General features: G+C 45.8%; 50 protein-coding genes and 1 pseudogene (2 of these 51 only partly in view). 24 read left to right on the top strand and 27 right to left on the bottom strand.

The window, feature by feature from the left end:
• A protein-coding gene (locus HRE53_RS06110; RefSeq protein WP_235109496.1) for a CHAT domain-containing protein crosses the window boundary here: on the top strand, positions 1–423 show its 3' portion. The gene continues 375 nt to the left of window position 1, outside the view; only the last 423 of its 798 coding nucleotides appear in the window; the start codon falls outside the window, past its left edge; it ends in the stop codon at positions 421–423.
• Positions 424–492: 69 nt separating this feature from the next.
• Here the strand turns inward: HRE53_RS06110 and HRE53_RS06105 are convergent, their stop codons facing one another.
• From HRE53_RS06105 to HRE53_RS06080, 6 genes and pseudogenes are all read right to left on the bottom strand, one after another.
• Entirely contained in the window at positions 493–831 is a 339-nt protein-coding gene (locus HRE53_RS06105) for a tetratricopeptide repeat protein (protein ID WP_235109494.1), read from the bottom strand.
• Between the two features lie 30 nt (positions 832–861).
• A complete protein-coding gene (locus HRE53_RS35120; protein ID WP_396133445.1) occupies positions 862–1,134 on the bottom strand; it encodes a tetratricopeptide repeat protein in 273 nt (90 codons plus the stop codon).
• Entirely contained in the window at positions 1,109–3,397 is a 2,289-nt protein-coding gene (locus HRE53_RS06100) for a tetratricopeptide repeat protein (RefSeq protein ID WP_235109492.1), read from the bottom strand. The genes HRE53_RS35120 and HRE53_RS06100 overlap by 26 nt, the downstream gene beginning before the upstream one ends.
• Positions 3,373–3,693 carry a CU044_2847 family protein gene (locus tag HRE53_RS06095; protein ID WP_235109490.1) on the bottom strand — a complete coding sequence of 107 codons (321 nt, stop codon included), beginning with the start codon at positions 3,691–3,693 and terminating at the stop codon, positions 3,373–3,375. The genes HRE53_RS06100 and HRE53_RS06095 overlap by 25 nt, the downstream gene beginning before the upstream one ends.
• A 511-nt stretch (positions 3,694–4,204) precedes the next feature.
• Positions 4,205–4,748 (bottom strand): annotated as a pseudogene (locus HRE53_RS06085) (DUF4334 domain-containing protein).
• Positions 4,749–4,841: 93 nt separating this feature from the next.
• Positions 4,842–5,651, bottom strand: coding sequence for a glycosyltransferase family 2 protein (locus HRE53_RS06080; RefSeq protein ID WP_255801474.1), 810 nt, complete (start codon positions 5,649–5,651; stop codon positions 4,842–4,844).
• Between the two features lie 281 nt (positions 5,652–5,932).
• Between HRE53_RS06080 and HRE53_RS06075 the strand changes: the two genes are divergently transcribed.
• Positions 5,933–7,945, top strand: a complete 2,013-nt coding sequence (locus HRE53_RS06075; protein WP_235109484.1) for a serine/threonine-protein kinase — start codon at positions 5,933–5,935, stop codon at positions 7,943–7,945.
• Positions 7,946–8,340: 395 nt separating this feature from the next.
• Here HRE53_RS06075 and HRE53_RS06070 read toward each other — a convergent pair whose 3' ends face one another.
• A complete protein-coding gene (locus HRE53_RS06070; protein ID WP_235106803.1) occupies positions 8,341–9,579 on the bottom strand; it encodes an IS256 family transposase in 1,239 nt (412 codons plus the stop codon).
• Positions 9,580–9,932: 353 nt separating this feature from the next.
• Between HRE53_RS06070 and HRE53_RS06065 the strand changes: the two genes are divergently transcribed.
• Complete coding sequence (locus tag HRE53_RS06065; protein ID WP_235109482.1) at positions 9,933–10,382, top strand: pentapeptide repeat-containing protein; 450 nt, start codon at positions 9,933–9,935, stop codon at positions 10,380–10,382.
• 62 nt (positions 10,383–10,444) lie between these two features.
• Here the strand turns inward: HRE53_RS06065 and HRE53_RS06060 are convergent, their stop codons facing one another.
• The 4 genes from HRE53_RS06060 to HRE53_RS06045 all read right to left on the bottom strand — a co-directional run bounded on the left by HRE53_RS06060 (position 10,445) and on the right by HRE53_RS06045 (position 13,401).
• Positions 10,445–11,134, bottom strand: coding sequence for a hypothetical protein (locus HRE53_RS06060; protein ID WP_235109481.1), 690 nt, complete (start codon positions 11,132–11,134; stop codon positions 10,445–10,447).
• Positions 11,135–11,136: 2 nt separating this feature from the next.
• Positions 11,137–11,823, bottom strand: coding sequence for a hypothetical protein (locus tag HRE53_RS06055; protein ID WP_235109480.1), 687 nt, complete (start codon positions 11,821–11,823; stop codon positions 11,137–11,139).
• 322 nt (positions 11,824–12,145) lie between these two features.
• On the bottom strand, positions 12,146–13,093 hold the full coding sequence (gene mnmH, locus HRE53_RS06050; RefSeq protein WP_235109479.1) for a tRNA 2-selenouridine(34) synthase MnmH: 948 nt from the start codon (positions 13,091–13,093) through the stop codon (positions 12,146–12,148).
• A 131-nt stretch (positions 13,094–13,224) separates the two neighbouring features.
• On the bottom strand, positions 13,225–13,401 hold the full coding sequence (locus tag HRE53_RS06045) for a hypothetical protein (protein ID WP_212662648.1): 177 nt from the start codon (positions 13,399–13,401) through the stop codon (positions 13,225–13,227).
• 222 nt (positions 13,402–13,623) lie between these two features.
• On the opposite strand from HRE53_RS06045, the gene HRE53_RS06040 reads away from it, so the two are divergent.
• The 4 genes from HRE53_RS06040 (at position 13,624) to HRE53_RS06025 (ending at position 16,670) form a co-directional block, all read left to right on the top strand.
• The gene (locus HRE53_RS06040) at positions 13,624–14,532 is read left to right on the top strand and encodes a tetratricopeptide repeat protein (protein ID WP_212662647.1); all 909 of its coding nucleotides are present in this window, start codon (positions 13,624–13,626) and stop codon (positions 14,530–14,532) included.
• Positions 14,533–14,628: 96 nt separating this feature from the next.
• Positions 14,629–15,240 (top strand): N-acetyltransferase, encoded by a 612-nt coding sequence (locus tag HRE53_RS06035; RefSeq protein ID WP_235109478.1) that lies wholly within the window; start codon positions 14,629–14,631, stop codon positions 15,238–15,240.
• 166 nt (positions 15,241–15,406) lie between these two features.
• Entirely contained in the window at positions 15,407–16,081 is a 675-nt protein-coding gene (locus HRE53_RS06030; protein ID WP_235109477.1) for a class I SAM-dependent methyltransferase, read from the top strand.
• Positions 16,082–16,160: 79 nt separating this feature from the next.
• On the top strand, positions 16,161–16,670 hold the full coding sequence (locus tag HRE53_RS06025; protein WP_235109476.1) for a GNAT family N-acetyltransferase: 510 nt from the start codon (positions 16,161–16,163) through the stop codon (positions 16,668–16,670).
• A gap of 168 nt (positions 16,671–16,838) precedes the next feature.
• Here HRE53_RS06025 and HRE53_RS06020 read toward each other — a convergent pair whose 3' ends face one another.
• A complete protein-coding gene (locus HRE53_RS06020) occupies positions 16,839–17,003 on the bottom strand; it encodes a hypothetical protein (RefSeq protein WP_235109475.1) in 165 nt (54 codons plus the stop codon).
• Between the two features lie 744 nt (positions 17,004–17,747).
• Between HRE53_RS06020 and HRE53_RS06015 the strand changes: the two genes are divergently transcribed.
• A complete protein-coding gene (locus HRE53_RS06015) occupies positions 17,748–24,209 on the top strand; it encodes a Calx-beta domain-containing protein (protein WP_235109473.1) in 6,462 nt (2,153 codons plus the stop codon).
• A gap of 295 nt (positions 24,210–24,504) precedes the next feature.
• On the opposite strand, the gene HRE53_RS06010 is transcribed toward HRE53_RS06015, so the two are convergent.
• Together HRE53_RS06010 and HRE53_RS06005 are read right to left on the bottom strand one after the other, a co-directional pair.
• Positions 24,505–25,056 carry a DUF456 domain-containing protein gene (locus HRE53_RS06010; RefSeq protein WP_212662641.1) on the bottom strand — a complete coding sequence of 184 codons (552 nt, stop codon included), beginning with the start codon at positions 25,054–25,056 and terminating at the stop codon, positions 24,505–24,507.
• On the bottom strand, positions 25,056–25,718 hold the full coding sequence (locus HRE53_RS06005) for a cofactor assembly of complex C subunit B (RefSeq protein WP_235109471.1): 663 nt from the start codon (positions 25,716–25,718) through the stop codon (positions 25,056–25,058). Before HRE53_RS06005 ends, HRE53_RS06010 begins: the two co-directional genes overlap by 1 nt.
• Before the next feature lie 790 nt (positions 25,719–26,508).
• Between HRE53_RS06005 and HRE53_RS06000 the strand changes: the two genes are divergently transcribed.
• Positions 26,509–29,238 carry a GAF domain-containing protein gene (locus HRE53_RS06000; RefSeq protein ID WP_235109469.1) on the top strand — a complete coding sequence of 910 codons (2,730 nt, stop codon included), beginning with the start codon at positions 26,509–26,511 and terminating at the stop codon, positions 29,236–29,238.
• 64 nt (positions 29,239–29,302) lie between these two features.
• On the opposite strand, the gene HRE53_RS05995 is transcribed toward HRE53_RS06000, so the two are convergent.
• Positions 29,303–30,220, bottom strand: coding sequence for a cation diffusion facilitator family transporter (locus HRE53_RS05995; protein ID WP_212662638.1), 918 nt, complete (start codon positions 30,218–30,220; stop codon positions 29,303–29,305).
• An 888-nt stretch (positions 30,221–31,108) separates the two neighbouring features.
• Between HRE53_RS05995 and HRE53_RS05990 the strand changes: the two genes are divergently transcribed.
• The 5 genes from HRE53_RS05990 to HRE53_RS05970 all read left to right on the top strand — a co-directional run bounded on the left by HRE53_RS05990 (position 31,109) and on the right by HRE53_RS05970 (position 36,018).
• The gene (locus HRE53_RS05990) at positions 31,109–32,089 is read left to right on the top strand and encodes a metal ABC transporter substrate-binding protein (protein WP_304518419.1); all 981 of its coding nucleotides are present in this window, start codon (positions 31,109–31,111) and stop codon (positions 32,087–32,089) included.
• A 40-nt stretch (positions 32,090–32,129) separates the two neighbouring features.
• The gene (locus HRE53_RS05985; RefSeq protein ID WP_212666348.1) at positions 32,130–32,912 is read left to right on the top strand and encodes a metal ABC transporter ATP-binding protein; all 783 of its coding nucleotides are present in this window, start codon (positions 32,130–32,132) and stop codon (positions 32,910–32,912) included.
• Between the two features lie 2 nt (positions 32,913–32,914).
• Positions 32,915–33,811 (top strand): metal ABC transporter permease, encoded by an 897-nt coding sequence (locus tag HRE53_RS05980; protein ID WP_315874845.1) that lies wholly within the window; start codon positions 32,915–32,917, stop codon positions 33,809–33,811.
• A 100-nt stretch (positions 33,812–33,911) separates the two neighbouring features.
• Complete coding sequence (locus tag HRE53_RS05975; RefSeq protein WP_212662635.1) at positions 33,912–34,310, top strand: pentapeptide repeat-containing protein; 399 nt, start codon at positions 33,912–33,914, stop codon at positions 34,308–34,310.
• A gap of 799 nt (positions 34,311–35,109) precedes the next feature.
• On the top strand, positions 35,110–36,018 hold the full coding sequence (locus HRE53_RS05970) for an amino acid ABC transporter substrate-binding protein (RefSeq protein ID WP_235109468.1): 909 nt from the start codon (positions 35,110–35,112) through the stop codon (positions 36,016–36,018).
• Between the two features lie 27 nt (positions 36,019–36,045).
• On the opposite strand, the gene HRE53_RS05965 is transcribed toward HRE53_RS05970, so the two are convergent.
• Positions 36,046–36,408 (bottom strand): winged helix-turn-helix transcriptional regulator, encoded by a 363-nt coding sequence (locus HRE53_RS05965; RefSeq protein WP_396133444.1) that lies wholly within the window; start codon positions 36,406–36,408, stop codon positions 36,046–36,048.
• A 227-nt stretch (positions 36,409–36,635) separates the two neighbouring features.
• On the opposite strand from HRE53_RS05965, the gene HRE53_RS05960 reads away from it, so the two are divergent.
• On the top strand, positions 36,636–37,295 hold the full coding sequence (locus HRE53_RS05960) for an alternative oxidase (protein WP_235109466.1): 660 nt from the start codon (positions 36,636–36,638) through the stop codon (positions 37,293–37,295).
• A 33-nt stretch (positions 37,296–37,328) separates the two neighbouring features.
• Positions 37,329–37,943: a 4Fe-4S single cluster domain-containing protein gene (locus HRE53_RS05955; protein ID WP_235109465.1), complete on the top strand. Its 615-nt coding sequence runs from the start codon at positions 37,329–37,331 to the stop codon at positions 37,941–37,943.
• Positions 37,944–38,117: 174 nt separating this feature from the next.
• Here HRE53_RS05955 and HRE53_RS05950 read toward each other — a convergent pair whose 3' ends face one another.
• The 6 genes from HRE53_RS05950 to thrS all read right to left on the bottom strand — a co-directional run bounded on the left by HRE53_RS05950 (position 38,118) and on the right by thrS (position 43,993).
• On the bottom strand, positions 38,118–38,435 hold the full coding sequence (locus HRE53_RS05950) for a hypothetical protein (RefSeq protein WP_235109464.1): 318 nt from the start codon (positions 38,433–38,435) through the stop codon (positions 38,118–38,120).
• Positions 38,436–38,536: 101 nt separating this feature from the next.
• Positions 38,537–38,869: a hypothetical protein gene (locus HRE53_RS05945; RefSeq protein ID WP_235109462.1), complete on the bottom strand. Its 333-nt coding sequence runs from the start codon at positions 38,867–38,869 to the stop codon at positions 38,537–38,539.
• A gap of 142 nt (positions 38,870–39,011) precedes the next feature.
• Entirely contained in the window at positions 39,012–39,560 is a 549-nt protein-coding gene (locus tag HRE53_RS05940; RefSeq protein ID WP_235109460.1) for an opioid growth factor receptor-related protein, read from the bottom strand.
• Between the two features lie 317 nt (positions 39,561–39,877).
• Positions 39,878–41,077, bottom strand: coding sequence for a winged helix-turn-helix domain-containing protein (locus tag HRE53_RS05935; protein WP_235109459.1), 1,200 nt, complete (start codon positions 41,075–41,077; stop codon positions 39,878–39,880).
• A gap of 155 nt (positions 41,078–41,232) precedes the next feature.
• Entirely contained in the window at positions 41,233–41,481 is a 249-nt protein-coding gene (locus HRE53_RS05930; RefSeq protein ID WP_235109458.1) for a hypothetical protein, read from the bottom strand.
• Positions 41,482–42,172: 691 nt separating this feature from the next.
• The gene (gene thrS / locus HRE53_RS05925) at positions 42,173–43,993 is read right to left on the bottom strand and encodes a threonine--tRNA ligase (RefSeq protein ID WP_235109457.1); all 1,821 of its coding nucleotides are present in this window, start codon (positions 43,991–43,993) and stop codon (positions 42,173–42,175) included.
• 752 nt (positions 43,994–44,745) lie between these two features.
• Between thrS and bchB the strand changes: the two genes are divergently transcribed.
• Positions 44,746–46,272, top strand: a complete 1,527-nt coding sequence (gene bchB, locus HRE53_RS05920; RefSeq protein ID WP_212662626.1) for a ferredoxin:protochlorophyllide reductase (ATP-dependent) subunit B — start codon at positions 44,746–44,748, stop codon at positions 46,270–46,272.
• 649 nt (positions 46,273–46,921) lie between these two features.
• Entirely contained in the window at positions 46,922–47,812 is an 891-nt protein-coding gene (locus HRE53_RS05915; protein ID WP_235109456.1) for a serine hydrolase, read from the top strand.
• Between the two features lie 48 nt (positions 47,813–47,860).
• On the opposite strand, the gene HRE53_RS05910 is transcribed toward HRE53_RS05915, so the two are convergent.
• Positions 47,861–48,292, bottom strand: coding sequence for a hypothetical protein (locus tag HRE53_RS05910; protein ID WP_235109455.1), 432 nt, complete (start codon positions 48,290–48,292; stop codon positions 47,861–47,863).
• 29 nt (positions 48,293–48,321) lie between these two features.
• Complete coding sequence (locus HRE53_RS05905; protein ID WP_235109454.1) at positions 48,322–49,776, bottom strand: hypothetical protein; 1,455 nt, start codon at positions 49,774–49,776, stop codon at positions 48,322–48,324.
• A 205-nt stretch (positions 49,777–49,981) separates the two neighbouring features.
• On the opposite strand from HRE53_RS05905, the gene HRE53_RS05900 reads away from it, so the two are divergent.
• Positions 49,982–51,478 carry an IS1634 family transposase gene (locus HRE53_RS05900; RefSeq protein WP_235109452.1) on the top strand — a complete coding sequence of 499 codons (1,497 nt, stop codon included), beginning with the start codon at positions 49,982–49,984 and terminating at the stop codon, positions 51,476–51,478.
• Between the two features lie 41 nt (positions 51,479–51,519).
• Here HRE53_RS05900 and HRE53_RS05895 read toward each other — a convergent pair whose 3' ends face one another.
• Both HRE53_RS05895 and HRE53_RS05890 read right to left on the bottom strand, forming a co-directional pair.
• A complete protein-coding gene (locus tag HRE53_RS05895) occupies positions 51,520–52,668 on the bottom strand; it encodes an ISL3 family transposase (protein ID WP_235111058.1) in 1,149 nt (382 codons plus the stop codon).
• Between the two features lie 116 nt (positions 52,669–52,784).
• Positions 52,785–53,189 carry a transposase family protein gene (locus HRE53_RS05890; RefSeq protein WP_235107816.1) on the bottom strand — a complete coding sequence of 135 codons (405 nt, stop codon included), beginning with the start codon at positions 53,187–53,189 and terminating at the stop codon, positions 52,785–52,787.
• Positions 53,190–53,661: 472 nt separating this feature from the next.
• Between HRE53_RS05890 and HRE53_RS05885 the strand changes: the two genes are divergently transcribed.
• Entirely contained in the window at positions 53,662–53,931 is a 270-nt protein-coding gene (locus tag HRE53_RS05885) for a hypothetical protein (protein ID WP_235109451.1), read from the top strand.
• Here HRE53_RS05885 and HRE53_RS05880 read toward each other — a convergent pair.
• Positions 53,891–54,766 carry an IS630 family transposase gene (locus HRE53_RS05880; protein WP_235109450.1) on the bottom strand — a complete coding sequence of 292 codons (876 nt, stop codon included), beginning with the start codon at positions 54,764–54,766 and terminating at the stop codon, positions 53,891–53,893. The genes HRE53_RS05885 and HRE53_RS05880 overlap by 41 nt on opposite strands.
• Positions 54,767–54,885: 119 nt before the next feature.
• On the opposite strand from HRE53_RS05880, the gene HRE53_RS05875 reads away from it, so the two are divergent.
• The 4 genes from HRE53_RS05875 to HRE53_RS05860 form a co-directional block, all read left to right on the top strand.
• Positions 54,886–55,482 (top strand): DUF4344 domain-containing metallopeptidase, encoded by a 597-nt coding sequence (locus HRE53_RS05875; RefSeq protein WP_235109449.1) that lies wholly within the window; start codon positions 54,886–54,888, stop codon positions 55,480–55,482.
• A 155-nt stretch (positions 55,483–55,637) separates the two neighbouring features.
• Positions 55,638–56,744 carry a glycine cleavage system aminomethyltransferase GcvT gene (gcvT, locus tag HRE53_RS05870; protein WP_235109448.1) on the top strand — a complete coding sequence of 369 codons (1,107 nt, stop codon included), beginning with the start codon at positions 55,638–55,640 and terminating at the stop codon, positions 56,742–56,744.
• A gap of 68 nt (positions 56,745–56,812) precedes the next feature.
• Positions 56,813–57,199, top strand: coding sequence for a glycine cleavage system protein GcvH (gcvH, locus tag HRE53_RS05865; RefSeq protein WP_212662620.1), 387 nt, complete (start codon positions 56,813–56,815; stop codon positions 57,197–57,199).
• Positions 57,200–57,403: 204 nt separating this feature from the next.
• Positions 57,404–57,671: the 5' portion of a DUF3155 domain-containing protein gene (locus HRE53_RS05860; RefSeq protein WP_212662619.1), read on the top strand. It continues 32 nt past the right edge of the window; only the first 268 of its 300 coding nucleotides appear in the window; its start codon is at positions 57,404–57,406; the stop codon falls past the right edge of the window.

The following is a 57,671-nucleotide window of genomic DNA, read 5'->3' as shown; positions in this document are numbered from 1 at the left end:
CATGGCATCATCAATCCTGTCAAGGAGAAGCTTGGTGGAAGAGCTTTTAGTTCAAAAGTTTCCGGCTCCATAGCTCTTGCCGGGGAGTATTTAGATGCTTCTGAAGTTTTTAATATAAATCTTCCTGATACTGAGTTAGTTGTTTTAAGCGCCTGTAATACAGGGGTCGGCCCATTGGTTCCAGGTGGAGTTATTGGCTTGCCTTTTTCTTTCAGTGCATCAGGTGCTCCAAGTGTTCTAATGTCATTATGGGACATACCGGATGAACAAACTGCAGAACTGATGAATAGCTTTTACAAATACTGGATTGATGGTAAGGATAAAGCTCAATCACTCAGACTAGCCATGATGGAAATGATTCAAGATTATCCAAATAGTCCTAAATATTGGGCAGCCTTTACCCTTGTAGGATCATCTAAATAGACGCTTCTTGAAGCCTTGTCCCAGCTTATAATTTAAAAAGAAAGCTCAAAAAATTCTGACCTTGTATAGCTACATAGAATCTTCTACTTTCTCTGCTGATGCAAGTGTTGCCAGATGTTTCTGAACTTTTTGTGTTAGAGGATGCCCACTCCCTAAGTGAGGTTCTAGAATACCTATTGCCTTCTTATAAAGGCGCTTTGCATCTTCAAAACGATTTGTTAGGCGATAGAGTGTTGCCAAGTTATTCAAGCTGATTGCAACTTGAGGATGCTCCTGGCCAAGAAGTTCTTGGCGCATCTCTAATGCTTTTATATAAAGCGGCTCGGCTTCTGTAAATCGCTCTTGAAGATCATATAGATATGCAATATTGTTGATACTTCTAGCAATATCTGGATGTTTTTTCTCCAAATACTTTTCGTTGAATTGCTAGAGTTTCTGTCAATAACTCTTCTGCTTCCACATATTTTTTTTGTTTATATATAGCATTCCAAGATTATTCAGAGCTTCTGTCAAACTAGGATGGCTTTCATCCAAAAGTTTTCTATAAAGCGTTAGTGCTTCACTGTAAAGTGATTCGGCCTGATCAATTTTGTTCTGAGACTTATAGCAGGATGCTAGATTGCTAATATTTGTCGCTATCCATGGATGCCGATTACCTAAACACTTTTTCCCTATTTCTAGAGTCTTAATAAATAATTTTTTCTGCCTCATCATATCTACCTTGAGCATTGTAGAGCCCTGCTAAATTATTTTGCCCTTCTACAACTTTAGAGTGCACATCGCCGTAGGCTGTTTTTCGTAGTTGAACTGCTTGCGAAAAAAGTGGTTCTGCTTCACTATATTTTCCTTGCTTATAGAGTGTTACTCCTAAGTCATTGAGAGTTTCTGCTATTTCAGGTGAGGATATCTGAAAAGACTTTTCCTGTATTTTAAGAACCTGTTTATATAGTTTTTCTGATTCATTATATTGACCCTGTAATTGATGAATTCTCGCCAAATGACCTTGGATTGACGCTAGCAAAGATAGATTTTCTCTAGATTTCTGTTTAATTACTTGAGTACACTTTTCATACCAAGTCTTTGCTTCGCGATAAAAGCCCTGCCCCTCATAAAATTTTCCTAGCCCTACAAAAGCGCAAATAAGGCTTTCATTACTTAGTGAGTCTAGCCAGGTGGTTGTCACTTCTGTTAAATGAGGAATAGTTGGGGTTATCTCTAAAATTTGTTCACGATTAGGAGTTTGAGGTATTTGCTTAGAAATTTGGGTTATTTTCTGCGAGAAGCTCCGTTTCAAATTATCGGCTTTTGGCCAATCGTCCAATTTACTACGAAAGTATTCTCTAATTAACTGATGTAGTTGATAGGTACCCTGTCCCACGCGTGTGAGCAAACTGCGGTTGAGAAGACCATCATCACGCCAGTCTTCAAGATCATCTTCATCTTCTCCAGACCAGGCTTCAACAAGATCCCAGGGAATAGGTGCTAAGGCAAACAAACTCAAACGATATGCAAGGTGTTGTTCCTCTTTGCTCAACGTTTGCCAGCTTAATTCAAACGCAGCAGCAGCACTTTCATGAATAGCTGTCATATCCGCCTGACGTTTGTTTAATGCTCGTGCTTGCAAACGTTTACTTTTTAGCTGTTGCTGCATTTTTTCCAGAGTCCAATCAGGTTTTCGGCTTAAAAAGCGCCCTACTAGTTCTAGTCCTAAAGGCAAATAGCCTAGCCAACGGCATAAAGCTTTGGCAACTGTAAGCTCTTGAGCTAAACGCTCCGAACTAATTAAAGACTCTATTAGCTTTAAAGATATATCCTCACTTAGTACTTCAATATGTATCATTTGGATTGAAGCACCCAACTGTAAACGAGTGGTTACTAACACCTTAAAATGAGGTTCTTGAGGAGGTAGATATAATTTGATTGCCGCGTAGTCAGCAACATCATCAACAATGATTAAGACATCCCCTTGAATCGGCCAATTACGCCAACAGAATTGAACCTGTTCAAGTAGGTTTAGGTTATTGGGAGGTGTGAGTCCTAGTTGGGTTTGAGCAAAGTTCACTATTTCAGTACCCACATCCAGTTTTTTAGCCTGGAGCCAACAGATACCACTACCATAAGTCAGTTGTTTCAGATGATAACGAGCATACTGTAAAGCCAGTTCGGTTTTACCGATCCCCCCCATACCTTGAATAGCTGTGATAGTTAATTCGTCAATCTGGTGTAGTCGAGTGTGAAGGGCAGTTAGTTCATTCTCTCGTCCAAGAAACCTAACTGTTCCGCTGCGAGGTAGGTTATTAGGACATATCGCCTGTTCTTTAGAGGGAGTATCTTGGTTGAAAAATTTCTGCCATCGTTGGTCTTGCTGATGAAATTCTTGTTGTAACTTTACTAGTTTAGGTAACTGTTGAAAAATTACGGCAGATGTTATTCCGCCGCCACCTAAATCAGTAAATTGGTCACGGGTAAATTTGGCCATGCCACAAACTTTACCTGTACGACGATTGAGCAGAGCGGCACCACTCATACCAGGTTGTAACTGTCCTTTCTCAAGCAACATAAAAGGTGGTGCATCACCAGTAAAGCCCTCAAATTCAGGAGTAACTGGGCGACCATTCTCGTACTCAGTATCAGGATAGCCAAATAAATATATCTCATCCCCAACCTTAAGCTCATCAGACAGATACACACAGGGCAGATCATCAGAAGGTGGGACAAAATGAAGAAGAGCAATATCGTATTCTTCAAGTATCTCTTCAATATGGGCTTCAGCAAAGTTATCCTGCTGTTGCCAACTTACTTGAATAGGAAAACCACCGTGATTTCGCACCACATGTTCACAGGTGAGTAAGTATCCTGGAGCTACAAAAAAACCTGTTCCGCGGGTACCATCTGATAGCAATAACTTAACACTGCATTGATGTAATAAATCATAGAGTGTAGTAGGTATCATGGTGTTCGCTTTTGCTCCCACTCCAGAGTCACCTCTAACGTGGCATTACCACCACCCTTAACTAATAAAGCCGTAAGCTGCCCCGGTTCGACAGCAATATCTATCCCAAACTTAACCGTAGCTTTAGAAGGCATGGCTTTATTAATAGGAGTTGCTACAGCATCTACGATGCCTTCAATGGCTCTGCCGACATCTTTAAGATCTGGAATTTTGCCACCAGCAACGTCTTGTCGTCCACCTGTTGCAGAAATTTGAATCTGGACAATGCTGCCATTGCCAAGGCTAGCTTTAATTACTTCAGTGCGTTCAGAAGCCATTAACTCACTCTAGAAACAGAATAGTTTTTTTTGCTTTATTGAAATTATGTCTTTGAGTTAGAATTAGATTTTTATAAGCACAAATTATTCTTAGCATAACTATTTTTTTGATTGTCTCTTTGATTTTTTGTATACAAATAGTTGAGAATTAATTCTGTGTTTTTTGGTTGTCAATAATTTCGATAATCAAGAATGATATCATCATTTTAGCCAATGAAGATGATGTGTTATTCTTGCTGATTAAGTTTGAAAATAAGTAGTTTGTTCCGCTTCTGTTTGGCACTATTTTTTTTAAGGCGTGCTCTGGTTGTCCAATCTAAATATAGTAAGACTTCTAGGATTTTTCTGATAACAGCTAAAACACTCTACTGATAAGAGAGTTTGCAAATTTATCACTTTTTAAGAGAGCAGTGCCACTGAATAATTTTAAGTCAATCTTAACTTGAACCCTTCCAGCTACCTTTCCAAGGCCTAAACTAACCTCTGTACAGAATATCCAAAAGAACATGGATTAATGTTCTCTCTCAAGTACAAAAAAGAATGGAATGGGAATGTCTTTGGAATCCATAAGCCCCAGAACCGTATCATCATCTATTTTTCTAAAAGTATCGTGAATGGGCAAAGAATCATAAATCATCGTTGCACTGAGTTTTTGCCGATATTCCATCATGCGTAATCTGGCCTGACTCGCCTCTGTCTTGAGTAAAGAAGTCAGAAACCTGACAGTAGAATTTAAAAGCCTTATGTTTAAGAATGGGGAAACGAACTCCAGACTTCATCACCAGTGAGTATGGCTTTACCTTGAAGATATTGTCTTGACTATCTTGAAATAATAGCGGATGGACTTGGTCATCATTAACGAACTCCTTTCCATACCAATTGGATGCTTCCAAGAAGCCATTAAGAGGATGATCAGTATGGATTTCAGAGCCTTTCCACCTTGAAATCATGAATTGAGAATCTATAGGCTCTAATTCATCAAAAAAAGCAAGTATTTCCTCTGGCTGGTTCTTGAAAGTATTTAAAAAGCCACCCAGCTTTTCCTTCGCAATCATAGGTTCCTAGCTCCTTGCTGTTGATAAATCTAGTTTTGCTTAAGTTTTTAGCACCGAGCTGGGCTCCGATTGGTGTCTTGCTAATCATGATAACTACCCCTTAAAAGCTGGGACGGGCACTTGAGATTTCTGCTGATATTTTTCGATGGCTTGGGGCATCCAGTTAGCCCATTTTTCTCCCAATATTGAGTAGGCTGATCGGTTCTCATAAAGCTGCTGCAATTCATTGGCCCAGTCTCCATAGCCTGACTGGCCGATGATGCCATCTGTGGTTTGGATGTAGTTGATGAGGACTTCAGGTTTAATCAGGAAGTCTTCTCCTTGAGTAGGGTTGCATTGGCCTAAACACTGAAGAAAAAACTCATAATCACAGAAGACTCTGTAATGGGGATTCCAGCACAGTGAATTGATTTGACGATGGACAAAGCCGTTGCTATCAAATAGTGATTTCTGACTCACCAGAGCATTTAGGGTTGCGTCAGCACTGGGAGAAATAAAGGGTTTGCCTTGCTTGATAATTTGCCCATTCTTGATTACATCTCTGCGACGCCACTGCTGGGGCAAAATAAATCGACTATGGGGATACTGTTCTATCCAGTTGAGGACTGTGGCAACAAAAGTAGGACGAAAGCTATTGTCATCGTCGAGGTAGCAAACATATTTACTAGAGGCGATTTCAATCCCCAGATTGCGAGCAATACAGAGACCAAAATCTTCTACAGGATGATCGATCTCTAAGTATTGGTGAGAAAAAGGTAAGGGCGTGGATTGGATGAGATGACGGGTAGCTTCGTCTTTACCGTCGTTGATGATGACCCATTCAAAATCTAGTCTAGATTGCTGGAGCAAGCTGGCTAAAGCGTTATGCCGGAGGAGACTCGCTCGGTTATGGGTAGCGGTAATGATGGATAGTGTGAATGGTTTGTCTCCCTGTGGATGGTGCTTGGAGAAGGTGCCTTACTTTTGATGCTATCGCAATGCTCAATGTATTGTCTTTGGCGATACATCTCCATGTCCCGAGTTTGACTGCTTTTTGCACTGAGCTATTACAGCAAACCCGATGAAAGGGCTGGGATTTTTCACTTTTCAGAGAATTGAGTTTGCTCTCAGTCAGGTCTTTAGCCGATACTAAAAATGCTTTGACAACAGCTTGTGGCCCGTGAAGCCCGAAAGATTGCAGCTTTATGACATGTTGTCTGAATCCTGAGTGCACCAAACCCCTTAACCCTGACACCCACAAGTATTGTCAGCAATGTGGCACGGCCCTAGTCCCGTTTCTTCACAAACACTATAAGATCGTCAAACCCCTCGGATCTGGACGATGGGGGAAGACCTACCTGGCTGAGGATGTCGACCAGCTCAATACTCCATGCATTGTTAAGCAATTAACCTTGAAGGCATTAGGTGCCAGTCCAAATGCAGTTCAACTGTTTCGAACGGAAGCCAAACAGCTCCAAACTCTAGGCCATCATTCTCAACTCCCGGATTTACTAGCCTATTTTCAAGAAGGAGAGTATCTCTATCTGGTTCATCAGTTAATTGAAGGAAAAACCTTACTCGAACAGCTGAAGCAAGGAACGTTTAGCGAAGCCCAAGTACGCAATTTCCTCTTAGATTTGCTGCCGGTGTTGCAGGTGGTGCATGACCAGGGTGTCGTGCACAGGGATCTAAAGCCAGAAAACATTCTCCAAGATACCCAGGGGCACTACATCCTGATTGATTTTGGTATTGCCCAGTTCCTCAACGAAAATCAGGCCCTACAGCAGCCAACTAGCAGTCGTTCCATTGGCTATCGGCCTCCCGAGCAGCTCCAAGGCCAGGCCAGCCCCGTCAGTGATTTGTTTGGATTGGGAGCTACCTGCTTTCATCTCCTTAGCGGTATCTCTCCCTCGGAGCTTGCTCAGACCCAAGGGCAGGACTGGATTCAACAGTGGCCATCTCATGTGGCTGGGACCAGCTCTGAACTGCAGGCTACCCTGACAAAATTGCTGATGCCAGATCCCCTTCAGCGGTATCAATCTGCTCAGGAGGCGCTAGCAGATATCTCTCGCCATTCCCCAAGTTCTTCCAATTTATTCAGTCAGCTGGGTGCATCTCGGAAGATTTGGATCGGGACTGCGATCGCATTCCTAACCCTAGGCAGTTTGTCTGGTATCACCTACATGATTGCCACCCGCATGTCTTCCTCTAAAACATCAGGAGAAAGCGCCACAGCCTTTATTCGTCGGGGAGATGCCAAGTATAGTCGGCGGGATTACGAAGATGCGATCGCAGATTATGCCGAAGCTATTCGTCTGAGCCCAGACAATGCTCAAGCCTATATGGGTCGAGGGAATGCTAAGTATGCCTTAGAGCAATATACAGAAGCCCTGGCAGACTATGAGGAAGCCCTCAAGCATGACCCTGACTATGTCTATGCTTTGAATGGCCGTGGTAATGTCAAATTTGCCCGCAAAGACTTTGAGGGAGCCATCCGAGACTACAACCAAGCGATTCAAGCCAATCCCCAGTTTGTCTTAGCCTTTTATAATCGCGGCAACGTCAAATCTGCTCTGAAGGAACATCGGGCGGCTATGGAAGACTTTAGCCAAGCCATTCGTCTCAATCCCCAATATGAGCCAGCTTATCTACAACGAGGTGTTTCTAGAGCAGCTTTGACCAATTATTCTGGAGCCATCGAAGACTATTCAGAAACCATTCGCCTCAACCCTGAGAATGGTGATGCCTATAACAATCGGGGAGTGGCACGGTATAAGTTAGGCGAGAGCCATCTAGCCATTAAAGACTTCACTGAAGCCATTCGCCTTAATCCTCAGAATATTTTTGCCTATTGCAATCGAGGGGAATCTAAACTGAAGTTAAAAGATCCGGAAGGGGCGATCAAAGACTGCACGGAAACGATTCGTCTAGATCCCCAAAGTTCTTTTGCCTACAGTGCCCGTGGCAAGGCCAAACATGCTCTCAAACGATATAAAGCTGCTATTGAAGACTATACCCAAGCTCTAACCATCAATTCTGGCTGGGGAAATAGCGATAGTCCTGCTGATAGCTACTACAACCGGGGCAGTGCCAAAAGTAAGCTAAATGATTTGGATGGTGCGGTTGAGGATCTGAAAATCGCAGAGGATCTATTTCAGCAACAAGGCGATACTAAGCGATATCGAATCACCCGTGAGCTGCTGAAGAAATTACAGTAAATCCTCTCATTTATAGCGGGAGTCAGCCCCCATGTCTGCTAGAAAGACGAAACAGGCCTTGATTATTGTCGTCGCTATCGAACACTTCAAATGGGCAGCAACTGAGAGCCTTAGTAAATTTGTGCCTATAGGTTTGCGGTCTTAAAGTGTGATACCAAGCTGTGCCTGAAGGTGTAACTCTTAAACTTGTGAAACCTAATACTGAGTTGGCTTAGCAAATAATCAAAATTACACTCTTAGGTGCTAATTGGTATGAGTCTTAGACATCTGCTTGTGCAGTGACTCATCAGAGAAACCTTGCTTATAGCTAAAGTTTGCAAGCTAAAGCTTGCTTTAGCTTGTTTGGACGCAAAGCCTTTGAGAGTGTTTAGATTTTTGTGTAAGCCGTAACGTATTCAATAGTTGAATCGTGTTGGGAACAGAATAGCAAAATGGGACAGCGCCGCCTTCCAATTCAAAATCGGTCTGGTCCATCTCTTCGAGATATTCCTCATCGCCAGAAACATCAATTTGTAAACAGACTCTTCATTCGGGAAGACAGCTTTGGTCTTAATCACCTTTCGCAGTGAGCGATTGAGCGACTCAATGGCATTAGTGGTGTAGATAACCTTTCGGATGGCCATTGGGTACTTAAACAACGGAGCAATATTATCCCAATGCCGTATCCAGATTTGGCTGATGCCAGGATACGTCTGGTCCCATTTGTTGGCAAACGCATCCAAGGCAGCCTCAGATTCCTCCAAAGTGGCCGCTTGATAAATGGGCTTGAGGTCTGCAGCTACGGCTCGACTTTCCTTCCAAGGCACATGGCGCAAACTATTGCGAATGAGATGAACGATACAAACTTGAACTTGAGTATCGGGATAGACCGATTCAATCGCCTGGGGAAAGCCTTTGAGACCATCACAGCAAGCAATCAAGATATCCTGAGCGCCTCGGTTTTTAAGGTCTGTGAGCACTGAAAGCCAGAATTTTGCTCCCTCCCGCTCGGCAGCCCCTATCCATAATCCCAACAGCTCTTTGTTTCCCTCCACAGTTACCGCTAGCGCGACATAGACGGCTCGCTTGCTGACTTGGCCATTGACTTTGATGTTCACATACAGGGCATCGAGATAGACAATCGGATACACCTCATCCAATGGTCTTGAGCGCCAGTCTTTAACCTCCTCCATGACACTATTGGTGACGTCACTAATCAGACCCTCAGAGATATTGGCCCCATACAGCTCCACCAATTGAGCTCGAATATCACGAGTGGTCATGCCACGAGCATATAAGGCGATGATTTTCTCGTCGAGTCCCGCGATACGTCGCTGGCCTTTGGGCACGAGGACAGGCTCAAACTCACTGCAACGGTCGCGAGGAATCGATAGGTCCATCTCTCCTTGTTCAGTCTGGACGGTCTTTTTCGAGTAACCATTGCGACTGTTTCTAGGGCCATGAGAACGCTCATCGACGGAGGATTGATGCAGGTGATGAGTCAATTCACCTGCCAAGGCTCGTTCCACTAGGCGTTTGCTGAGTTGTTTGAGCAGTCCTGATTCGCCCAGAATATCCTCTGGCTGTGGATTCTCTCCAATGAGTTCATCCAATAGCTCATCAACTCGATTGGGTACTTGTTTCTTTCTAGACATGATGCGGTCTCCTGGTGTGTTTGGATTCTAGACCGCTTACACAAAACTCTGATCAGTCTCAGCCTTTGGATTCAGCTCTCATTGAGTCACTTGTTTCTGTGTTCCCTTTCCTTGCCTCGACCTTAAAGTGACTAGCCCATAAACGTTTATTGCCACGATCAATGTGGTTATTACTTTGCCCCGGAATGATTAGCACAGGGGCTACTACTTCTCAGTTTGCTCAGAAAATACCCAGGACTTTCTCAGTAGATGTGTAGTGCTCGTCAAGGATTGGATCATCACAGCCTCACTTCTTCCCCATAGGGTGAAGTTATTGAAGATTAGTTCAATTGAATTGTGGCAAGGAGAGCACCATGAATCAGCCTTTCATCACCGCTTTAAGCATCATTGCTACGTTGGCTGTCTCTGGGCCAGTCCTGGCAGAACAACCGGGTCATGTCCAACAACTTCTTGTGACCCAAAAATGTTCAGGATGTGATTTATCGGGTGCAGATCTGAGCCAAGCTCATTTAATTGGCGCAGATCTCCGAAATGCAAATCTGCAAGGGGCCAAATTAGTAGAAGCAAATCTGGAAGGAGCCGACTTAACGGACGCTAATTTGCAAGGCGCTAATTTAAGCCAAGCCTTTTTGACCAATGCCAGTCTCAATGGCGCTAATCTTGACCAAGTGAATCTATCTGAGGCTCATCTTTATAGTGTTGAGATGCAGGGTATCTCTATCCAAAATGCGAATCTAGCCGGTGTCAAAGGATATAAACCTGCCACTTATGTCGGTGGTACACCTTATGCAGGCCGCAAATAAGGAATGATCAGTGAATGAACACAGCGTAGTCACTTTCGAAGCTATCAGATTTAGTTTGGAGATCAGCCGTTAGAGTTTTGATGAGAAAGTTGGGTCACCTCATCTTGCACCCGGATACTGATATCGACGGCTTGATTCAAAATATCGCTGTAGTTTTGGGCTTGATGCTGGAGTTCTATCGACTGCAAAGTCATCAGATTTTGTTCAATATTGTCCAACAGTGCTTGGCGACGAGAGAGCAGTCCTCGATTCTGCCGCAGGATCTTCTCAGTCATCAGACCTGAAATTAAACTTTCTCGGGCTTTATTAAGAGCTTCCACGATTGTAGATTGGGTTTGCTCGGCACCCCCTAACTGCTCAAACAAATCGACGGCCTGCAAAACTTGATGGTAATGATCTACTTCATCGAGTAATCGCATCAAGCTACGCAGATGCCGGGCTTTGAGCCACATTCTGACCTGGCGGATGATCCAGAGACCAAGTGCGATCGCACCTATCCATACCAAGACTGTCAGATCCGAAGCCGAGCCTCGGGCCAGCCCCAGAGCGAAAGGAGTTGCAAAAATCAGTAAGAGGCCCAGAACTAAAGGTTCCGTTGTGATGACGACTAGTAGACGGCCAGGAGCGTGTAACGGTAGCCGATAGGTCCCCAAAAGAAATCCATCAAGGATATGGTCACTAATCTCCAAACCACTAAGGCGTTCAATTTCAAGGGTAGAGATGCGTAGATCTTCCAATGCTGGAGTCATCATCCCTATCCAGCACTGCCCAGAAGATTCGCCAGAGCATTCCAAACCCCGGTTAGAAAATTGCCTTCCCGGGCCCGAAACCATTCGAACTGCCCAGGAGAACCGAAGAAGGGTCTCAGAATCCATCCCAACTGGCTACCCACCACCCCATACAGCCCCAACCATAATCTCAAGATTGTGAGTCGGAGTTTGTAGTTGGCACTATCTTCATCTGCAGGCCGCATGGCCTGATAGAGAAAGGTCACCCCAAATACCCCCGTCAGGGCAAATACGACCACGTTGAGCAGTTGATAAAAGGCATAGTCTTTGATGGGGGAAATGGTAATCACAAAAAAGAGTGTGACAGGGGCAAAGCCACAGAGCAGAATCGAGATGACGGAGGCGGCACTGAGGACATAGGTAAAGTGCTGTGCCAAAGTCTTCTTGGAGCCAAATAGAGCATTAAAAATGTAGAGGGCAGGCAAACAAACTACTAAGGTAATCAGATACAGGGCAGGTAATTTCACTGCAGAGGACACGGCCTGCATGGGGCTATGAAAAGAGCCTACGATGCCCCCATAAATAGCAAAACAACAAAAGCTACAGAGCAATAAAGCTGAAATCTTGCTTGTAAGCCGTTTGCGATCGTGAATTTCTTGCAGGAAGGATTGACGGTCTTTCAGCAAACTGAGAAAGGTCGCAGAATAGTTCATGATGGATTTAAATAATCTGGATAAAAACCAGGGACTCAGCAGATGATTCTTGGAATCGAGAGGTCATCGCCTAGATGGATCGATTTGATTTAATCCCTAATGTCTTGCGTAATAAAGCGCATCATCAATCGTGGGAGAACCCAAGAGTCCCGTGCTGATTGGCTATCCCCCAGACTCTAAAACCTCTTGCCCCTGAGTCACTGTGGGGTGAGGCATAAATGTTGCCGTTGGTTTAATCCTAGGATGTACGTTACAGCGAATGGATGATTGAGATCATCTATAGAAGATGATCTTGCTCACATATTCGTGGTAGACAGATGGACTAATTACAGACCAATTGTGGCGTTGCAGCGAGTTGATTCACTAACTGTTGCAGGCTGGTAGCTGATAAATCAGGCAGCTCGTATTGCATCTGAACGTTGGTATATTGCCGCTTCATAGACCGGCGATAAGCAGGGTCATAATGTTCTTCTAGCAGAGACTGTACGAACACTGACCACTGTTGTTCATCGATTAGGTCGTACCAGTGTTGAAGCTGGGCTTTGCTGTAACTGCGTTGGAGTAAATTCAGCTTGTCTTTTAATAAAGAAGAATTATGGGTGAAATGCTCGTAATGGGTGACCAACCAGTCCACTCGACTGCTCATGGGGACTTGGACTTCGACACAAGGAGCGGCCTGCATTTGGTCCCAAAGAGCCTTGGGGACAAAGCGTTCACCGATTTTATTGCTTTCCGCCTCGATCCAAACCGGTTGAGCGGTATCGAAGGTTTGTAGAGCCGACAGTAAATCCGATTCAAATTGCTTTTGGGAGGGCTGAGCAGAGGTTTCTGCAGCGCCTAACAGAGAGCCTCGATGGTTGGCCAATCCCTCCAAATCCAAGACCTGTACCTGAGTTTGGGCTAACTGCTGCAAAATCTCAGTTTTGGCAGTGCCTGTTAGCCCACACAATACGCGATACGAAAAGTGATACGGCACCTGTTCGAGCTGTTCCCTTACATAGGTGCGATAGGTCTTATACCCCCCGTTCAAAAGGGTTGTACGCCATCCCACCTGAGTGAGTACCAGGGCCATACTGTGGGATCGCTGCCCTCCACGCCAGCAGTAAATTAACGGATGATACCCCTTGGGTTGCTCCGCAAAGTGGTGACTGAGGTGATAGGAGAGGTTTTGGGATACAAGAGCCGCCCCTTTCTTGCGGGCAACAAACGCCGATACTTGCTTGTATATCGTCCCCACCTCAGCTCGTTCCTGGTCGTTGAGAACTGGCAAATTGATGGAACCGGGGAGGTGATCTTCCGCGTATTCGGCGGGGGGATCTCACATCAATCACTTCGCTATACAGTTGCGGACAAATATCGGCCGTGATGTTGGGGGTGAGAGGCATCCAGGTCTAGCAGTCTCTATGCATCGGCAGGAAAGGTTTTTCTGAATTCATCAATCAGGTCATCCATTTCCTCTAGGGCCTGGTTGACATCAATGCGGAGAGTGCCTAAATCGGGCTGATCAAGCAACTGCACCAATAACCCACGTTTTGATTCCACTAAGGCAATGCGATCGCGCATCGTTTGACTATCCACCAAGGTACCCTCGTTGCCAATTGAATGTGTACAAGACTTAATAATTCTAACAACCGAATCATAACGGCAAAAGTCATTTGTTGGGGGGGAGAATCTGGAATAGGAGGGCACCTATCAATTGCTGATTCCATTTTCACAATCAATAGTCTGTAACGGTTTCAGTCAAGAGCTGAAAAACTGAGCTAAGCTAACTTATGAATACGTTATATTTGGGCATCTACTGTGCTTCAACGTTCAACTCTAATTTCGCTTTTCCTAGCCGTAGGTCTTGGTGCTATTGCCCAACCTGCCTTAGGACAGGCAGTTGCGCCTCGGACGCTTAAAATTGACTCCAAAGAACTAGAGAAAACCGGGCTAATCTTATTCAAAGAAGCCGTTTACCTGAGCCAATTTCAGCAAGTTGAACCTGCCCTAGCCCGCGTGAAGTTGGCGACTCAACTCGCTCCCAAGTCTGCAGATGCTTGGGCCTTGTTGGGAGGGTTATACCTCAGCCAAAAGAAAGTCGACAAAGGGATTTCTGCCCTAGAAAAATCCAGGACCTTGAATGCCAAAAATGCAGGGGTTCATTTCAGTCTAGGTGCCGCCTACTTTGGTCAAGAGAAATATGAGCAAGCGGCCCAACTGTTGTCGTCGGGGCTCAAAATTAAGCCAGACGTTCCAGAAGCTCTATTTGACTTGGGCAATACCTTTTACAAGATGGGCAAATTGAAAGATGCCATCAAGCAGTATGAAAAATCCTTGGATCAAAACGAAAAATTCTGGCCTGCCATCAACAATATTGGCTTAGTTCAATACGAAAAGGGAAATGTCAGTCGGGCGATTAAACAGTGGAAATCGGCCATCGAGATTGATGAAAAATCAGGTGAACCGAAGCTAGCTCTGGCAGTCGCAACCTATGTTGAAGGAGATAAAGAAGAAGGGGTATCCCTAGCCATGTCTGCCCTGAAACTGGATGGACGCTATGGCAAGGTGGCTTTCCTCGAAGAAAATCTCTGGGGCGAAAAATTGATTGCCGATACGAAAGTCGTATTTGCGACCCCTGAAATCCAGGCTGCCTTGAGTGAACTGGACGTGGAAACGGACGATGGAACGTCTGCAAGTACCGCCCCTAAAGACTCGGATACTCCGTAAAGAAATTGTAAGGCTTTCCCTAGGTGGATCGCCTTATAATGGCTGGCATTCCTGCTTTAAGACTTAGATTGTTTCGTGCAGATTCTATAGAAAATCGTGGCAGATTTAGGTATTTTTCGGTCCAAAGACTCCGCCATTGACGGCACTCGATATATCAGTCGAGTAGATGCCTCTTTTCGACTGCGTACTTTAAAACAGCAAGATTTGTCTGAGGTGGCGGCCCTTCTTTGTCGGTGTTTTTATCCCCAGGATGGGTGGCAATCGTGGTTTAATCCCATCATGCAAATGGGTATCTTTCACGATCTCCAATCCCGTTACAGTGTTCGCCTAATGCCGTTTACGAGTTTGATTGGCGCTCAGATTGCCCAGGATGCGTCCGTAGAGTCGGAACTCGTTGGCACCGTTGAGGTAGCCCTCAAATCCTTGTCGCCTTGGTTGCCCTTTGCGCCGTCTGTGCCTTATATCTCCAACCTAGCGGTGGCCTCTCAATGTCGTTGTCAGGGAGTGGGTAAACAGCTCTTGTTTGCCTGTGAAGAGCTGGTTCGCCAGTGGGGACATCCTCGTCTATATCTCCATGTCATGGATGACAATACCCCTGCCCGTCGGCTGTATGCTAAAGCCGGGTATCAACTCGTAGACAGCCCACCTGCTTGGCCGAATATATTTTTTGCGTCTCCTAAACGACTGCTACTGTGTAAGCGTCTCTAGGTCAGGTATGGTTCTTAGATAATACTCAGGGTGCTCTAGCCTAACGAATAGGGAGCAACACACCTGTGAATCATATTCTTTTACACTTTGAGGTAAGCCTTAGGCTTAACCTCAGTCTTTGTGATGAAGGCTAAGGGAGATCTCTGGAGTGTATTTTGCCCTGACTATGTCGCTGCAACCCCATCAACGAACCAAGCTAGACAACGGTGATGATCAGTCTTTCTACGATTATCCGCGCTTTGTCACCCATGTTGATGATGGGTTTATTCAACAACTCACTGATCTGTACCGACAGCATCTCCAACCTGGATTTACCCTCTTAGATTTGATGAGTAGTTGGGTGTCTCATCTGCCAAAGGATATCAAGTTTGAGCAGGTGATTGGTCATGGCCTAAATGCTGAAGAGCTAGCCAAGAATCCTCGCTTTGATGAGTGTTTTGTCCAAAATCTCAACAAAGAGCTGCAGCTTCCTCAAGCAGATCAAACTTTTGATGCGGTGCTGATTGCCGTTTCCGTACAGTATTTGCAATATCCTGAAGCAATTTTTAGCGAAATCCACCGAGTACTTAAGCCTGGTGGCGTAGTCATTGTGAGCTTCTCCAACCGCATGTTTTATCAAAAAGCAATTCAGGTTTGGCGAGATGGGAGTGATGAGCAGCGGGTACAGCTAGTGCAGTCCTATATGGGCTCTGTCACAGGTCTGAGTGAGCCCCAAGTAATCTCCAATCAAACGCCTCAATCAACCTTGTTATCTTGGATGGGCTTAGGGGGCGGAGATCCATTTTTTGCGCTTGTGTCTCAACGATTACCAGCAGACCCAACAGCTGCAAGCGAAGCTTAGATTTTAAGGGTTTGCAGTGGAGAGAGGTTGCAATTACTCAAGTCGGAAATATTATAGAAAATAAATAGGTGAGTGGACCATGGAAAGTACAGAGGTATGTGGCCCCATTATCCGAAGCATAGAGAAGGCTGATATTAGTGCTGTAGCCCATTTGATGACTCGTCTCAGCCAAATGGCAGTGCAATCACACCCAGATATCCATCGTCCCCTACTGTTGGAAAACGCTAGGGACTATTTAGAAGAAAAAATAGGTGTAGAGCAAGAATTCATCTATGTTGCAGTGGTTGATGACCAACGGGTTGGATATATCCATTTTGAGGTTTGCGAACGAGAAGAAACTATCTTTTCGCATGCCAGAAAAATTCTCTACTTGCACCAAATCTATGTAGTGAAGGGATTTTGCAGGAAAGGAGTAGGCTGTCAGCTGATTTCAACCATGAAACGATTTGCTCAAGAGATAGACAACCTGAAATGGATTTGGTTTGACATGTATAGTTCCAATTCATCAGCATTGAAATTCTATCAAGCGCAGGGCTTTGAAGCGATAGGCTCTCGCATGAGTTTAGGGCAGGAAAGTGGATTTAAGTGACCTGTCTTTATCCATGTACGATTACAGATCTAATATTCTCCTGGCAGTAACAGACAAATATGCCAATTTGGGTGACGGCAATTCTGTTCACTCTGGCGTGCCAGTATTATTCAAGCTTTTGGTGGCTGTCATAGCGCTCCCCATAAACTCCATTAGCTTCAGAATCAACTATGCCTCTGCCCCCTCTTGCTGATATATCCACTGTAAGGAGTGGGAAATGGCTGCATCGTCTCCGGTGAACTGTTGGATTAGCGATTGCCATTCTTGGCCAGTTAGCATTGGCCATTCTGCGTGATGTTTGTCGGGTGGATGAGTTGCGATCGCAAACTTCAAGACAGCTCTTTCCTATCTAATCAACAGGGTTATCAGTAGATTTTGATAAGTAGCAAATTCCTTTAAAGCAATCTGAAGCCTTTGTTTCTCTGCATATATAACGTGAATGCCTTCAATAATTTAGACAAAATTAGATATTTATAAGTCTTTTGCTGGCTCTAGATCTCTTTATTATTTCCTCTATTTTTTTATTGGTTAATATAAAAAAGTTTCGTTAAAGTTTTGGGTATTTGATTGGATTAAATTGTAAATTTCTTATTGGAATGAAGTTGTCATTAAATTCTTTTTTGGATAGTATTATGCAAAAAATCTATTTTTGAAATTTTCTATATTTAATTTTTTTAAGGAAAGTATTTCGTAGAAGCTATTGTTATCAATAGATCTCGCACGTCTCTAGCTTAGCTATCTGTGTCAATAGATAAGCCTAAGATGTTGTTCTTAGTGCTGAAATTGATAAGTGTAACCAACTGCTAGTCTAGCTTAGGTGGTTTTTGTGCCTAGCTATCAGGACTTGGCTTTTTATCCATGAATGTCTCAATTTATAACTATTTAGGAATCTTCCCACCTTAGCTTTGATGCTCTGCTGATTATCTCAGTAAGTCATTGAGTAGCGATAATTACATGCTGATTTTAGACCTTGGGAATCTGATGGCATGTGAATTTTGAATACTGGATGTAGATGAAGCTAAGTTCATTTGCATCTGAGGTTTTGCAAAAAAATAAAAACTTATCTTAGGTAGAAAAATGCCTCCTATAAATGATGACCAAAGCCTTGCTGCAAGTATTGCCTCGATAGGAGACACTCAAAGTTATACCTTCACCGCCCAAGCAGGAGACTTGATTAAAGCCTTTGTCGATAATTTGACGGGAGGCCGAGTCCAAATTCAGCTACTAGATTCAGATGGTGTGACTGTTCTAGAAGAGCAAAGCTCACCCTTGAACGCTCGAGATGCTGGTATTGGATTGACCTCGCTACCATTTGCCATTGCAGCAACAGGTCAGTATACGCTTGTGGTGGCTGGCGTAGGAAACACCACCGGTAACTACACCGTAGGCCTGACCAACTTTACAGAGAACGCTCAAACTATAGCGGACAACCAAGTCGTCGCATCATCTCTCGACTTTGCCGGTGATGGCGAAGCCTATAACTTTACCGCTCAGGCAGGCGACCTGATAGAAGCCTTTGTTGATAATTTGACAGGAGGCCGAGTTCGCATCCGGTTGTTAGATGCGAATGGTACGACTGTTTTAGACGAGCAAAGCTCACCACTGAACGCTAGAGACGTTGGTGTTGGAGAATTAACATCACTCCCATTCGCCATTGCATCAACAGGTCAGTACACCCTGTTAGTCGATGGAGTGGGAGATGCCACCGGTAACTACACCGTAGGCCTGACCAACTTTACAGAGAACGCTCAAACTATAGCGGACAACCAAGTCGTCGCATCATCTCTCGACTTTGCCGGTGATGGCGAAGCCTATAACTTTACCGCTCAGGCAGGCGACCTGATAGAAGCCTTTGTCGATAATTTGACAGGAGGCCGAGTTCGCATCCGGTTGTTAGATGCGAATGGTACGACTGTTTTAGACGAGCAAAGCTCACCACTGAACGCTAGAGACGTTGGTGTTGGAGAATTAACATCACTCCCATTCGCCATTGCATCAACAGGTCAGTACACCCTGTTAGTCGATGGAGTGGGAGATGCCACCGGTAACTACACCGTAGGCCTGACCAACTTTACAGAGAACGCTCAAACTATAGCGGACAACCAAGTCGTCGCATCATCTCTCGACTTTGCCGGTGATGGCGAAGCCTATAACTTTACCGCTCAGGCAGGCGACCTGATAGAAGCCTTTGTCGATAATTTGACAGGAGGCCGAGTTCGCATCCGGTTGTTAGATGCCAATGGCGTGACTGTTTTAGACGAGCAAAGCTCACCACTGAACGCTAGAGACGTTGGTGTTGGAGAATTAACATCACTCCCATTTGCCATTGCATCAACAGGTCAGTACACCCTGTTAGTCGATGGGGTGGGAGATGCCACCGGTAACTACACCGTAGGCCTGACCAACTTTACAGAGAACGCTCAAACTATAGCGGACAACCAAGTCGTCGCATCATCTCTCGACTTTGCTGGTGATGGCGAAGCTTATACCTTTACCGCTCAGACAGGCGACCTGATAGAAGCCTTTGTTGATAATTTGACAGGAGGCCGAGTTCGCATCCGGTTGTTAGATGCGAATGGTACGACTGTTTTAGACGAGCAAAGCTCACCACTGAACGCTAGAGACGTTGGTGTTGGAGAATTAACATCACTCCCATTTGCCATTGCATCAACAGGTCAGTACACCCTGTTAGTCGATGGAGTGGGAGATGCCACCGGTAACTACACCGTAGGCCTGACCAACTTTACAGAGAACGCTCAAACTATAGCGGACAACCAAGTCGTCGCATCATCTCTCGACTTTGCCGGTGATGGCGAAGCCTATAACTTTACCGCTCAGGCAGGCGACCTGATAGAAGCCTTTGTCGATAATTTGACAGGAGGCCGAGTTCGCATCCGGTTGTTAGATGCCAATGGCGTGACTGTTTTAGACGAGCAAAGCTCACCACTGAACGCTAGAGACGTTGGTGTTGGAGAATTAACATCACTCCCATTTGCCATTGCATCAACAGGTCAGTACACCCTGTTAGTCGATGGGGTGGGAGATGCCACCGGTAACTACACCGTAGGCCTGACCAACTTTACAGAGAACGCTCAAACTATAGCGGACAACCAAGTCGTCGCATCATCTCTCGACTTTGCTGGTGATGGCGAAGCTTATACCTTTACCGCTCAGACAGGCGACCTGATAGAAGCCTTTGTTGATAATTTGACAGGAGGCCGAGTCCGAATTCGATTGTTGGATGCGAATGGTACGACTGTTTTAGACGAGCAAAGCTCACCACTGAACGCTAGAGACGTTTCAATAGAGAACTTTCAGATTCAGAATGCCGGAACCTACACGCTGCTTGTTGATGGTGTGGGTGATACAACTGGGAACTATATCTTGAATTTTGGTGGGGCCTCTTCGCCTTCTCTGAGTTTAAGTATTAGCCCCAATAGCATTTCAGAAAATGGTGGTATAGCTACCGCAACATTGACTCGGAATTCAACGATTGGTGATTTAACGGTTGATCTAGCTAGCAATGATGTTACTGAAGCATCAGTACCAGCTCAAGTCACTATTCTCGACGGCCAAGATTCAGTCCAATTCGCTATCAATGGAGTGGATGATGTTGTGGTTGATGGGAATCAACTCGTCATGATTAGTGCATCGGCCATCGGATTTTCCAATACCAGTAGCACCTTGATTATTACTGATGATGACATTGCGCCCCCTCCAACTGCTGATATTGATTACGCTATAGCGACGAGTGCCGTAACGCTCACTGAGGGAGATAGTGGTGCCCAACAAATCACCTTAACCGTCACTCGAACAGAGATCACTCAGGTTGCTAACGCTACAGTCACTCAAACAGGAACAGGTGCTATTCAATCTACTAGCAGTGCATTCGCTCAGGTAGCTGCTGCTCAAGCTGCTAGTAGTATCGATTTTACGATTGGCGGCACAGCAACCAATACGGAAGATTTCAACAATATTGGTGGTACCAGTGGTGCTTCAGGCTTAACTGGCACGATTAATTTTGGTGTGGGTGAGACCAGCAAAACGATTACCCTTGATGTTCTAGGTGACACTACTGTTGAGCCTGACGAAACTATTGTTGTGTCACTTGCTAATGCTACTGCTCCTAGTACAGCAACCATCAGTACTGCTACTGCGACCACAACCATCTTGAACGATGATGTTGCTCCCCCTCCACCAGCTGATATTGATTACGCCATCGAGACGAGTGCAGTTACGGTCACAGAAGGAGATAGTGGAGCACAGCAAGTTACTTTCACAGTGACTCGGACAGGTGCGACTCAAGATGCCAGCAGCATTGACTTTACGATTGGTGGCACCGCAACTAACACTGAAGATTTCAACAATATTAGTGGAACTAGTGGTGCTTCTGGTTTAACTGGAACTATCAATTTTGGTGCGGATGAAACCAGCAAAACTATCACCCTAGATGTTCTAGGTGATACGGATATTGAGTCCGATGAAACCATCATTGTGTCTCTTGCGAATGGGACTGCTTCTGGCACCGCAACCATTAGTACTAATACTGCCACCACAACCATCTTGAACGATGACGTTGCACCACCTCCCCCTGCTGATATTGATTACGCTATAGAAACGAGTGCAGCTACTGTCACAGAAGGAGATAGTGGAGCACAGCAAGTTACTTTCACAGTGACTCGGACAGGTGCGACTCAAGATGCCAGCAGCATTGACTTTACGATTGGTGGCACAGCAACTAACACTGAAGATTTCAACAACATTGGTGGAAGCAGTGGTGCTTCTGGTTTAACTGGGACTATCAATTTTGGTGCAGATGAAACTAGTCAAACGATCACCCTAGATGTTTTGGGTGATACGGATATTGAGCCAGATGAGACTGTTATGGTTTCACTTGCCAATGCCACTGCTCCTGGCACCGCAACCATCAGTGCTGACTCTGCCATCACAACTATCTTGAATGATGATACTGCGCCCCCTCCACCAGCTGATATTGATTACGCCATAGCGACAAGTGCAGTTACTGTCACGGAAGGGGATAGTGGCTCTCAACAAGTCACGTTTACTGTCACCCGAACAGGTGCGACTCAAGATGCCAGCAGCATCGACTTTACACTTGGTGGCACCGCAACTAACACTGAAGATTTCAACAATATTAGTGGAACTAGTGGTGCTTCTGGTTTAACTGGGACTATCAATTTTGGTGCAGATGAAACTAGTCAAACGATCACCTTAGATGTTTTGGGTGATACGGATATTGAGTCTGATGAGACTGTTGTTGTGTCCCTTTTAAACGCAACTGCTTCTGGCATCGCAACCATTAGTACTGATACTGCCACCACAACTATCTTGAACGATGACGTTGCACCCCCTCCACCGACTGATATTGATTACGCCATAGCGACAAGTGCAGTCACAGTCACAGAAGGAGATAGTGGGGCACAGCAAGTTACCTTTACAGTGACCCGAACAGGTGCGACTCAAGATGCCAGCAGTATCGACTTTACACTTGGTGGCACAGCAACAAATTCCGAAGATTTCAATAATATTGGTGGAAGCAGTGGTGCTTCTGGATTAACTGGAACGATTAATTTTGGTGCAGATGAAACCAGCAAAACCATCACTCTTGATGTTCTAGGTGATACGGATATTGAGCCCGATGAGACTGTTGTGGTGTCCCTTTCAAACGCCACTGCTCCTGGTACTGCAACCATCAGTACTGACTCTGCTACCACAACCATCTTGAATGACGATGCACCACCTCCCCCGCCTGCTGATATTGATTACGCTATAGCAACGAGTGCAGTCACGGTCACAGAAGGAGATAGTGGAGCACAACAAGTTGCCTTCACAGTGACTCGAACAGGTGCCACGCAAGATGCCAGCAGCATTGATTTCAGTTTTGGTGGCACAGCGATCAATTCCGAAGATTTCAATAATATTGGTGGAAGCAGTGGTGCTTCTGGATTAACTGGAACGATCAATTTTGGAGCTGATGAAACTAGTAAAACGATCACCCTAGATGTTTTGGGCGACACTACTATTGAGCCAGATGAAACTATCATTGTGTCCCTTACCAATGGGACTGCCCTTGGTATCGCAACCATCAGTACTGACTCTGCTACCACAACCATCTTGAATGATGACACTGCACCCCCTCCACCCGCTGATATTGATTACGCCATAGCGACGAGTGCAGTCACGGTCACAGAAGGAGATAGTGGGGCACAACAAGTTACCTTCACAGTGACTCGGATAGGTGCCACTCAAGATGCCAGCAGCATCGACTTTACACTGGGTGGCACAGCAACTAACACTGAAGATTTCAACAATATTGGAGGCACGAGTGGCGCTGTTAGTTTAACTGGAACGATCAATTTCGGTGTAGATGAAACCAGCAAAACTATCACTTTAGATGTCTTAGGTGATACTGCTATTGAGCCAGATGAAACTATCGTTGTATCCCTTGCCAATGGGACTGCCCTTGGCACCGCAACCATCAGCATTGACTCGGCCACCACAACCATCTTGAATGATGACGCTCCGCCGCCCCCACTTACTGATATTGACTATTCCATCGCAACAAGTGCAGTCAGTCTTACTGAAGGAGATAATGGTGCCCAGCAAGTCACCTTCACCGTCACTCGAACTGGCTCTACTCAAAACGCTAGCAGTGTTGACTTTACTTTTGGTGGCACAGCGACCAATTCCGAAGATTTCAACAATATTGGGGGCACGAGTGGCGCTGCTGGTTTAACTGGCACGATCAATTTTGGTGCAGATGAAACTAGCAAAACCATCACCCTTGATGTATTAGGTGATACGCATGTAGAACCTGATGAAACCATTGTGGTGTCCCTTGCGAATGCCACTGCTCCTGGCACCGCAACCATCAGTACTGATTCTGCTACCACAACTATTTTGAATGATGACTTCTTGAATGAAGACAATGATTCGGATGATGACGCAGATGAGAGTAATGAGAATAACTCTGGGGATGGCGAAGAAAATACTAGCTCTGGCAAAGTTCTGCATGGGACTCATGGCTATGACAGGCTTGTCGGTATGGATGGAGATGACACCATAAGAGGGCTTCGAGGTGACGATCTTCTGCTTGGGCGTGGTGGTGATGATCATATTCAGGGCAATGGGGGCGAGGATACTCTCAAGGGAGGATCGGGTGATGATGAGTTGCTAGGAGGCCATAGTCGTGACTATCTCCTTGGTGGCGACGGCCATGATTTATTGCGAGGTGGAAACGGTAAAGATCTGCTGGTTGGTGGAGCTGGGTCAGATACTTTTGTCCTTGAACCTGGGAAAGGGAGAGATGTCATTGCCGATTTTGATGGGGCAGTTGACAAGGTGAGCTTGATGGCCGAACAGCTCTCATTTGACGACCTCAAGATTACATCTGTAGGGCACAGTTCCTTGGTAAGCGTTGCAAGTACGGGCGATCATCTGGCCTTCTTTACAGGTGTCGGTGCAGACTTACTCAATGCAACTGTATTTATGGTGATTGAGAATCCTGGACAAGCTTGAGAGTTAGAAGTGACGAATAATCGTGATTAGCTCAGATTCATGATCTGAAAATAGTAGAAGAATTTCAAGGTCTCCTTAGAACTCGGAATTCTTCTATCTAAAAGAGTGTGTGTTGTATGGGTGAGGCTTTCAGAACTATCTAGATTTCTTGCAGATGTATTAAGCTACATCAACCAGAGGCTACTAATTGCCGTAAGTGGTGATCAGGCTTCCCTGCTTGTTCCGCTCAATATGGTTCGTGTCATCAGCCTGTTGTGCAAGATGCTTGAACAGTTGTGCTTGTCTGGGTAGTATCTCAACCCATAACACTTGACCATGTTGTGAGAAGGAAGACAATGACTGCTCCTAGAGCCAATACTCCCTGAATTAAATTACCAATCAAAGAGCTAGCAACGACTGCTACTGAGGCTTTTAGGGCTTGTTTGAAGTTGCGCCGATATAAAAACTCGCCAATAAACGCACCAATAAACGGCCCAATCAGTAGGCCGATAATGGGACCACCTACCACTAGAGCAGGGGGTAAAAGGCCAAATAAAACCGCTACTAAACCCACCATTGCGCCAATTTGCCCCCACCGGCTGACCCCGGCTTTTTTCGCTCCCCAAAAGGTTGCTAGAAAATCTACGGCTGTACTGACAACGAGGACAGCGATGGCTACCCCCAATGCCACGCCAATTTTGCCAAAGCCTACCACTAAGCCCCACAGCAAAATGGCGACTAACACCAGACTAGAGCCCGGCAAAGCAGGTACAACGGAGCCGATAACGCCGACGATCATGACGGCGATCAGGATCCAGTACAGAATGATTTGCTGGTCTTGAAGCGCGCTTAAAAAGTCCACAGACATTATCCAGAGATGGGGGTTGATTCTTGTTGGCTAAGAGTATTGTCTAATTTATCTGCGATCGCACTTACCCATGCTTCGTCCTGATTGGTGTAGCTGCGGGGGACATTGGCGCCTAAAATAAGGACGCCTTCGTTACCAATGGGCTGGCAGATCACGCCCTGAGTATTTTCAGGAAGATAATCGAACTCAACCCTGCCTGGGTAAAGCTTTAGGGCGACTAAATAGACCGCTTTTTCGGTGCTCAAAACCCGCTCAACAATGGCACCAGGTTTCACCGTTGAGATGGGTCCTAATACCCCTCGTCGGAGCAATACCTGATCGCGATACCAAATCACCACAGATTTGGTAACGGTATTGGTGAGCAGTATATGAGAAGCCCATGCCAACTCGGTTTTAGCCGTTTCTGATAAATTAGGTGCAAACTCAATGCCCTGCTCTCCGATCAGCTCGACGGCCTCGGGTGATCGCGGTTGAACTCGCTGCCAGAGCAATCCAGTCAGAATCAATACGGCACTGATAATGACGCCGACGGCATCAGAGCGGGCCTGGGATGTCGTCAAACTGGGGGTAAGGAGGCGATTAACCATGAGTAAAGCACCCCCCAGTCCTCCGACAACAAAGGGTAGTAAACGTAGTATTCGATTGGGATCAGATTGAGGCATCCCTTTTTAATGGCAACGTCAGGACTACCTTTATAGTAATCCGTTGGGGAAAGTGTGTTGTTCCAGTCTTGGTGGAATATCAGTACTGCGTTTTCCTGGATAGAGGTGTATTGCTTCTCATTCCCTACAATGCTGTTTCGACTTGATGTGTACCCTATCAGCCTCGTTGATTAGGCACAGGTTGATCGACTGAGATTTGGTAAAGCGTATTTTTATCACACCTATCAATTGTGCATGGGCTGACTTTCAACTCTTCAGTTGATTTAGATGCTAATTGATAATGCTTGATGTTGGAGATTTTAAGCCAGATTTAAAGTAAAAATCTTAGCTTGGTGAGGAGTATTTAGATAGGACAGATAGGTGGTTGATGTTAAGGCTAGAAGACAAAGATTTCTGGCATAAAAATTTTTAGTGAAATCTTTGTCTATCTAGTAGATTGTCTCTACTCAAATTCAATAAAACAAGCTAGAATGTGCACTGCTTAATGCAAGGTAAGGATCTTATTAAGTTGTTATGAATTGATTAATTTTTCAGTGGCAAAACTATATATATGATCTCTTTTTGTGGAGAATTTTAGTTTTAAAATGCTGATTGTCAGGTTGGCGATATAGCTAACTTTTTTTTAATGTCTTTTCTGATTGCCGAGTGAAGTTCTTATATATAGCTTATAAATTAGATGCTCCTGATAGAGATGCGTTAAGTCGTTTAAGCAATATTAGGGTGGTCATGATCACAGTTAAACCTGAAGTGTTCTCGAGCCTCAACTACCTGTGATGGAGAGATCTTAAATATGACTGGATCTGCACCTGACCCTTTCCATTTACCCCAAGATGAAGAAGAGACTCTAAGCTGTGACATCCAGTTAGAAACGTTGCTGCAGCAATCTACTTTATTGAGAGAGGTGACTAATGAGATTCAGAAAAAGCTCGATACCAATACCATCTTTCAGATTGCTGTTGACAAAATTCAAGATGTACTAAAAACAGATCGAGTTGCTATTTTTCAGTTCGATCCTGCCACCGATTATAGACAAGGTGTTTTTGTAGCAGAAAAAGTTGTTCCAGTCTATTACTCCGTAGTGGCTGCGCGAGTAACAGATGATCGCTTTAGCGAGAATTACGCTGATAAATATCAATTGGGTCGAGTATTTGCAGTTTCTGATATTTATACGGCGGGTCTAAGTGATTGCCATATTCAGATTTATGAGCGGTTTCAAGTTCGGGCCACCTTAGTTCTTCCCCTACTTCAAGGCGATCAGCTCTGGGGATTGCTATGTCTGCATCAGTGCTCAGGACCTCGGGTATGGCTATTCTCAGAAATAGAATTTATGGAGCAAATTGCGATTCAGCTCGGTATCGCTCTAAATCAAGCAGAATTGTATGAGCAGGCATTGGGTAAATCCCAACAATTACAAATTGCCCTCCAGCAAGTTGAGGTGCAGAAAGAACAAGAGGCTTGGAAAGCCAGGTATGAGCGCAATATTGCTGAAATTGTTCTGCGGATTCGCCAAAGTTTAGATATTGAGGATATTTTTCGGGCAACGACCCATGATGTACGTGAGTCTTTGGGATGCGATCGCGTTGTCGTCTACCAATTCTTTCCAGATTGGTCCGGGAAATTTCTGGTTGAGGCTACCGCGCCCAACCTATCGCCCCTATCAGAAATAGATGTGCCGACCACCTGGCAGGATACTTATTTACAGGAAAATCAGGGTGGGAAATACCGAGATAATGCCATGACAGTGGTTACTGATATTTACCAACAATCCTATACAGACTGCCACATAGAGATCCTGGAATGGTTTCAGATTAGAGCCTATATGGTTGTCCCCGTTTTTATCGGTGAAACCCTCTGGGGGTTATTAGCGGCATACCAACTCCACCAGCCTCGTTCATGGCACCAGGTAGAGCTGTACCTCCTGAAACAAGCGGGTGCCCAGTTGGGGGTGGCTTTGCAACAGTCAGAACTACTCAACCAACTGCGAGAGTCAAAGAATAAAGCAGAAGCTGCGAATCAGGCAAAAAGTGCTTTTTTAGCCAATATGAGCCATGAGTTAAGAACCCCCCTCAATGCCATTTTGGGGTTTAGCCAACTCCTAGCTCGGGATAAAAACCTGACCGGTGAACAGAAACAAACCCTGAACACCATTAATCGGAGCGGCTCTCATCTGCTGAATTTAATCAATGATGTTTTGGATATGTCCAAGATTGAAGCGGGAAAAATTTCTCTCAATCTTCAGAACTGTGACCTCCTCCACCTGCTAGATTCCCTGCAAGAAATGTTTGCCTTGAAAGCCAAATCGAAGGGATTAGTTCTAAACGTCCAAAAATCAAGCCAATTACCATCCTATATCCGTATTGATGAAAGCAGGCTCAGGCAAGTGTTAATTAATCTGCTGACCAACGCCTTGAAATTTACAGACGTTGGCTCCGTTACCTTGAGCGCTTTTACCCAACCCTCGCCCGAGTCGTTGACTCCCCATCAAGAGAACCCTCAACCTAGCCTTTCACTATGCTTTGAAGTTGAAGATACGGGAATAGGAATAGCGAACAACCAACTCGCTGGTATTTTTGAAGCCTTTATCCAAACGCCATCGGGGCAACGCTCACAAGACGGCACAGGGTTAGGCCTGGCGATTTGTCGTCACTTCATCCACCTGATGAAGGGTGATATTCAGGTCCAGAGTCAGCCAGGACAGGGGACGACCGTATTGGTGCAGATTCCTGTGGTGATTCCAGATACGGATGAGGTTGAAGAACATCGCTATACGAATGTGACAGGCCTTGCTCCTGACCAAGCTCCCATCCGCATGCTCATTGTTGAAGATAATTTAGAGAATCGGCAAATTCTAAAGCAGCTGATGACGGATGTGGGATTTGAGGTGCAGACGGTCGAAAATGGCCAAGCAGCCGTCGACTGTTGGCAAGCCTGGCATCCTCAGATAATTTGGATGGATTGGCAGCTCCCCGTTATGAATGGCTATGAGGCAACCAGGGTCATTCGTTCCCTAGAGTCTCAGGGGAATCAGAGAGCTGATGTTATTTCTCCGAGTGCGGTCTCCAGAACAGAAATATCTGCTTCAAGAACTATTATTATTGCCGTAACAGCGAGTGTATTCGAAGATACCCAAGCTGAATGCGAGGAAGCTGGCTGTGATGATTTTCTGTGCAAACCCTATCAACCCAGCAGGTTATTTGAGCTACTGGCTCAACATCTCAACCTGAAGTTCTTGTCGGAAGATCAGGGGCAAGCTATCACTTTTTCCGAAGACCAGGATGCTCTGCTAATAAGCGATCATGATGCGGAATTGCAGCTATCTCAGCGTTCTGTAGAATGGCTCACTCAGTTGCAACAAGCGGCGATTGAACTGGATGAGGAGTGGGTTAGTCAACAATTAGCAGAAATCACGACTGACTATCCCAAGTTGACCACGAAACTGATGAAGCTATTTAGAGGGTTTCAATTCGATCAAATTACTAATCTGGTTGATAATGCTCTGTCTCTCAAAACGAAGACTTAAGATGATGGGCTGTTTAGGATCGCGATCGCCTTATCACCTTGAGTCAATCCCCAGACTCTTTTGGTTAGACGCCTTGTTCCGTTGCCGGCACTTCACCAAAACTAATCTGCTCGGAGGAATAAGACCGGGGTTCAATGTGGATAGTGGCCCGTATAGGAGCATACTTTTGCTCCAGAATGGCTTCCACTTCTTCTGTGATGTCATGGGCCACTTCGACACTATCTGAGTCCACCACCAGGTGCATCTCGATAAAGGTCTGACGTCCCAACAACCCACGAGAAGCTATATCGTGACAGTTGAGCACCCCAGGCACATTAATCACCGCGTCATGAATCGCTTCTGGGGCAATGGCCATCTCATCCACCAACCAAGGCAAGTTGTGCTGCAATACAGACCAGCCGCTAGCAAATACTAAAACGCAGACAGGGAAGGCCAACACCACGTCGACCCATTGATATCCTAATCCCACACCGACAAGGCCCAGCATCACCATTCCGGTGACCCAAATATCGCTCATCGTATGTTGCGCATCCGATAACAGAATGCTGCTGTTCACCCGCTCGCCAACGCTACGCTCGTAAACGGCCACAATAATATTGAGGCCCAATACCACGAGCAATAGTTCTAAGACTTGAGGCGACATTGCCACATCAGACTGTTGGCTGAAGAGATTCCCCACTGCCCCTTCTAAAATTTCAAAGCAAGCAATCCCTAAAAAAGCAGCGATACCCAACGCCCCAATGGCATCAAATTTTTGGTGTCCATAGGGATGCTCGCGATCGGGTTCTGGGGATGCCAATCGATTCATGGTTAATCCCAGCACGTTATTCGCACTATCGGTAATGCTATGCAGTGCATCTGCGAATAAACTCAAAGACCCTGTCCACCATCCCAGGCCAGCCTTAATTAGCATCACTGTGACATTTAAAAACAAGACAGTGACGAGCACATTGCGCACATCTTGGCGATTATCGATAGTCATGAACCTACTAGGGCTGCTTTTATTTAAGAACGGCTATTGAGATCAATCATCAGTCATTAAGGCCGCTTATTGCAACTATATGTAGAAGCCACAACTTCTTTTTTTTATTTAAATCAAAAAAATTATTTATGGTCATCAAAACTCTTACGCATAGAGCAGTAGATGAATTAATTGTGGTGACAGGATTTCAAAGCCTCGGTGAGTGAAGAATTTATTGAAACAGTCTGAAAAGGGTAGATCTGCAAAACCCTCTTATTGATATTGCTTTTAATTAATAAGCCATATTTCTGGTGCTTTATGGGATCAGTAGTAGGTAAAAGTAGTGTGACTGCCAAGTGTTTTAAGACTTGCGAAGAATGATGCCTAGTCCCCTTTCATCGAAATGGCCCATAAACGGGTTGATTAAATATTTCTCCCGTGATGGCAATGTCTACCTCTTTGTCCTCCATGCTTGAAGGGGGAAGGATCTCTTCGCTTGAAGGAGGATGGGTTAACGTCAGGCTAGCTCTTGTAATGTAGACAAACTTGGCAACGGTACTGAGCCCAAAAACAAATATGAGTTTCCCAACTACGGAAAACCCAACTTTTACACTGATTCCCCAGATCTCGTAGATGTTGTGAAAGTGAATCATTGCTGGGCGGGCATTCTGACTCTGATGCTCAGACCTCATCACATCTGTGGGACAGCGTAGCAACGGATTTGCACCGATTTATCTAACGACTGAACCTTGTTAGAGCCAAAGGTATTCCATTGTTGTTGGATGCTAAAATAGCGCGCTAATTCTAGATACTACCTCCAGAATGTATAGATATGTGAAGCAATCTAGAATTGTCTTCTAGCTGGGATAGAAGTAGAATATGAAATGATTATGAAACAGTTTTCACTGCATGACCAATATCCCTCTCCGAAGAAGTGTTGTGTTCGCCACTCTCCTGGCATTTGGGTTAGCTTTTACCGGCTGCACAGCCCCTGACGGGCCTTCGACGAACCCTGAAGAGCAGACTGCAGAAAATGAAAATCGACCCGCAAAAGCGAATGGGAAAAAGACGGTACTGACAACATTCACGATTCTGGCTGATATGGCCCGCAACGTTGCCGGTGACAAGCTGAACGTAGAATCCGTCACCCGTATTGGTGCAGAGATTCACGGCTATGAACCCACTCCTAGCGATTTGGTTAAAGCCCAGGATGCCGACTTGATTCTCTACAACGGCATGAACCTGGAACGCTGGTTTGAGAAGTTCCTGGGCAGTGTCAAAGATGTCCCTTCGGCGATACTGACAGAGGGAATTGAACCGATGCCGATTGTGGAAGGCCCCTATTCTGATAAGCCCAATCCCCACGCTTGGATGTCACCCCGCAATGCCCTGGTGTATGTCGAAAACATTCGCAAAGCATTTGTGAAACTCGATCCAGAAAATGAAGAAACCTACAACGCCAATGCTGAAGCCTACAGCAAGAAACTCAAAGCTATTGATGATGAGCTACAAGCAGACCTAGAGAAAGTTCCTGCCAGCCAACGGTATTTAGTGAGCTGTGAAGGCGCATTTTCTTACCTGGCTCGGGACTATGACATGAAAGAAATTTATATGTGGCCGATCAATGCAGAACAGCAGTTTACTCCTAAGCAAGTCCAACGCGTGATTAAAAAGGTCAAGTCGAATGATGTACCGACGATTTTCTGTGAAAGTACCGTGAGTGATGAAGGGCAAAAGCAGGTGGCCAAAACTACAGGCGCGCGGTTTGGCGGCAATCTCTATGTCGATTCTCTCTCAACGACAGAAGGCCCCGTACCCACGTTTTTAGATTTGCTGGAATATGACGCTCGCACGATAACCAACGGCTTACTCGCTGGCCGCAAAAACTGAACGTTCGCAAGATATTTGGTAACGATTACTAGTCAAGATGATGAATTCTACAACTCAAGCCTTCGGCATTACCGTGGATAACCTGAGCGTCACCTACAATAATGCCCGGTTAGCTCTTTACAACGCGACTTGCACCGTAGAACCCGGAACCATCACCGCTTTGGTAGGACCCAACGGCTGCGGTAAATCAACCCTATTCAAATCCATCATGGGGTTTTTACGTCCCACCCAAGGCCACATCCGGGTGCAGGGCTTGCCCGTTCATAAGGCCCAAAAACGACAATTGATGTCCTATGTCCCGCAAGCTGATGAGGTGGACTGGAATTTTCCCGTCAGCGTTTTCGACGTGGTGATGATGGGACGCTATGGCTATATGAATGTGCTGCGGATGCCCTCTGCGAAGGATCGACGGCTGGTGATGTCCAGTCTTGAGCGAGTCGGTATGGTTGATTTTCGCCATCGTCAAATTGGAGAACTATCAGGGGGCCAGAAAAAGCGCGCATTTCTAGCCCGAGCCTTGGCCCAAGAAAGCAAGGTCATGTTACTGGATGAGCCGTTTACAGGGGTAGACGTCAAGACAGAAAAAAGCATCATTGATCTGATGCTGCAATTGCGTCAAGAACACCACACTATTTTGATTTCTACCCACGATCTGGCATCTGTGTCGACTTTTTGCGATCGCACCATCCTGCTCAATCAAACGATTCTTGCCTCGGGGACGACCGCCGAAACCTTTACTGAAGAAAATCTTGCACTGACCTTTGGCGGTTTGCCCATCCGGAGTCTAAAGCAAATCCCTCTGCAGTCAGAGGTAGAAGCATGACCATGGCATCCATACCGCTGTGGAATTGGATTGTCGAACCCTTACAGTATGCATTTTTAGTCCAAGCAATCTGGGTGAGTGCCTTTGTGGGCCTAGTGTGTGCCGTACTCTCCTGCTACATCACCCTTAAGGGTTGGTCCCTGATGGGAGACGCCATTTCCCATGCAGTGGTACCCGGTGTAGTGGTGGCCTATGCCCTGAATATCCCCTTTTCCATTGGTGCGTTTGTCTTTGGGTTTGGGGCTACAGTTGCCATCGGCTATGTGAAGTCCAACACTCGCCTGAAAGAAGATGCCGTGATTGGGGTGATCTTCACCGGGTTTTTTGCCTTTGGTTTAGTGTTAATCACCAAAATCCCCAGCAATATTGATCTATTCCATATCCTTTTTGGTAATGTCCTCGGAATTTCTCAACAGGATATTATCCAAACCTTGATTGCAGGGACGATTACCCTCGTTGTCATTCTGCTACGGCGCAAAGATCTGATGCTATTCTGCTTCGATCCGAACCATGCAAAAGCCATTGGTCTGAATACTCAAGCTATGTACTATACCCTGCTGTGTGTGCTAGCTCTGACCATTGTCACGGCACTGCAAACCGCAGGTATTATCTTAGTGATTTCAATGTTGGTGACGCCGGGTTCAATTGCCTATTTATTGAGCGATCGCTTTGACCATATGCTGATCATTTCAGTGATCAGTAGTGTGTTTTCTTGTGTAATGGGCACTTATCTTAGTTATCACTTGGATATTTCCACGGGGGGTAGTATTGTCACTCTCTTAACCCTGGTATTTATTGTGACGATGTTTTTCTCTCCCAAATATGGCATTATCGCTCAGCGATTGCAGCGAAAATATCAGACTTCCAACGTTACATTGCCCTCGCCGACTCGGGACTGATTCGGTACACTTAAATCTCTAGGGTGAAATCGGTCAGTGAAATCTCACCCTGCTCATTGCCCTGTCTGCAAAGATAGTGCTCATAGATAAAGGTTTAACTATGGAAGTAGTGATAGGCCGAGATGATTTTTTAGCACAATATTTGTCTGGGAAACGGAATTTTGCAGGGGCTAACTTAAGAGGTATTTCTCTGAGTGAAGTGGATTTGAGTGAGGTCAACCTTCAAGATGCTTATCTAGCTGGCGCTGACTTAGAGTCTGTGGATCTGGGCGATGCCAATTTGCAAGGCTCCACTCTTAGAGGCGCTGATCTAGGCGGAGCCTTTTTGCAAAGTGCCAATCTTAAAGGAGCTGATCTGCGGGGGGCTAATCTGATGGGGACGGATCTAAGAGAAGCTGATTTAGGCGATGCCCGATTAGCCGCCGCCGATTATGATCGCAATACCCATTTTCCCACCGGATTTCATCCCGAAACGGCGAAGATGCATTTAGTTACTTAGGCCGCCAACGCCTATAAGCTTTTAATAGTAAGGTTTTAGGCTGGATGCCTCGATGGATGGCGCTCATCTGGTGGATGGTATTGCAGTTGCGATCGCACGCAACTCAACTACACTAATTCTCCTAGATGAACAGTGAGATCTTGTAGCCTGGCATAAGTTAGGGGCTAGACAGTTTGCAAAACAACTACAAAAAAGACCTTACCCCGACCTGAGGTTGTTTGACGCCGACTCTCACCCTGGGCCAAACATGGAGTGTTGATAAAATCCTGGCTAAAGCATCAAAGTCATCAGGGCTTGGATACATTCGATCTCTTTAGAGAGGCAATATAGTATGTCTTGAGAACTGTGTCTGGACTTTAGTAGATATATAGATAAAAATCAATCATTAATTTATTGGAGATATAGATAAATCTATTTATAATGAAATTACTTGCACCAACCAAAACACATCTCTTACGTGAAGCGCACTTATTTATATAAGTGCGCTGTTTTCTGTCTAGGCAAGGGCTAGCTCAACAATGCTTGTCATCCTCGTAACAGAACATGACATTCGACTTCTCAAGCTCAGGGATTGCTGGTAGTTTGGCGTTCAAGGTTCTTTATGTCTTTGGAATGCCCTGAAGGTAGGTATTCCTTTTGTGTATACAGTTTGTTATTCACCTGCACTTCCTGAAGTGTTGTATTCAGCTTCAAAATACGGATTGACATTATTTATCGTTATGAAACTAGGCACCCCCCAGCCCCTCCCCAAACCCCCCATTCTCTTCATCAAGATTCCACTCCACGTCCCTCTAGGAGAATGCGAATACTCGGTCAGTCGACAACCATTGCTACCCTAACAGCTCTATTCACCGTCTTGGGAGTACAGTTTGCTGCCGCCGAATCAGTCTTAGAAAAAGTGCAACGTACAGGTACGTTAACTGCCGGTACTAGCCAAGAAGCACAGCCCTTTGCATTTGCGGATGATCAAGGGCAATTGCAAGGCTACTCGATTGATATGCTGAAGCTAATCCAAGCTCAGTTAGCCAAGGAGTTAGGACGAGAGGTTCAGCTCCAGCTGATGCCCATTAACCCTGAAGACCGGATTCCCAAACTGGTTCAAGGTGAAGTGGATATTGTTTGTGATGCGAGTAGTTATACCTGGGAACGAGATAAGAAAATTGATTTCTCTGTGAGTTACAGTCTGACAGGCACTCGCTTGCTAGTGAAGCAGCAAAATGCAGCGTGGGAAACGGCTGACCTGGCAAACAAGAAAATTGCGGCCCTGGCCGCGACCACCAATGAAACAGCCATCCGTCGGGCTCAGCCCCAAGCCCAAGTCGTGATCGTTAAAACTCATGCAGAAGGATATAAGGCCCTTCAGCAAGGGCAGGTAGATGCGTTCGCCGCCGATGGAATTCTACTGGATGCCTGGCTGCAAACGGCTAAAGATCCCAGCGAGTTCGATGTTATTGGGTATTTTTCTAAAGAAGGAATTGCCTGCATGGTGCCTGAAAATAACTCTCAGTTTGCGGATCAGGTCAATTATTCCTTAGTACGCTTTATGCAAGGGTATCTGCAAGGTAAAGAGTCCTATGTGTCAATCTTTGATCGTTGGTTTGGAGATCAAGCAAAGGTCCCTCTGACCCAGGATTTACGAGACTTAGTCCTCGAAGCGATGCAGCTCGTGGTTGATTTCAAGGAAGAGATTCCCGAAAGCGATCTGTAACGCTTGCTGTTAGAGAGAAGAGGTGAACTAACCGACTTTTTCGTTTAGGGGGCAATGGCAGTCTTCTTGCTCCAGCCATTGTTGTCCGACTTGGTAGAGGGCTGCCAAGACAGGCTGAATGTGTTGCCCCTTTTCGGTGATGGAATATTCCACATGCAGAGGTACCTCTGCAAATACCTGCCGTTCGACGAGGCCATGATCCTCTAAATCTCGCAGCCGCACCATCAGAGTTTTGGTACTGATGCCGGGTAGGGCTGACTGGAGTTGGTGGGTGCGTTGGGGACTGCTAAAGAGTTCTCGCAGAATGGGGATAGACCACTTGCCGCCAATTCTATCCAGGGTATATTCAATCGGACAGGAGGAGCTGAGACAGTTTTGTGTGTCGTCCATCATTCACCCCAGGATGGGTACACTTCCATCCTGACGTTTCTAGAGGGTACGTCAAGGAATAGGGGGCTGATTATCCAAAATTTAAGAATTTGTTCAGAAGTACATCAAGGGTAGATCTGGCTCTAGCTTTTTACTTTGGGTAACTAAGGAGACCTTGTGGTAACTATCTTGCCGCTTTCAGGGGGATCAGGCAGGATGCAATCAGTAGCTAGAGGGAACGTTTATCCATGATTCGACTACTGGTTGGTGTTCTGGTCTTTGTCTTAAAAACGGTCTATCGAGATCGCCCCATTCCGCGTTTTTATGTTCTAGAAACGGTGGCTCGGATTCCCTATTTTTCCTATCTCTCTGTGCTCCACTTTTATGAGACCTTGGGGGCTTGGCGACGGGCCGATTGGCTGAAAGTACACTTTGCTGAGTCCTGGAATGAACTCCATCATTTGCTGATCATGGAAGCGTTGGGTGGAGATAAAAAATGGATGGATCGGTTTCTGGCTCGCCATGTGGCGCTACTGTACTACTGGATTGTTGTGGTGCTTTATTTGGTGTCACCGCGCTCGGCCTACCATTTTATGGAGTTAGTCGAACAGGAAGCCTATCAGACCTACAATTCCTTTCTCCATGATCATGCCAAGGAACTCAAAGGCCAACCTGCACCTCAGATAGCGGTTAGCTATTATCGCGATGGCGATCTCTATATGTTTGATGAGTTTCAATCGGCTCGCGTCCCTGAGGAACGTCGTCCTGCCGTGGATAACCTATATGACGTGTTTATCAATATTCGTGATGATGAAATGGAGCATGTGAAAACAATGGTGGCTTGCCAGTCTGTGGAAGCACAGGGTAACCTCAGCCCCCATAACCCTGCCCTGATCTCTGAATCTTAACGCCCTGATTTCTATTGCTGCAATCTCCTTTGAATGAACAGCTCTGGGCGACTCACCCTAGTCGCCCTTCCCTACTTTCAGAGAGGCGTTCTCAAAGCGGTTGATTGGAGATTTAGGCAAGGAATGATGGGTGCGATCGCAACTATAGATACCCTTATAACGGTACTGAACATGATAGAGACAACCCAGAAAATAGATCCCTTACTATCCCTGATTGCAGTGCCACCCGGTTATTTGAACGTTATGGGATATTGGGATGCATCAGAAGAAAATGGTCCAGGATGTCGGGCGGTAGTGTGGTTGCAAGGATGTCATCGTGGTTGTTCTAATTGTGAAAATCCTCAATCTTGGTCATTTGAAATTAATGAGTTGATATCGATTGATCGCATGTTTCACATCATTGTTCACAATCCCAAGAATGAGGGGGTGACCTTTGTTGGAGGAGAACCCTTTTGGCAAGCACCGGCTCTAGCTTTACTGGCAGAGCGCTTGAAATCAGAAGGCTTGAATACGATGGCCTACACGGGATTTACCCTAGAACGATTGTTGGCACCCTACGCTCCAGCAGGTTCGCAAGCATTGTTGGAGCAACTAGACCTAGTGGTAGATTTTTCCTTATATAAAGCCCATTTGGGGTGTTTCTTATAGTGCTGGGCCAAAAAATTCTTGATGCCCGTAGTTTGATCAATGGATGGAACCCGATGGCACCGCCATCAGGTCATCAAAATTAGAGTAAAGCTCAACCACTAGGTTTGAGTGCTTCTTGAACAAATGGTAGTTCCGTCTGTTGGATGCCAACATCGAGATACCTGCTGATTAAACTTATGTTTGCTGGTCGTTTCCTTCTGGGGTGTTACGCAATGTGGCGATAATCTCACCTGCAATCTCTATGTCATGCCGGGGATTTTCTCTCATACAAACCATGCCTGATCGCAATCTCTGTAGATGTTCCAGTATCTGCTCAGCTGAGTAACCCTGAGAAACCAGCGACACGATGTGGGGAGCGTAGCTGTCGTACTCGTCTGCTGGAGCAAATTCACCGGGTGCAAGATCCATCGGATCCCAACGTTTTAAGATCGTCTGCACGGCTTGAATACGTAACCTTGCCTCCTTAGTCCGCGATTTGTGGTTATTGCTCATACCATCACCGTATGCTGGGTCAAATTTTCAGGATAGTCGGACCGAGAATTGATGCGAATAAGAGAATCAAGTCAGAATAGCCTGCTTGGCCCATCCATGGGTTATTTGGCGAAAGGTTTTACATGTTGAATCCAAAAGCAAAACTCGCGATCACCCGATGTTTCAATCTCGGACTCCATTCGCGTTCGTAAGTCTTGGCCCATTTCTGACCAAGGTTCAATCAATACCATGCCATGGGCAGTGTGCGCGTTTCCTACAAAAATATCACCACTGCTGTGGAGTGCTGTAACAGAGTCAAGGACGGAGTTGAGCCAGTTAGATTCCGTGCGGTCTGGCTTTAGTGTGCGTGCAATTTGGAGTATCCATGCAAAGTGCAAAATATCATCTTCCAATTGCGCCTTGATTTCGGAAACAAGTTGTTGATCAACGGCCATCTGTAATCTCCGAACTCAATAGACGCATCTATGTTGCAAGGGTTCGAGAGAAACTTAACGCCCCTACAAACATCATGAAGTCCTGAGCATTCTGTGCAAGTCGCAGTGAGGAATAGTGTATCCGAACGCTGGCAATATAAACTTAGCAATCAGAAGTGCTCGCTGCATTCGTCCAGTACTGGAATGTTTCATCTCCAATCTGGTCGCTATCTTCTCGATAAATCTGACTCAGACACTTGTAGAAGGCTCTGGCTTCTTCTTCTAAACCGAATGCTATTAAACACTTAAGTATTCGGGTAATACGAAGATAATTATGGTCAAACATGTTGACCCATTCCTTCTTTCGATGTGGATAGTTTTCAGATTTACGGATGGTTACCTGTACTCTCTGATCACTGGTAATAGCTAAACCGTAGAAATTCAACATCACTGAGAATGACTGAGACAAGTGTTGCTGTAGTCTTGGGTCTTCTCGAAATGCTCGGATAACTTCTTGATCAACCACTGGCGCGTTTGGATTAAAGTGGCTTTGTGCCGTGAGTGGGAATAACCATTGGACGTAGTCATGGGCACACTCTAACTTCTCAAAATCCCATACCCATATTTCTTGTATTTTTCGTCCTTCAGAATCAGGTCTTTCACCCAAATAAAATGGCACAATCATAGCTGTGAGATTTTCTTGGGAGTACATCTTCAAAGGCATCTTTGTGAGTCATACATCTCACGATAGCATCGCCTAACAGTTGTGATGATCGGGCCATTGTGAGCGTTCATCCACTGCAGATCATATTGTTGATGGCTTCGCCTTGATCATTTTTTACCGTCGTAAGTTGGTGAAAGTAAGGAATGGGCAGTTCAGGCGGCTCGTTCTTGATCAACATGGCCTAGCCAGTCTTTGCGCAAAAGAGAGTCTGCATGTCTGCAACCGAGTTAATCATCACTCTTCTGCCAGAATGTGCCCATTGTCTTGTGGCAACATCGTTTCAGGCATATTCATAGTATCAAGTTTCAAATCGTCAAGTCATTGATCAGACTCTGCAAGTCTGGTTTAACCAGTGCGGGGGAGGTTCTATGCAACCGCAGCTTGTTGCAGTGATTGAACTGTAGAAATGATTCCAATTCTTTACGCAATGCAAGGAATAACCCCTCGGTTTTTAAGACGGTGGGTTCTAGTGCGAGATGATGAATATGCAGCAGTGATTCAGTCCTCTCGGTCTTGCAGTCCATTCGAGCGACCAGCTTCCCCTCCCACAAAATGGGTAGAGAGAAGTAGCCGTATCGGCGTTTGGCCTCAGGAACATAGCACTCAATTAAATAATCAAAACCAAATAGCGCCTTGATGCGTTTGCGCTGAATAACAAGATTGTCAAATGGTGAGAGTATTTTTAGTTTGCTGCGAGCCAAAGGTTTGCTGAGCAGCTCCAGTGCGATTGGCAATGCATAGTAGAGCCTACCAGTGACACGAATCTGCAATAGCTCGCCGGTAGAAACCATGTCCTCCAATGTCTGATCAATAAGCGGCTTGATGCCTTTCAACAAATAGGCAATTTCGGCAGACTGCCCTAATCCGTTGGCACGCAAATATCGCGTAATCAGAAATCGGGCGTATTCTTCTGGAGTAGGCAGGGTGGTATCGGTGCCCTCTGGTAATACCCGCTCGGTGAGATCGTAAACCTTGTGGAAATTGACACGGTACGGCACCATGAGATCCCCTTGCATAAACAGATATTCCAGGGCGCGTTTAGCAGGCTTGGTTTTCCATGGACCGATCCGTTTACCAGTATGTTCAAAATCTTTCGCCATTAACGGGCCTTCGGTGGCAATACGCTTGAGCACCCATTTCAACATCTGCTCATCGCGCTTATACCAGTGGCTCTGGTCACCTCTTGCGAGGGCATGTTTACGAGGCAGACTGAATCGGTAGTCACGAAGAGGCAGGTAGGCAGCCGCGTGAGACCAATATTCAAAAATCTGTTTGTCGGCAAGTAGTTGATTGAGCTGGGAAGCCTCATAACGAGGATTGCGATTCCACAGAGTATGGTGATGGGCGCGCTGAATAACAGAGATGGTGTCAATCTGGATATAGCCAAGGTGCTCAATCGCCGATAGCGTCGCTTCAATTGCACGACCGGAGTGGTTCTTCGGCGGTAACCTCTGTGATAGCAGGATCAGTTTTCTGGCTTGTTGAATGGAGAGTGATTCTTTCATAGCAGCAATCTCTCGTGGACCTAACCGCCCTGCAATGGAATGGGAAAATTAGAATCGTGCTGATACGTAGAGGATCCTAGTCTTTCAGAACGATTAATTAGACGGACAAGGTATGAAAATATCCTTATCTCGGATGCATCGAGTTGTTATGCCTTTCAATTGAGCTGTTGATCGGCTCTACTATACCGCCCTGATTTCGCCTCAGTGTCAAGAACTGTCCGAAGAGCCTCGACAAACTCATTCTTACAAGCTGGGTCGGCACTACCTCCGTCAGGTAATAAACTCATGTCGCTGAGTTCATCGGCTATCAGCCGCTCAGGCATATACTCCCATCTGCGGAGCAAGTATTCATATGCTGCCAAGTAGGCTTGTTCAATCGTAATTTTGCCAGAATCTTCAGTCATTTGTGGTCAATGATGGGTGGTTTGTTATACGTCGTTCCCTATTACTTCGCTCCCAATTCATTCCAATATTGCTTAGATGCCTGCAAAAGAGTAGCGAAAGTAACTGCAGCACCGTTGTCCAGCTCATAAATGGCCTCCACGTAGTTTAAGCGCAGTATGCCATCAGTACAGCAGACTGATATGTGGCCTTCTTCATTTTTCGCGCTCAGGATTTCGAGGTCACAATCCCTTAATTGAGTGAGATCTGTGATAGGAGTTGAGTCATTAAATGGAATGTACGCTATGGCGCTACAACCATGAAGATGAACCCAGAGGAAAGTAGACCCGACAGCTAGTACTTCACATAGGTACTCTATTTCGACCTTCACAGACATGTCGCCAGGACACTTACCCTCGAAAGCAACAATGCTGCCGTCGTGTAATAGGTTCCAGATGTAAGCATCACTATGCATTAAATCTAGCTTCACATGTCGCTCTACTCTTTTCTCAAAAACTATGAAAATAAAGGCTTTGAACTACTTCTGTCAGGCAGTCAGAGCAGCCTATTTAATATAAATTACCCTTGTGGATAGTTTTAGAAATACTCCTAAAAGCCTTCCCTCTCAATGCTGATGATTCCACATCAGCAAACTAAAACCAATGTGAGTTCTAACATCGGTCATGATTCAGAGAAATGATTGCACTGTCCAATCTAAAAAGCAGAGAAGGTTGCGATCGCATCTCCTAACTTCTGCTTCACCCCATCTACTGGAATTGCTCCTAACTCACCTGAGGCCCGAGTGCGAATATTGAGGCTATTGGCTTCTACTTCCTTATCCCCAATCACTGACATTACCGGAATCTTGGCTTTCTCTGCATTGCGGATTTTCTTGCCTAGGCGATCGCCACTTTGATCTACAGAGACTCGAATTCCACCGGCCTGCAAATCAGTGGCTACCTTCTGTGCAAAAGGCATATGGTCATCATTTACTGTCAACAGCCGCACCTGTTCCGGTGCCAGCCATAGGGGAAAGACACCTGCATATTCCTCGATCAAAATGCCAATTAGGCGTTCGAGGGATCCAAATGGAGCCCGGTGAATCATAATTGGGCGCTGGCGGTTGCCGTCTTCTCCCATAAACTCCAGGTCAAAGCGTTCGGGCAGATTATAGTCCACCTGAACCGTTCCCAACTGCCATTCCCGATCGAGGACATCTTGGAAAATGAAATCCAACTTAGGGCCATAGAACGCAGCTTCGCCAATCCCTTCAAAATGCTCCATTCCCAAGGTCTCAACCGCTCGACGAATGGCATTCTGAGCTTTGTCCCAGGCTTCATCAGAACCAATATATTTGTCTGAATCTGGATCGCGGAAGCTCAGGCGGGCTTTGAAGTTCTTGAGCTGGAGTTTCTCAAAGACGGAAAGAATTAAATCCACCACCTTCAGAAACTCATCATCCAGCTGATCGGGGGTCACAAATAAGTGGGAGTCATCGACGGTAAAACCGCGTACCCGTGTGAGGCCACCCAACTCGCCGGATTGTTCATACCGATAAACCGTGCCGAATTCTGCCAGTCGCATAGGTAAGTCGCGATAAGATCGCAACTCGCTCTTATAGATCTGAATATGAAATGGACAGTTCATGGGCTTCATGACAAAGCCTTGTTCGGAGTTCCGATCTTCATCGTTCTCGCTCATCAGCGGGAACATATCTTCCTGGTATTTTTGCCAGTGACCTGATGTCTTAAATAGATCAACTCGAGCAATATGGGGTGTGGTTACTCCGAGATATCCTCGCTTGACCTGTTCCTGTTTGAGGAAGTCTTCAAGTTGCGATCGCAACAAGGTTCCCTTAGGCGTCCATAGTGGCAATCCTGGTCCCACCAGATCAGAAAAGATAAATAATCCCAGCTCTTTTCCTAGCTTGCGGTGGTCACGTCGAAGTGCTTCTTCCTTCCGCCGCTTATGTTCTGCCAGTTGTTCAGGGTTCTCCCAAGCAGTGCCATAAATGCGCTGCAATTGGGCCTTAGTTTCATCCCCACGCCAGTAGGCACCCGCGACACTTTCTAGGGCAATCGCTTTGGGATTCAAATCGCCAGTGGACTCCACATGGGGACCCGCACATAAATCCCACCACTGATCGCCCAAATGATAGAGGGTGATTGGATCTTTTAGATCTTCCAGGATTTCCAGCTTATAAGGCTCTTGCTGTGCTTCGATTCTTTGCTTTGCCTCTTCCCGACTCACCTCTTCCCGTTCTACAGGCAGCTTCTTCTTGATGATTTTGACCATCTCTTTCTTGATGGCCTTCAAGTCTTTATCTGTAAAAGGATTCGGGCTGTCAAAGTCGTAATAGAACCCCGACTCAATCCATGGACCAATCGTGACTTGGGTGCCAGGAAACAGCTTCTGAACGGCCATCGCCATCACATGGGACGTGGTGTGACGGATTTTCTTGAGTTGTTCTGATTCACTTGTCTTGGGCAAATGAATCTTTTCAGGCTGTTGTTCAGGTTGCTGTTCAGCGGACATTGCGGATCTATTGTCTCAGCTAATTTTACGGACTTGTCCCATCTTATCGAAACCTTTGAAGGAATCACCTATAAAGTTGGATACGGCCTCAAACCTCACCGAGCAATTCTGCCTTTTGGCCAATTGGCTTATTTGTCCCGTGCTTCAACTACGAAGTCCCTGGCTAAGCCTCAAAATAGCAAAAAGTAACTAAATTTAATGATCACTCCTATTGACGACTCTTGCTTAGCAATATGGAACGAACCGTATCAGCCAATCCCCATCGATTTTTTCTTTTAAGGCCAACCCCAGTCTTTAGAAAGGGTTCTATGTTCTGTTGTTCAAATTAGCAATGCTGATATGAATGGCTGGATTGCGACATTCCTAGCAAGCCGATCATGGATAACTCGCCTAGGTTTACGCCAATCTGAAGGGGGGGAACAGGCACTAGTAATAGTGTTAAACAGCATTGGCACCTCATCTCTTCCCATTGATGTCGGACTGCCGATCAACTGTGCTTATCTATAAAGCTTTTGAAAGCTGACATGTTAAAAAGATTTTTTTGTTTATTGTTCTTTATTTTATAGATTAAATATGTATATCTAATTAAGATTCTAATTTTAAGATTTTTAGACTTTATTATTTGTATATATTGCCTATGAATTCATTTGATTCTATTTTTTTGCGATTTAAGGATAATTTATCCTTACTCAACCACTGCAAACTAGTCAATAATGCTTACAGGTGCTGAAACTCAAGGGAGAGTCTAGAGAATGAAATTAGCCTACTGGATGTACGCTGGTCCAGCTCATATTGGTACGTTGAGAGTTGCCAGTTCGTTCAAAAATGTTCATGGCATTATGCATGCTCCCTTGGGGGATGACTATTTCAACGTGATGCGCTCCATGCTAGAGCGAGAGCGGAATTTCACCCCCGTTACTGCCAGTGTCGTCGATCGTCATGTTTTAGCCCGTGGCTCCCAGGAAAAAGTCGTCGATAACATTACTCGGAAGGATGAAGAGGAAAATCCTGATTTGATTGTCCTCACCCCTACCTGTACTTCCAGCATCCTGCAAGAAGATCTGGAGAACTTTGTCGAGCGAGCTGCCCTCAGTACTAAAGGGGATGTTCTGCTGGCTGATGTGAATCACTATCGGGTCAATGAGCTACAGGCTGCAGACCGCACCCTAGACCAAATTGTTCAGTTTTATATCCAGAAAGCCCGTAAAAATGGCGATTTACTGGAAGAGAAAACCGCTAAGCCTTCCGTCAACATCATTGGTATCTCAACCCTAGGTTTTCATAATCAGCATGACTGCACCGAACTGAAGCGGTTAATGGCTGACTTAGGGATTGAAGTCAATGAAGTCATTCCTGAAGGGGCGTCCGTCCATAACCTCAGACGGTTACCTCAGGCCTGGTTTAACCTCGTTCCCTATCGTGAAATTGGACATATGTCCGCTCGCTATCTAGAGGAAGAGTTTGGCATGCCCTTCGTCGATATCACACCCATGGGTGTGGTAGAAACAGCCCGCTGTATCCGTAAGATCCAAGAAATTATCAATGCTCAAGGGGCAGACGTTAACTACGAAGAATTTATTGAGAACCAAACCCTGCATGTTTCTCAAGCAGCCTGGTTCTCTCGCTCCATCGATTGCCAAAACCTAACGGGCAAGAAGGCCGTGGTCTATGGTGACAGCACTCATGCGGCAGCGATGACGAAAATTCTAGCTCGCGAAATGGGCATTCATGTGGTTTGGGCAGGCTGCTACTGCAAATACGATGAAGAATGGTTCCGTAAGGAAGTGAGCGAATATTGCGACGAAGTGCTGATCAATGAAGATCATGGTGCTATCGGCGATGCCATCGCCCGAGTCGAACCCTCTGCTATCTTTGGTACGCAAATGGAGCGCCATGTCGGTAAGCGGCTTAATATTCCTTGTGGTGTGATTGCCGCTCCTATCCATATTCAAGATTTCCCCATCGGCTATAAACCTTTCCTGGGCTACGAAGGGACAAATCAGGTGGCTGATTTGGTTTATAACTCCTTCACCCTAGGCATGGAAGACCACTTACTGGAAATCTTCGGTGGCCATGACACCAAGGAAGTGATCACGAAGGGCATCTCGGCTGATTCTGACTTGGGTTGGAGTTCTGATGGTCAGGCAGAACTCAACAAAATTCCTGGTTTTGTGCGCGGCAAAGTGAAGCGGAATACCGAGAAATTTGCTCGTGAGCGCGAGATTACGGAGATCACTGCTGAGGTTCTGTATGCCGCGAAAGAAGCGGTGGGTGCATAACCTCAATTCCTTGATTTAAGGTAAAACAATCCAGGCTACCCAAATTTGGGTAGCCTGGATTGTTTTAAAGGAAATAGTATCGGAGGAAATTCAATTTTCTGGGGTGAATAGAATAGCCATCTGCCATTGCTAGGGTTTGATTGCAATAAAAAACCCCCATTTCAAAAAATAAGGGTTTAGAGGTTTGGTTTGGCAATCTATATTGTAGTTATCAGATTGCATAACTGCTTTTACGCAGTTTTAAAAACTTTTTTACAATTCTGTTGTTGATTTCTTAGCACGATTGCACCTAGAGCAGGCAATGGGTTAGAGCTCTAGTTCTCAATAGGGGCGTTTTTGCTATCCATCAAGATTAAAGTATTCGTAATGATAGATAACATTGATAAAGCAGCAAATCCAGCAATAGGAATTAGCATGTAATCATATCCCCCAGGTATCGATTTCTTATATTTCTATGATCCCCAAAATAATCGAGAGTGTTCAGGTCAGAAATACTGAACTTTGAAATGGGATATTTTTAGTCTTCCGTATAATTACGCATTTTTCTCTGGCGCAGATCAATAATTCTTTTGTCTTGGGAATACCTTGGGTTGATTAATTATGGAATTTTATCGGCATTTTGAACATAAAAAATTTAATAAAGCAGTGCTTGCTTACAGCCCTTGGAACGGTCTTTTTTCTAATTTGCCTAGAGCTGCCTTATGCAGAAGCAGGAGCAACTCCCAATAAGCTAGTTGATGCATTTGACGCTTTGCCCGGAGAAACGAGTGTGTTGGTCCTCAAGGATGACAAGGCTCTGGTCTCGCTGAATGCTGAGAAACCTCTTGCGATCGCATCCACATTCAAACTCCAAGTATTAGCCGAACTTCAGCAACAGATCGAGACAGGGCAACATTCCTGGGACGCAGTCGTTGAATTAAAACCCGAATGGAAAAGTATTCCCAGCGGCATCCTCCAGGATTGGCCTGATCAGGCCCCCTTCACCCTACAAACCCTAGCCAGTCTGATGATTTCGATCAGCGATAATACGGCAGCCGATGTTCTCATCCAAATCGTCGGTCGAGACACCCTCTCTCAGGTATCGCCCCGAAATCAGCCTTTTCTGACAACCCAAGAAGTCTTCACCCTCAAAAGCCCTGAGAATCAGGACTTGCTAGAAACGTATCGCCAAAGCCCCTCTCCCCAAGATTTACTGCCGACTATCCATCAAGCCCCTCTGCCAACCGTTGAGCTAGTCGATAACCAACCCCTCGCTCCAGACATCGAATGGTTTTTCACCACCCAAGAACTCTGCCAATTGATCGAAAAAGTTGCTGATCTACCGCTCACGCAAATCAACACAGGCATTATTAACTCTGATAATTGGCAACAAGTTGCCTTTAAAGGGGGGGCAGAACCAGGCGTCTTGAATCTAACCACAGCCCTCAGAGATGACTCTGGCAAAAATTACTGTGTGTCCGCGACCTGGAATGATCAACAGCCTTTGGAAGAGTATCGCTTCTTCAACTTATTCAGCGATACTCTTCAAAGTCTCAACTAGCTGTCTAAGTTCTGTGTTGTCGAGTGAATCTTGGACTGCAAAGGTTGATCAAGCAGCGAACTCCTCAAAGTCTATGAGATTTACACCAAGATCATTTGCAACTGATTGCTCAACACTTTTTTTGAAAATTTGAATGGCTGTTTTGAGCGCTTGGGTAGACACCAAATCTGGACATTCAGTTTGTTGCCATGCTGAGCCAACAAGCCAACGATCCTCTGAAGCTAACCGAAACCACAAGAGTTCAGTCTCTTCTTCATTCATGGACTCATATTCGAAATCTGATAAATAGGTGGAACTGGCCTCCCAACGCCGAAGCGCATTGACCAGTTCCACAACGCAATAGTGGGGCTCCTGAATAATCTGTACTTTGCCAACGGTGATGCAAAACGTTGCTTCAATATTGATAAGTACTTGCCACCATTCCCTAATGGCTGTTTGGGGTGGATCGATAGAAAAATCGTATGCAGATAGTTCAATCATGCAATTGAAAGCTCCATGATCTAACCCATTTAGGAATCGATATTCTCAGACCATGCTTGGGCGATGAGTCGGTTGAGCATTTCCCATGTATCTTCCTTGGATTGTCCAGTATTGGAACGATGACGCTTCCAGAATTCCTGCCACCAAGTGGGAGGTTCCTGTTTAGATCCGTCATACTCTGTGGGTCGCCCCGTATCGCCTTCGACCACTAAACTGCCGACATAGTCGGCATCGTCATAGACCCGAGCGATTTGTTGGTTAATGTGTTTCATATCTGCCTGAGACACCGCGCCATTGCTGGTGGCTTTATAGAACTGGACTGTGACCCGCACCGGGAAACGAGGATCACGCTCAATCGCCAAATTATCAATTTCAGTAAAGGGACCTTCCACCTCGCCATGGCCAATCACTGCAGCCTCAACATTGCTGCGTTGAGCTTTTGCAGTGGGAGCACTTGCACCCATGGCGCTATCCTCCATTGCTTCAGGTGTAAACATCGGCATCGGCCGTTTTTGTTTGAGAGGCACCTGAATCAGCAGCACCATATTTAAGCCTCGGTCTTCCACATCCTTAGAGCTGCTGGCAGAAGACTGACCACTGCTGACAAAATCACTAGCTCGCTGCCCCGTCAAACTAGCCCGTTCACCATTTTGGTTAAAGAACAACCGTTGTCCCCAAGTCTGACCTGCAGAGAAAGCATCGCGCTTGTTGTCAATCACCGTCATACTGGTCCCTTCTCGGGTCGCCAGAATGGTGAGGACCGCAGGGTTATCCGCATAGGACTGATAGTTGAACAGAACCGGATTGAATTCAGCTTTGCCTCCCTGGGGAATGGGTAAGAAGCTGGCTTGAGCACTGACCAGCGCATGGGTATCGCGAGGGGCCAAGAGTGACTTTTGGCGACCTGTCCAAGAATTGGGCTGATGCAGATATCGTCGTGGATCTTTCAAAATATCTTTGAGAGCCACTTTGCGTAATTTAGCCCCTTTCTCATTGCCGACCTTGAGGAAAAATCGATCCAGACGGACATCGGCGGTTTTATCAGAAAAGTTGGGATGTCGAATCACAGGCATTAGATGCAGGCGATTGGACCGAGATTTTGGGTCGCGATGCTGGACTTGAATCGTCATATCGCTGATATTGGGACCGACTGAGGAGTTTTTGTAGCGTCCTGTATCTTCCCAAGTGACGTTGAGGATATTTAAGCCAAACCGCTTGGCCAGCTGTTGAGCCTTGCCATTGGAGACCATTTGCACCGTTTGGTCAATCACTCGCTGATAGCCATTGTCAAAAATAGGGCGACGGCGGGGCTGAGGCTCAATGACATCATCAGCAGGAGCGGATTCCGATTTAGGAGCAATGGGATTAAACGATTCTTCCTCTGCAATCAAGGTTGGCTTGGTTGCTAGGGCTGAAGATGTCAGCACCATGGATACCGCTAGGGTACTGAAGAGGGTTTGAATGACGGGCAATCGTTTAAACATATGACTATCTCGACAACAAGGATGGCTTAGATGGATCTCCCGAATAATGGATGAGTTCCAGTTAGAGCTGTTCATCTCGACTTTAGCCCAACTGTCTTTAGGTTTGGCAGGGGTTGCAAATTTGGTAACAGCCTTTTTGTACCCGACATTCAGCAGTTACTAACCATCAAGGGATAATTTTGAGGTTGTCCCTCAACGCAAGTCCATGTATTCACCTCAAGAGATAGACGTTCAGGATATTGACCATCTCGGTATTATTGCCGGTATCGTCGATGAGATCGGCATTGTCGAAATAGTGGATCGATTATTAGGTACTCACGAGCAAGAGAATGTTAGTTGTGGTCAAGTTGTCAAAGCCCTGATTCTAAATGGTATGGGCTTTTTGAGTGCTCCATTGTACTTATTTAGTGAGTTTTTCGAAAGCAAAGCAACCGAGCACTTACTCGGTCAAGGTGTACTGCCAGAGCACCTCAACGATACCCGTATCGGTCGAGTCCTCGACAAGCTCTATGCCTATGGTGTGACCCAGATATTTATCCATGTGGCAATGGCAGTCGTTCAGAAATTCGATGTAGCTCTAAGGTGTGCGCATCTAGATGCGACAAGCCTTAGTGTTGAGGGGCAATACTTAGATAAACCACAGGTTGAGGCGTCAGACGAATCCCCCTCTGCACCTGAGTCCCCCTCCCCTGCACTGGCTGAGTCAGAGGAGCCGATACCCGTGAAAATCACCTACGGCTACTCACGGGACAATCGTCGTGATCTCAAGCAGTTTGTATTGAACCTACTGGTGAGTGGGGACGGGGGTATTCCTTTATTTTTACAAGTGGGCAACGGTAATGATGCGGACAAAAGTACGTTTGTGCCTATCATCCATGAATTTAAGCAACAGTGGAGTCAGCAACAGCCAGAGGTGATTGTTGCTGATAGTGCCCTCTACAGTGCCGACAATCTGCAAGCATTAGGAAGTACATCTTGGATTAGCCGAGTTCCAGCAAGTTCAACGGCAGCCCAAGACTTACTACAAGGGCTGCCGGGTTCACAGTTTCACCCTAGTGCTCTCAACGGCTATAGCTTTGTCGAAGTATGTAGTACCTATGGAGAGATTCAACAACGGTGGCTGGTGGTTGAAAGTAAAGCTCGCAGAGACTCTGGACTCAAACAAGTGCAAAAGCGGATTGATCAGGCGTTTAGCCAAAAAACTACTGCACTTAAAACCCTCTGCAAACAGACCTTCTTGTGCCCTGCAGATGCTTTAGCTGCAGCCCAAGATTTTGGCAAAATCCTCAGGTATCACACCCTTGACGATCTCAAAATCCATAAAAAACCTCATTATCCAAAGGCTGGACGACCGACAAAAGCAACGGTTGTGACTCACTACACCTATTCTATTGAGGCTACCTTAACCCTCAATGAGCCAGTCATCGAACGCTATCGGCGGCAAGCAGGTCGTTTCATCTTAGCCACCAATCTCTTGGAACAAGAGCAATGGAGCAATGATGATATTCTGCGCGAGTACAAGAACCAGCAGGCGTGTGAAGGAGGCTTTCGCTTTATCAAAGATCCACTCTTCTTTGCCTCTAGTGTTTTCCTGAAGACACCTCGGCGTATCGCTGCCTTAGCCATGATCATGGCCTTGTGTTTGATGGTCTACAGCTTAGGACAACGACAGTTAAGAAAGGTTCTTCCCAGCTTTTGGTGATTCGGTTTAAACCCTTACTCAGAAAGAGATTTGCTTCTTTCTCATGAAGCCATAATTAGTCGCTTGGCGAGTAGTGTTAATCCTGCCCTGCCAAACATCTGACGCTTAAGCATTTTTAGTTTGTTGTTGAGTCCCTCCACCGGACCATTACTGACCTCCATCATCATGCTGGCTTTGACTGCAGCATAGTCATCCATGAGACCCGCAGCAAACTTTTTCAACGGTTGAATTGGACAGGTCAATGCCTTCATCAACCAACAATCAAAAGCATCGGCCTGTCGTTGTCTGAGCAACTCAAGGAACGTATGAGCTAAATCAACAAGGGTTGCTAAGTCCGGGTGTTGTTTGACCAGGTATTCCAACAACTCTTTATTTTCGGGTTCTCGATTCTCTTCTTTGAGCACAATTAGATAGGCTGCTTGACGAGGTGTAAAAGGAGGAGCTTGAGGATCAATGACAGTGGGTAAGGACTTTGTCACTGGAGCACGATATGAAGGAAGGCTCTGAGCTTCGCGGAACCCACGAAGGTAACGCTGGAGAGTGCGTTGGGAGCCTTCATAGCCATTCTGTCGGAGCAATACCATCAAGACTTTGGAGTTCGTTATTCCAGAATTCCACCAAGCCACAACCTCCTGTTTGTAGGGGTCGAGTAGGCTCCTACCCAAGGTCGGACGTCGGTTATAAGTTTCTGGAAAATCAGGTCGGGTACCATATTTGCGAACAGTACATTCACTCACTCCGACTTTGTCTGCAATAGCTGCAGTCGACCATTGTTGTTCGCGGAGAGCTTTAATTTCTTGCTGCTGTTGTACCCGAATTTGATGGTTTGCCTGTGCCCGTTCTTGAAAGGTTGCAGTGGCAGTCGATTGAGGAATTACAACAACCGTTGCAGTATGCCCTAGATTTGAGCTAGTGACTGGGTATTGCTCCCGTGAAGCGGCTTTAAGCTCAGCATGGTAGTTTTCCAATGAAAGCTCAAGCGCTTCACTCAAATTTTTGACTAGATGAAAGCGATCTGCAACTTGTCTGGCGTCTGGCGCAGCCTTATCCATGGCACTTTTGTAGGTCTTGGAACGGTCACGGGATAATACTTCTATACCTGGATGCTCTCGTAGCCAATCGACCAATGTGTCTGCTTTGCGATCTGCTAGCAGGGCAATAGGTTGATGAGTCTCTAAGTTGACTAAAATTGTGCCGTAATTATGGCCTTTTCGGAACGCAAAGTCGTCTACCCCCTAACACTTTTGGAACCTCGAACTCAGGGAGGGGAAGGCGCTCTAAGTGGTTGAGTAGTGTACTGCCACAGCTAAAATAGCCCAGACACTTGCCTAGACGAGAACCAGCAGCACCGCCTAAGGCTAACCCAATCTCCTGGAGATGCTGAACCTGGCGTACGGTTTTCCTGGCCCAAGGTGCCGCCACCTCTGGAATGCGTTCGGTAAAAAATACGACGGCGACACTCTGAATTCGGACAAAAGAATTTGCAGACTAGCACGAGCAAGCTTAAGCTGAAGTGCAAGCAGGGTAAGTCGGCAAGGGTTCGTTGATATCGACTGTGCACTCGATGAGCCACGCTACCGCACAAGGGGCATGGAGCCACCGTTTGGGTGGACATAACACTCAATTCCAAATGCTGGTGTTCTACATCCATTTCATAGTCGTTCAATTGGAGCCCGTTGGGGCTAGGTAATAAAGCTTGGAGTAATTCCATGGCCAGAATATTGCAAAGACTCTAGCTTCAATGGTTTCACAGATTTTTCATCGCATCACCAAAAGCTGGGAAGAGCCTTAAGAAATGCACTAGAACAAGTACAAACAACTCTCCCTAATCAGAAGGGGAAACAAACTACGAAACCTACGTTACGTTGGATTCTCCAATGCTTTCAGGCCGTCCATTTAGTTTGGCTTGATGGTGCCAAGCATCTCATCAAGCTCAACAGCAGGCAGCAACTTATCTTGCCGTTCCTTGGGAAGGGCTGTAAAAAATATTATCTGCTCTGCTAGCTAGCCTGCTGAATGTAGGTTGTACTGCTCCGAGATATCAAAATTCGTAAGTTTTTAGGCAAAAATAATAGTGAAGGTTGGCCGTAAACTACAGTGATTTCAATATCGATGAATGTGTCTAGCAATAGGCAGGGTGCAAGGAATTCATCGAGGTTGATTGATGTGAAGAAGTGCCACTTATGAATCAGTTCTGGAAGCCTAAACCTTGGCAATGGGGTGTTGCGATGGGCAGTATGCTGTGGGCCACTGCAGGATGTGCGAGTCCCTTAATCAATGCTTCTCCTCAAAACAAACCGCTCAAAATTGCTCAAGTGTCCCGTCAGAAGATTGCTGACCAAGGTGACATTCGGATTGTTTATGTCCAGCCGAATGATGCGAACTTCAATGCTATAGCAGTCGCCACTCTAATTAGGACGCTAGGTACAACACATGTTCCATTGCTTCTCTAAGTGAACCGAAGTGCTCTAATTGGTGTCTAATTCGACTTTTAATCCAAGCCCACGACCGTTCAATCTTATTCAAATCAGGAGAATAGGGTGGCAAGTACCACACTTCACATCCTGCGGCTTCTACCAGTTGCTCAATTCGCCCTCCCTTATGGAAGGTGGCATTATCAATGACTAACTTCTGCCCCGGTTTGAGCATCGGTATCAAACAAGTCTCAAGCCAAATTTCAAATACGGTGCGATTGCAAGCCCCTTCAATCGTGAACGGGGCCATGAGCTGCTTTCCTCTCAAAGCTGCAATCATATTGACTCGTCCACTTCTGCTACCAGACTTTAAAGCATAGACCCGCTCACCTTTGGGACCATAGCCATAGTCATACTCATCTCGATTGTCCATCCCTGACTCGTCAGCATAGACGATATCGTCTGGGTCTACTGTTGTTAACTTTTGGACGAACTCAGCCCGTTTGTGCTCATCGCGTTGGCGGTAGCCATAGGTCTTTTTTTTTCGAGTAAATCCAATATTCTTCAGCGCTCTTGAAATAGTACGCTCACTGATTTGCCCCTCCCACAACTCGGCCATCTGAGCTTGGGTTTTATAGCGATGTTCTTGAGCAAAAGCTCGAAACTTGTCCCAGTCTGTGATTTTGTGGCTATGGCCAAGGTGTTGTCTAGGGATGGGATGAAGATCACCTGTTTCTGCTTTGAGACGTTGCCATAGATTAATGGTGTTACGACTGATATGAAAGGTGTCACTCGCTTCTGAGGGAGGCATGCCATCAAGTTCAATAGCATCGATCACTTTGCAACGTAAATCGTAGCTGTAGATTTTAGGCATCCATTGAAAGACATAACAGTATCTCTAGTTTATTATGTCCTGAATAAAATGGCGCTTGCTATATCTACGAAGCTCTACAAAATTCTCTAGAATTTTCTATACCCCAGGAAAAAGATGGATTGATTGCCCAACTCAATACCAAGTTTGCTTTTTCGAGAGATATCACGGTTAGCTTTCAAGAATGTGGCGAGGCCAATGCTTTTTATGATCCTGAGCAAGTCAAAATCGACATGTGCTACGAGCTGCTCAAACAATATACCGACATTCTGGGTGAAGACAATCAGTCTCCTGAAGCCTACGCAGATGAGGTGATCTACTCTGCACTGTTCACGTTTTTCCATGAACTCGGCCATGCTTTTGTTGACCAATACCAACTTCCCATTACCGGGCTAGAAGAGAATGTGGTGGATGAGTTTGCTGCGGTGATGTTGTTAGAGCTGCAAGATGATGATGCAGTCATTGCCGGAATCGATCAGTTTGATGTAGATGCGGAAGAAGAAGAGCAGCTCCAAGAGCTACCGTTTTGGGCCTCTCATGGTTTAGGAGCACAGCGTTATTACACCATTTCCTGCATTATTTATGGCAGTAATCCTGAGAAATTTGCTGATTTCGTCACCAGTGGCGATCTCCCCCAAGAGCGGGCTGACTTATGTCCTGTAGACTATCAGCGCCGTGAGCGAAGCTGGAAATTTCTACTGGCTCCCTACCGAAAATAGGTTGGTTTCACTCAGAATGGATGGGGCTGTTTTGCCAACACTGATCAAGGCGCAGGGTTCATGATATAAAGGCGGGGGCTGGTTTGGAGAACCCATCGTCCTAGAGACGTATTACATCTACGCCAGTCACCAGCTCAACGCAAGCGTGGATTATCATGGCAGACTCCTTGAAACCAACTCCCTTACTAGAGCAACATCAACAGCTCAATGCCCGGATGATGGGCTTTGGGGGCTGGAATATGCCGGTTCAATACGAAGGTATTACGGTGGAGCACCAAAATGTTCGCCAAAAAGTGGGCATGTTTGATATTTCCCATATGGGAAAATTCTTGCTCCAGGGGGATAATTTGCGGCAAAAATTGCAGCCCTTAGTGCCCTCGGACCTCAGCCAGCTTGAGCCGGGGCAGGCCAAGTATTCCGTTTTCCTCAATGAGCAAGCTGGCATTATTGACGATCTGATCTTTTATTTTGAAGGGTTCACAGAGTCAGGGGCAGAAACGGGCAAGCTCATTGTCAATGCTTCCACAACGGCCAAAGACAAAGCCTGGTTACTAGAGCATGTCTCTGCTGAGGCGATTGGATTTGAAGATGTTTCCGATTCACTGGTGCTGATTGCGGTTCAAGGACCGGATGCGATCGCAACTCTGCAACGCTTTACTCCCACTGATCTCACGGCCATTCGTAATTATCGCCATCAGTCTGGAACCATCTTGGAACAACCCGCCTGGTTTGCCCGCACGGGGTATACCGGCGAAGACGGTTTTGAAGTCATGGTCGATCCAGAGACTGGGAAAAAGCTATGGCAAACCCTTTTGGATGCTGGCGTTGCCCCCTGTGGGTTGGGTGCCCGCGATACCTTACGCTTAGAAGCCGCCATGGCCCTGTATGGCCAAGATATCAATGACACCACCACTCCCTATGAGGCCGGGTTGGGATGGCTGGTTAACCTCGATCAAGGTGAATTTATTGGTCAAGACATCTTGCAGAAGCAGAAAGCCGATGGACCGCCTCGAAAGCTAGTGGCTTTGGAAATGCAGGGTCGCCATATTGCCCGTCATGATTATCCTGTGTTGGTCAATGACCAAGAAGTAGGTATCGTCACGAGCGGCAGTTTTTCCCCCACCTTGGGCAAAGCGATTGCCCTCGCCTATGTTCCGACTGCCTACGCCAAATCAGGTACGGAAGTTTCGGTGTTAATCCGCAAGAAGTCCCAACAGGCAACGGTTGTTAAAAAGCCCTTTTATCGGCGACCTAAAGCGTAAGATTTAAGGCAAAATATGGTTTGGATGATTATCCTACCCAACTCCCTTACTGACTGAGGCCCCCCATTATGAGCTTTGAATATCCCGAAAATCTGAAATATATGGACTCCCATGAATATGTGCGCCTGGAGGGAGAGGTTGCTACGGTTGGTATTTCTGCATTTGCGATCGATCAGTTAGGGGATATTGTTTTTATCGAATTGCCGGAAGTCGGAGACGAGTTATCCCAGGGAGACGTGATGGGAAATATCGAATCCGTCAAAGCTGTAGAAGATATTTATGCTCCGATTAATGGAACAGTATTAGAGTGCAATACGGCTATTGCTGATGCACCTGAGCAATTGGCAGATGATCCTTACACGAATGGTTGGCTTCTCAAGATTAAGGTGAGTGAGGCCGCTGCTTTAGATAAGGCGATGACCGCATCAGAGTACCAAGCCAAAGTCGAAGGCTAATCCCGGATTATCTCATAAACCCCTGAGAAAACTTTACATTTTTTTACATCTAAAAAAGCTTAAAAGGTGCAAAAAATCGTTTTCCAGCCTATTTTTGCTTATCAAAACTTTAAATAAAGTTGAATTCTAATTTGTCTCCAGTTATACTCATTAAGCTTTTGTAACTTTGACTACACTGCGGTATAGCTTAAGGAGGTCTTGGGTTTGGCAAGAAGACGGAAACGCAAAAGTCGTCGTCGCCAAGAAGGACGACGAATTTTGGAAAATGTTCCTCAGTTCAGTATTGAAAGCGGAGAGGATAAACCAGTAACAGCAGCCCGGAAGTATATCCAAACTGCAGGGGTTATCCCTCCAGCTCTACTTCTCGTCAAGCGCAACGAACATACGACTGATCGGTACTTTTGGGCCGAAAAAGGTTTGTTCGGTGCTCAATATGTCGAAGAAAACCATTTTCTATTCCCTAGTCTAAGGG

Source organism: Acaryochloris sp. 'Moss Beach' (assembly GCF_021497025.1).
GTDB classification, from domain to species: Bacteria; Cyanobacteriota; Cyanobacteriia; order Thermosynechococcales; family Thermosynechococcaceae; genus Acaryochloris; species Acaryochloris marina_A.
This window is presented reverse-complemented; position numbering and strand designations above follow the sequence as displayed.

Bases quoted from the DNA above. Each gene is read 5' to 3' on its own strand.
- HRE53_RS35120 (WP_396133445.1), bottom strand. From the start codon at position 1,134: ATGAGGCAGAAAAAATTATTTATTAAGACTCTAGAAATAGGGAAAAAG.
- HRE53_RS06095 (WP_235109490.1), bottom strand. From the start codon at position 3,693: ATGGCTTCTGAACGCACTGAAGTAATTAAAGCTAGCCTTGGCAATGGC.
- HRE53_RS06075 (WP_235109484.1), top strand. From the start codon at position 5,933: ATGACATGTTGTCTGAATCCTGAGTGCACCAAACCCCTTAACCCTGAC.
- HRE53_RS06070 (WP_235106803.1), bottom strand. From the start codon at position 9,579: ATGTCTAGAAAGAAACAAGTACCCAATCGAGTTGATGAGCTATTGGAT.
- HRE53_RS06065 (WP_235109482.1), top strand. From the start codon at position 9,933: ATGAATCAGCCTTTCATCACCGCTTTAAGCATCATTGCTACGTTGGCT.
- HRE53_RS06060 (WP_235109481.1), bottom strand. From the start codon at position 11,134: ATGATGACTCCAGCATTGGAAGATCTACGCATCTCTACCCTTGAAATT.
- HRE53_RS06055 (WP_235109480.1), bottom strand. From the start codon at position 11,823: ATGAACTATTCTGCGACCTTTCTCAGTTTGCTGAAAGACCGTCAATCC.
- HRE53_RS06030 (WP_235109477.1), top strand. From the start codon at position 15,407: ATGTCGCTGCAACCCCATCAACGAACCAAGCTAGACAACGGTGATGAT.
- HRE53_RS06025 (WP_235109476.1), top strand. From the start codon at position 16,161: ATGGAAAGTACAGAGGTATGTGGCCCCATTATCCGAAGCATAGAGAAG.
- HRE53_RS06015 (WP_235109473.1), top strand. From the start codon at position 17,748: ATGCCTCCTATAAATGATGACCAAAGCCTTGCTGCAAGTATTGCCTCG.
- HRE53_RS06010 (WP_212662641.1), bottom strand. From the start codon at position 25,056: ATGTCTGTGGACTTTTTAAGCGCGCTTCAAGACCAGCAAATCATTCTG.
- HRE53_RS06005 (WP_235109471.1), bottom strand. From the start codon at position 25,718: ATGCCTCAATCTGATCCCAATCGAATACTACGTTTACTACCCTTTGTT.
- HRE53_RS06000 (WP_235109469.1), top strand. From the start codon at position 26,509: ATGACTGGATCTGCACCTGACCCTTTCCATTTACCCCAAGATGAAGAA.
- HRE53_RS05995 (WP_212662638.1), bottom strand. From the start codon at position 30,220: ATGACTATCGATAATCGCCAAGATGTGCGCAATGTGCTCGTCACTGTC.
- HRE53_RS05990 (WP_304518419.1), top strand. From the start codon at position 31,109: ATGACCAATATCCCTCTCCGAAGAAGTGTTGTGTTCGCCACTCTCCTG.
- HRE53_RS05985 (WP_212666348.1), top strand. From the start codon at position 32,130: ATGAATTCTACAACTCAAGCCTTCGGCATTACCGTGGATAACCTGAGC.
- HRE53_RS05980 (WP_315874845.1), top strand. From the start codon at position 32,915: ATGGCATCCATACCGCTGTGGAATTGGATTGTCGAACCCTTACAGTAT.
- HRE53_RS05975 (WP_212662635.1), top strand. From the start codon at position 33,912: ATGGAAGTAGTGATAGGCCGAGATGATTTTTTAGCACAATATTTGTCT.
- HRE53_RS05970 (WP_235109468.1), top strand. From the start codon at position 35,110: ATGCGAATACTCGGTCAGTCGACAACCATTGCTACCCTAACAGCTCTA.
- HRE53_RS05965 (WP_396133444.1), bottom strand. From the start codon at position 36,408: ATGGACGACACACAAAACTGTCTCAGCTCCTCCTGTCCGATTGAATAT.
- HRE53_RS05960 (WP_235109466.1), top strand. From the start codon at position 36,636: ATGATTCGACTACTGGTTGGTGTTCTGGTCTTTGTCTTAAAAACGGTC.
- HRE53_RS05955 (WP_235109465.1), top strand. From the start codon at position 37,329: ATGAACAGCTCTGGGCGACTCACCCTAGTCGCCCTTCCCTACTTTCAG.
- HRE53_RS05950 (WP_235109464.1), bottom strand. From the start codon at position 38,435: ATGAGCAATAACCACAAATCGCGGACTAAGGAGGCAAGGTTACGTATT.
- HRE53_RS05945 (WP_235109462.1), bottom strand. From the start codon at position 38,869: ATGGCCGTTGATCAACAACTTGTTTCCGAAATCAAGGCGCAATTGGAA.
- HRE53_RS05940 (WP_235109460.1), bottom strand. From the start codon at position 39,560: ATGTACTCCCAAGAAAATCTCACAGCTATGATTGTGCCATTTTATTTG.
- HRE53_RS05935 (WP_235109459.1), bottom strand. From the start codon at position 41,077: ATGAAAGAATCACTCTCCATTCAACAAGCCAGAAAACTGATCCTGCTA.
- HRE53_RS05930 (WP_235109458.1), bottom strand. From the start codon at position 41,481: ATGACTGAAGATTCTGGCAAAATTACGATTGAACAAGCCTACTTGGCA.
- thrS (WP_235109457.1), bottom strand. From the start codon at position 43,993: ATGTCCGCTGAACAGCAACCTGAACAACAGCCTGAAAAGATTCATTTG.
- bchB (WP_212662626.1), top strand. From the start codon at position 44,746: ATGAAATTAGCCTACTGGATGTACGCTGGTCCAGCTCATATTGGTACG.
- HRE53_RS05910 (WP_235109455.1), bottom strand. From the start codon at position 48,292: ATGATTGAACTATCTGCATACGATTTTTCTATCGATCCACCCCAAACA.
- HRE53_RS05905 (WP_235109454.1), bottom strand. From the start codon at position 49,776: ATGTTTAAACGATTGCCCGTCATTCAAACCCTCTTCAGTACCCTAGCG.
- HRE53_RS05900 (WP_235109452.1), top strand. From the start codon at position 49,982: ATGTATTCACCTCAAGAGATAGACGTTCAGGATATTGACCATCTCGGT.
- HRE53_RS05890 (WP_235107816.1), bottom strand. From the start codon at position 53,189: ATGGAATTACTCCAAGCTTTATTACCTAGCCCCAACGGGCTCCAATTG.
- HRE53_RS05885 (WP_235109451.1), top strand. From the start codon at position 53,662: ATGAATCAGTTCTGGAAGCCTAAACCTTGGCAATGGGGTGTTGCGATG.
- HRE53_RS05880 (WP_235109450.1), bottom strand. From the start codon at position 54,766: ATGCCTAAAATCTACAGCTACGATTTACGTTGCAAAGTGATCGATGCT.
- gcvT (WP_235109448.1), top strand. From the start codon at position 55,638: ATGGCAGACTCCTTGAAACCAACTCCCTTACTAGAGCAACATCAACAG.
- gcvH (WP_212662620.1), top strand. From the start codon at position 56,813: ATGAGCTTTGAATATCCCGAAAATCTGAAATATATGGACTCCCATGAA.